Below are 54,014 nucleotides of genomic sequence, written 5' to 3' on the forward strand. Positions count from 1 at the left end.
GCGTCGTCGAGATCCCCACGAACCGCCCGATCGCCCGCAAGGACGATCACGATCGCGTCTATCGCACTGCAAAAGAGAAATACGACGCGGTGGTGCAGGCGATCCTCAAGGCGCATGAGAAGGGCCAGCCGATCCTTGTCGGCACGACATCGATCGAGAAATCCGAGATGCTCTCGGAAATGCTGACCCAGGCTGGCATCAAGCATAACGTTCTGAACGCCCGCCAGCACGAGCAGGAAGCGCAGATCGTGGCCGAGGCAGGCCGTCTGGGCGCGGTGACGATCGCGACGAACATGGCCGGGCGCGGCACCGACATCCAGCTTGGTGGCAATGTCGAGATGCGTGTGCAGGACGAGCTCGCCGCGAACCCCGAGGCCGATCCCGAAGAGGTCCGCAAGCGGATCGAGGCCGAGACCGCCGACGAGAAGCAGAAGGTGCTGGAGGCCGGTGGTCTCTTCGTGCTCGCGACCGAACGCCACGAGAGCCGCCGCATCGACAACCAGCTGCGCGGCCGCTCGGGCCGTCAGGGCGACCCGGGCCGCTCGCTGTTCTTCCTCTCGCTCGAAGACGACCTGATGCGTATCTTCGGCTCGGACAAGCTTGATGCGGTTCTGTCGAAGCTCGGGATGAAAGAGGGCGAAGCGATCATTCACCCCTGGGTGAACAAGTCGCTTGAACGCGCTCAGGCGAAGGTCGAAGGCCGCAACTTCGACATCCGCAAGCAACTCTTGAAATTCGACGATGTGATGAACGACCAGCGGAAAGCGGTCTTCTCGCAGCGTCGTGAGATCATGGAAAGCGAAGAGGTCGGCGAGATCACCCGCGACATGCGCGTGCAGGTCATCGAGGATCTCGTGGATCGCTACATGCCGCCGAAAAGCTATGCCGACCAATGGGATGTCGAGGGTATGCATCAGGCGGTGATGGAGCAGTTGAGCCTCGACGCGCCGATCGCGAAATGGGCCGAGGAAGAGGGCGTCGATCAGGACGTGGTGATCGAACGTCTCGAAGAGGCCACCGACACGATGATGGCCGAGAAGGCCGAGGCGTTCGGCCCCGAGACGATGCAGCTCATCGAAAAGCAGGTGCTCTTGCAGATCATCGACGCGAAATGGCGCGAACACCTCGTCACGCTCGACCAGCTGCGCCAGACCATCGGCTTCCGCGGCTATGCGCAGCGTGATCCGCTGTCGGAGTTCAAGACCGAGAGCTTCCAGCTTTTCGAGATCATGCTCGACAGCCTGCGCTCGGAGGTGACCCAGCAGCTCATGCGCATCCGTCCCCTGACGGCCGAAGAGCAGGAGCAGATGCAGGCGCAGATGCAGCCTCAGACCGCCCCGCAAGCCGATGTCGCCGAGGCTTCGGCCGTCCCGGCAGAGGAGGCGGAAGTGGTGGCCGAGGCGCTGCCCGGTTTCGACGAATCCGAGCCTGCGACCTGGGGCGATCCGGCGCGCAACGACCCCTGCCCCTGTGGTTCGGGCAAGAAGTTCAAGCACTGCCACGGTCAGCTCGTCTGACGAAATACGGCAAAGAAAAGGCGGCGAGGGCCGCCTTTTCCATATCTAGTCGAAATTCAATAGAGATTTCACAATATTTGCGAAACGCTCAACCTTAGCGTGCCGCAAAGTTTTCTCAATTCGCGCCCGGCTTCGCCGCTTTCCCCCATTAAATCTCCGGTAAGTAAGTCTGCCGGAGGCCTTGATGCGCAATATCCGCAAGATATCCATGATCGGCGCGACCTTCCTGCTCGCAGCCGCGACTGGCCATGTCATGCAGACCGTTGGGCCTTCGCCTGCGCTCGATACCGACTACATCGCGCCGATGATGCCGATCGCCGATTGGCAGGACCGGATTGCGCCGCGCCTGCCCAAGCCGATGTTGAAGCCGCCGATCGCGCGCGTGCAGCTCATCAGCCAGACCGTCCTGCGCAATCCTCCGAGCCGCAACATCGTGCGCGACACGGGCGTGGGGATGATCCCCACCATGGCGAGCGCCATGGGAGACGGCTTTGCCATGCCGCGCACCCTGCCGCAGATGAACGCGCCTGAGAGCGCCGCCTCCCCAGCGCCGGGGTTTGCAGAAAAAGGCGCGAGCCTGCCCGATTGCGCACCCGCGCAGCTGAGCGCGGATGCGAGCGGGGCGGGCCTGTTGCGCGTCACTCTTACCGCCCCCTGCCAGCGCAATTCCGAAATCGTGCTTCATGATGGCAAGCTGATGCTCGAAGGGCGGACCGACGGACGTGGGAACTGGTCCGAGATGCTGCCCGTTCTCGATGCGCAGGCGGAACTGACGGTCTTCGCGCATGGTGAACGCATCGCGCGGAACAGCGTCTCCGTCGCCGGCATCGATCGCGTCAACCGCGCGATCCTGATCAGCGCGCAAGGCGACGAGATGCATCTCAACGCCTATGAGAATGGCGCCGGGTTTGACGAGGCGGGGCATGTCAGTATCGCCACGCCGCGCACCTATGATACGCCCAAGGGCGGGTACATGGCGCAGTTCCAGACGGTCGATGGCAAGCAGGTCGAAATCTATACCGCGCCATCGGATCTGACGGAGGTCGGGCTCGAGCTCGATATCGCGCTCAATGAAGATAACTGCGGCAAGACCGTGACAGGGTCTGTTTGGAATGTGGTCGGCGGTCGGGCGCATCCCGAGACGCCTCTCGAGATCGACCTGCCGAGCTGCCCGGCCGATGGCGGGGCGGTCGTGTTGTCGTTGCCCGGTTTCGCCAATCAGATGGCCGCGAACGCCGCCACTCAGTAAAAGCCCTCTGCACGCAGGCTGACCTCGCGATCCTTACCCAGGATCAGATGGTCGTGCAGCACGATCCCGAACAGTTCGGCTGCCTGCGCAATCTGGCGGGTGATCACGATGTCAGCTTCTGATGGGGTAGGGTCGCCCGAGGGGTGGTTGTGCACCAGGATCAGCGCCGAGGCATTGGCCTCCAGCGCACGCTTGATCACCTCGCGCGGATAGACCGGCACATGATCCACTGTGCCGCGACCCTGCTCCTCATCCGCGATCAGCCTGTTCTTTCGATCGAGCAACAGCAGGCGGAATTGCTCTGTCTCGGCATGGGACATGGTGGTGTGACAGTAATCGATAAGTGCCTCCCACGAACTTAGCACCGGCCGCTGCATCACCTTCGAGCGCGCCAGTCGCTGCGAGGCGGCTTCGACGATCTTGAGCTCCTGGATCACGGCCTCGCCCACGCCGGTCACCTGGCGCAGACGCGCGGGCGGGGCAGAGACCACACGCCCGAAATCCCCGAAACTGTCGATCAGGCGACGCGCGAGCGGTTTCACGTCTTGCCGGGGAATTGCGCGAAACAGCACGAGTTCGAGGAGTTCGTAATCCGGCATCGCCCGCGCGCCGCCCTCCATGAACCGTTCCCGCAGACGTCGGCGGTGATCGATGAGGTAAGAGGGCTGCTTGCCCGGGGCCGCGACCGGCGTGGCGGCCTGAGCGCCAAACAGCGGCAGCGGGGATTCTTGGCAGCTATGCGAGGTCTCGTCCATGCGGGCAGCATGGCCGATTCGCGATGAACAAAGGCTTAACCGGCACGGAATACGGGATATGAAAAAGGCGCCCGAAGGCGCCTTCTCATTGCGTCATGCCATCCCAGAAGTTCTTGACCTTCTTGAAGAAGCTCGCCCCTTCCGGGTTGTTCTCGGCCTCGATCTCCTGAAATTCCTTCAGGATCTCCTTTTGGCGCGCGGTCAGGTTCACCGGCGTCTCGACCGCGAGTTCGATGAACATGTCACCGACCCCGCCGCCGCGCAGCGCCGGCATGCCCTTGCCGCGCAGTCGCATCTGCCGGCCCGATTGACTGCCCGCCGGGATCTTCACGCGCGAGCGCCCGCCGTCGATCGTCGGCACCTCGACCTCGCCACCCAGGGCGGCCGTCGCCATGCTCACCGGCACGCGGCAATGCAGATCGGTGCCGTCGCGCTCGAAGATCTGGTGCGGCTGGACCTCGATGAAGATATAGAGATCGCCCGAGGGACCGCCGCGCAGACCCGCCTCGCCTTCGCCGGCGTGGCGGATGCGGGTGCCCGTCTCCACCCCCGGAGGGATGTTGACCTGAAGCTGGCGATCGGTCTCCACCCGGCCTGCGCCATGGCAGACCTTGCAGGGGTTCTTGACCACCTGGCCCTGGCCACCACAGGTCGGGCAGGTCCGCTCGACGGTGAAGAAGCCGTTTTGCGCGCGCACCTTGCCCAACCCCGAACAGGTCGGACAGGTTTGCGGTTCTGCCCCGCCTTCGGCACCGGTGCCGTTACAGGCGGTACAGGCCGCCGAGGACGGCACGTTGATCGTCTTCTGGGTGCCCTTGAACGCCTCTTCAAGCGTGACGCGCAGATTGTAGCGCAGATCCGAGCCGCGTTGCGCACGCGAGCGCGGATTGCCACCACCACGGCCACCCATGAAGTCGCCGAACAGATCCTCGAACACATCCGAGAAGGCCGAGGCGAAGTCGCCCTGACCCGGACCGCCGCCGAAACCGCCACCGGGCCGCGGGCCGCCGCCCATGCCACCCTCGAAGGCCGCGTGACCGAAGCGGTCATAGGCTGCCTTCTTCTCGGGATCCTTCAGAACGTCGTAAGCCTCGTTCGCTTCCTTGAACTGGGATTCGGCATCGGGATTGTCGGAGTTGCGGTCGGGATGGAGTTCCTTGGCCTTCTTGCGATAGGCCTTCTTGATCTCTTCGGCCGAGGCGCCCTTGGCGATTCCCAGAACGTCGTAATAGTCACGTTTTGCCATTGGCTACCCCTCTTGGGGGAACATGGGAACGGGCCCGCCTAGATTCGGCAGGCCCGCCCGACGTTCCGCGCGCAATTACTTGCGCTTGTCCTCGCCCAGGTCCTCGAAGTCGGCATCGACGATATCGTCATCGACATCGCGCGGCTCGTCTTCGTCCGAGGCCTCGCCCTGACCGGCTTTCTCCTGCTCGGCCTTGTAGATGGCCTCGCCGAGTTTCATCGCCGCATCCGTGAGGTTCTGGATGGCGCCCTTGATCTTGCCGGCTTCCTCGGTCTTGAGGGCTTCCTCAAGCGCGTTGGCAGCCAGTTCGATCACTTCGACCGTCGAGGCATCGACCTTGTCGCCATGCTCTTCGAGCGATTTGCGGGTCGAGTGCAGGAGCGATTCGCCCTGGTTCTTGGTCTCGACGAGTTCCTTGCGGGACTTGTCGGCCTCGGCATTCGCCTCGGCGTCCTGAACCATTTTCTCGATCTCTTCGTCGGACAGACCGCCCGAGGCCTGGATCGTGATCTTCTGCTCCTTGCCGGTGCCCTTGTCCTTCGCCGAAACGGACACGATGCCGTTTGCGTCGATGTCGAAGGTCACTTCGATCTGCGGCATGCCGCGCGGCGCCGGCGGGATGTTCTCGAGGTTGAACATGCCCAGCAGCTTGTTGTCCGCGGCCATCTCGCGCTCGCCCTGGAAGACGCGGATCGTCACTGCGTTCTGGTTGTCTTCCGCGGTCGAGAAGATCTGCGACTTCTTGGTCGGGATCGTCGTGTTGCGGTCGATCAGGCGGGTGAAGACACCACCCAGCGTCTCGATGCCCAGCGACAGCGGGGTCACGTCGAGCAGGACCACGTCTTTCACGTCGCCTTGCAGAACGCCGGCCTGAATGGCCGCGCCAAGCGCCACGACTTCGTCCGGGTTCACACCCTTATGCGGCTCCTTGCCGAAGAAGTTGGTCACTTCTTCCACGACTTTCGGCATGCGGGTCATACCACCGACGAGCACGACCTCGTCGATCTCGTCCTTCGACACGCCGGCATCTTTCAGCGCGGCGGCGCAGGGCTTGAGCGAGGCCTTGATCAGATCGCCCACGAGGCTTTCCAGCTTCGCACGGGTCAGCTTCATGACCATGTGCAGCGGCGTGCCGTCCTTGCCCATCGAAATGAAGGGCTGGTTGATTTCGGTCTGGCTCGAGCTCGAGAGTTCGATCTTCGCCTTTTCGGCCGCTTCCTTCAGACGCTGGAGCGCCATCTTGTCCTTGGTCAGATCGACGCCATGCTCTTTTTTGAACTCCTCGGCGAGGTAGTTCACGATGCGCATGTCGAAGTCTTCACCACCGAGGAAGGTGTCGCCGTTGGTCGATTTCACTTCGAACAGGCCATCGTCGATCTCGAGGATGGTGATGTCGAAGGTACCGCCGCCGAGGTCATAGACCGCGATGGTTTTCGTTTCTTTCTTGTCGAGGCCGTAAGCGAGCGCAGCCGCAGTCGGCTCGTTGATGATGCGCAGCACTTCGAGGCCGGCGATCTTGCCCGCGTCTTTCGTCGCCTGACGCTGGGCGTCGTTGAAGTAGGCGGGCACGGTGATGACGGCCTGCGTGACTTCCTCGCCCAGATAGCTCTCGGCAGTTTCCTTCATCTTCTGAAGAATGACGGCCGACACCTGCGCGGGGGAGTATTTCTCACCCTTCACTTCGACCCATGCGTCGCCATTGCCGCCATCGACGATGTTGTAGGGGACGAGTTTCTTGTCCTTCTCGACTTCCGCATCGGTGGTGCGGCGGCCGATCAGGCGCTTGACGGCGAAGATGGTGTTGGACGGGTTGGTGACCGCCTGACGCTTCGCCGGCTGGCCGACCAGACGTTCATCGTCGGTGTAAGCGACGATCGAGGGGGTGGTGCGCGCCCCTTCGGAGTTTTCGATCACTCGGGGTTGCGCACCATCCATGATGGCGACGCAGGAGTTCGTGGTCCCGAGGTCGATACCAATGACTTTACCCATGATGTTACCTCTCTTGGCGATATGGCGGGGTGCGGGTCCAATCAGGCCCCCGGCCCCTATCCCTTGGGTTTCGGTTTCATGTCCTGCCGGAGGACGCTGTGGTCCGCGACCGGCTTCGAAGCGTATATAAGGAGGGCCAAATCGGCCTGCAAGAAGGCTCCCCCGAGGAAGATTGCGAGAAAATGACAGAAATTCCCGAGGACGCAACCGCACGCCCCGCGCCGCAGGAAATTCGTGGCTTCCGGCATTATCCCGGCTGGCTGACGCTGGAAGAGCAGAAAAGCCTGATCGAAGAGCTGCGCGGGTTGGTGGCAAAGGCGCCGCTGTTCTCGCCGATGACGCCTTACGGCAAGCCGATGTCGGTGCGGATGACCTCGGCGGGGCGCTTCGGCTGGGTCTCGGACCGGCGGGGCTACCGTTATTCGGAGACCCATCCAGATGGTCATCCGTGGCCGCCGATCCCGCAATCGGTCCTGCGGATCTGGGAGGCGGTTTCGGGCACGACACGCGCCCCGGAATGCTGCCTGATCAACTTCTACGGCGAGAATGCGAGGATGGGGATGCATCAGGATCGCGACGAGGCGGATTTCGATCATCCGGTCGTGTCGGTCTCACTGGGCGATGACGGGCTCTTTCGGATCGGCAACGCAACGCGCGGGGGCAAGACCGAAAGCCTCTGGCTGCGTTCCGGCGATGTCATGGTGATGGGAGGTGAGGCGCGGCTCCTTTATCACGGCATCGACCGGATCGAGCCCGGCACCTGTCCGCTCATGCCGAATGGCGGCCGGATAAATCTCACGCTGCGCGTCGTGACCTGAGACCCGCACAAACGGCGCATGAGGGAGCCTCCGGCGGGGATATTTATGCCAAGAGGAAGGGGGGTCAGAAAGATCCACGCGGGAGCGGTGTCGTGCCCTTGTTGTAAGGCGTCCAGTCCTCGATCTCGGGGTAGTATTTGCGGCGCCAGGCGCGCACCCGCGGGTTCATGCGGCGCCGCCAGAGTGGGGGGATCATCGCCAGCGCCGTCATGCCGGGATAGCCGAAGGGCAATTGCGGCGCCTCCTCGGCATCGTAGGTTTGCAAGAGCGGGAAGCGGCGGTCGGGTTTGTAATGGTGATCCGAATGGCGCTGGAGATTGATCAACAGCCAGTTCGAGGCCATGTGATCGGCGTTCCAGCTATGGCGCGGCAGGACATGTTCATAACGCCCGTCGCCCTTGTATTGGCGGGTCAGCCCGTAATGCTCGACATAGTTGGTCAGCTCCAGCTGCCAGACCGCGAAGAAGGCTTGCAGCACAAAGAGACCCAGCCCCATCCAGCCGCCGATCGCGAAGGCGGCGATCAACGCCAGCGCTTGCAGCGCGGCGTAGCGCCAGAACGGGTTGGAGCCATGCCAGACCGGGCGGCCCGCGCGGCTGAGCTTCAGCTTCTCGGCCTTCCATGCCGAGCCGGGGCATTCGAAGAGCACGCGCCAGAAGAAGCGGTGAAAGCCCTCGTTGTAGCGCGCCGAAACCGCATCGCGTGGCGTGCCGACCCAGAGGTGATGGACCAGAAGATGCTCGGTGCGGAAATGGGAATAGAGAACCGTGGCCAGCAGAAGATCGCCGAGCCAGCGCTCGAGCTTGGTCTTCTGGTGCAGCAGCTCATGCGCATAGACGATGCCGATCGTGCCCGAGATCACGCCAACGCCGAACATCAGCGCGACGATTTCGAGCCCGTTCAGGTGGTCCGTATGCGTCACCCACCAGATCGTGCCGAAGATCACCGCCGCCTGTATCGGGAACCAGATCAGGGTGATCGCGCGATACCAGAAAAGATCCGCCTCGGGCGTGTCCGTGTCGGGCTGGTCCTCATTCCGACCGAGCAACTGATCGAGCAGCGTCGTCAGCCACCACGCATAGGCGGGCAGCAGGGTCAGGGTCCAGCCGCCGAACCGTGCCTCGATCATCGCCAGCGGCACGGTGCCGAGCGAGAGCCAGAAGGGCAAGGCGTGGGCGGGGCGGCGGATCTCGTCGCGGCTCGACATGGGGAGGTCCCGGTTGTTGCGCGGCCATCTTAGCCTAAGGCTAACCCGTTTCAATCGCTCAGGCTTGCGGCCAATCGGCGCTTTGGGCGGCGTCCCAGACCTTGCGCATCAGCGTGGGCAGATCGGCGGGGCGGAAGGTGTCGCGGGGGGTGAGGCCGTCTGTATCCGCTCGCGCAACGTGGACGCTCAGGATCAGGTGGAAATGGGTGAAGGTGTGGCGCACCTCCATCGGGGATTCGACCCAGTCCGCTGCGAGCGGGGGCGTCGGGGTCGGCGCTTCGGACCAGTCCGAGCCGGGAAAGCCCAAGGTGCCCCCGAGCAGCCCCTTATCCGGACGCCGTTCGAGCAGCACATCGCCTGCGGCGTTCATCACCACATAAGCGAAGCCCCTGCGTGTCGGTTTCTCTTTCTTCGGTGCTTTACGGGGCAGGGTCTCGGCAATCCCTCGGCTGCGCGCATCGCACTCCCCCACCAGGGGACATATCCCGCAGGTCGGATTGCGCGGGGTGCAGATCGTGGCGCCGAGATCCATCATCGCCTGTGCGAAGTCGCCCGGCCGGGACCGCGGAGTGATTTCAGCCGTGAGCGCGTTCAGTTCCGGCTTTGCAGCCGGAAGGGGCGTCTCGACGGAGAACAGTCGGGAGACCACGCGCTCCACGTTGCCATCGACCACCGCGACCGGCTCGTCGTAGGCGATCGCGGCGATGGCGGCGGCGGTGTAGGGGCCTATACCGGGGAGCTTTTGCAGCTCAGTTGCCGTTCCCGGGAACACGCCATCCAGATCCTGAGCCACCACGCGCGCGCATTTCAGCAGGTTCCGGGCGCGGGCGTAGTAGCCAAGCCCCGCCCATTCGGCCATGACATCCGCATCCTCGGCCGACGCAAGCGCCGCGACATCCGGCCAGCGCTCGGTGAAGCGCCGGAAATAGTCTCGCACCGCAGCGACCGTGGTCTGTTGCAGCATGACCTCGGAGAGCCAGACGCGATAGGGATCGGGCACCACGCCCTCTGCGAGATCAGCAGGCGACACACGCCACGGCAGTACACGCGCATGAGCATCGTACCATTTGAGCAGGCTTTCGCCGATTGCCCCTTTACCGTCACGCAATGTTTATGCTCCCCTCTTCAGGATCGGTTGGCCCGACCCGATGTGCTGCTTAGAATGGGACGGATCAAGAGGAACCTCGCCCTGTATGAGTAAGAACGATCCGCAATCCCCGCCCGAAAGGCGCATGCGTGGCTTCGAGGCCGCAGGTCGGCTTCTGCGCAACCGAATTCGTTCGGCGGGCGAGGCGCGGGGTTTCGCGGTTTCGCGGCTTCTGACGCATTGGGCCGAGGTGGTGGGCGAGGACACGGCCGCACAATGCCGTCCCGTCAAGATCGGCTATTCGAAGGGCGGGCTCGGGGCGACGCTGACGTTGCTGACGACCGGAGCGGCCGCGCCGATGCTTCAGATGCAGCTGCCGCAGATCCGCGAGAAAGTGAATGCCTGCTACGGGTATAATGCGATCTCGCGCATCTCGCTGACCCAGACCGCGCCGACCGGCTTTGCCGAAGGTCAGGCGCAATTCACTCCGAAACCGAAGTCTGAACCGCGCACGCCCGATCCGCGTATCGTGGCCAAGGCGCATGAGCAGGTCGCCGATTGCACGGACGAGGGTCTGAAATCGGCGCTGGAACAACTGGCAAGAAACGTTCTATCGAGGTCCGCAGAGCGGGCCGGACAGAAGAAAGGCTGATACATGAGCAAATCTCTCTCGATCCTTGGCGGCATGGCCGTCGCGGGCGTTCTCGCCGCGGGCGGCTGGTATGCCAGCCAGCACAGCGAGGCGAGCCTGATCACCGCGGCGCAGGCGCAAGAAGCGAGTGCGGAGCAGAGCGCCGTGCAAACACTGCCCGACGTGGTTCTGGGCCAGGATGACGCACCGGTGACGGTGATCGAATATGCCTCCTACACCTGCCCGCATTGTGCGGACTGGCACGCCGGGGAATTCCCGAAGCTGAAGGCCGAATATATCGACACCGGCAAGGTGAAGTTCATCCAGCGCGAAGTGTATTTCGACAAGTTCGGTCTGTGGGCCGGGCTGATCGCGCAATGCGGCGGCGACATGAAATACTACGCCATCTCGAACATGCTCTATGACAAGCAGCGCGAGTGGATCGGCGACGGCAAGCAGCAGACCATCGTGAACAATCTGCACAAGATCGGTCTTCAGGCCGGTCTCACCAAGGATCAGATCACGACCTGCATGAACGACGAAAAACGTGCCGAGCAGCTCGTCGCGACCTACCAGAAGAACGCTTCGGCCGACAAGATCGACGCGACGCCGAGCTTCATCATCAACGGGACGAAATACTCCAACATGTCCTGGGGCGATTTCAAGAAGATCCTCGACGACGATCTGGCGAAAGCCGCCAACTGATCGCGTCGGCATTCGACGTCAGGCCGGTCCCGCGGGGCCGGCCTTTTTCTGTCAGAGCCCGAGTTTTTCGAGTGCGGCGTTGATCGCGGAGGGCTCGGATATCTCCAGCCGCACCGGCAGCGCCAGCACTTTCGGTCGGAAGCTCGCGGGCAGGCGCACGGCATCTTTCTCGGTCGTCACCATCTGCGCGCCCAGAAGCTGTGCTTCGGTCTCGATCCGGTGCAGGAGGCGTGGGGTAAAGGGCTGGTGATCTTCAAGCGCCTCTCCGCGCACAAGATTGGCTCCGAGGTCGCGCAGGGTGGCGAAGAATTTCTCGGGGTGACCGATGCCGGCAAAGGCGAGCACGGCCAATCCCTCCCAATCCATCCCGGTTTGAAGCGGCGCCAGGAACCCGGTCAGGTGGGGTTTCAAAATTCTGGAACCCCAGAAAGCAGAGAAATCATTCTGCGCTGTCTCGCCGCCGATGGAGAGCACAAGATCGGCGCGGGCCAGGCCAGCTTCCACCGGCTCGCGCAGCGGTCCGGCGGGCAGGCAACGGCCATTTCCGAAACCCTTATGCGCATCGACCACGACGATCGCGAGATCCTTCTCCAGCGCCGGGTTCTGATGCGCATCGTCAAGAATGATCGCCTGCGCCCCGGCCGCCACCGCCGCTTGTGCTCCTGTTGCGCGGTCCTTGGCGACCCAGGTCGGCGCGAAAGCCGAGAGGAGCAGCGGTTCGTCACCGGTCTGATCGGCGCTGTGCTCGCGCTCGTTCACTTGCACCGGGCCTTCAAGCGAGCCACCATAACCGCGCGTGACGACATGGGCGTTGACCCCGCGCGCGGCAAGATGCTGCACCAGCCAGATCACCGTGGGCGTCTTGCCGGTGCCGCCTGCGTTGATATTGCCGACCGAGATCACCGGAACGTTCAGCCGCAGCCCCGCCTGACGTACTCGCTTGCGCGTCATTGCGGCATAAACTGCGCCGAGCGGGCTCAGAAGCCGCGCGCGCAGCGCTGGCGCATCGGGGCGCGTGAACCAGAACGCCGGCGCTCCCATCAGGCTGCCCTCGACGGTTGCGCGCCCGACAGGATCTCGGTCAGATCGCGCGCCACGGTTTCGACAGCTCCCGCGCCGCCGGACGTCACCGCCCAGGCATTATGCGCCAGTTGCGCGGACCGCTCCGGCGAAATGAGATCCGCCAGCAATTCCGGAAGGTCGTCGGAGGTGCGTACGCCGCGACAGGCTTTGGCCCCTTCGAGACGGAGATATTCCGCGCGATAGGGCTCGAGACTGGGTCCATGGACGATAGCCGAGCCAAGCGTCGCGGCCTCGATCGGCGTGCGCGGGTTCTTGGCCTTGCCCGACAGCGTCCCGCCCATGTAGCTCAGTGCGGCCAGCCGGTACCACAGCCCATATTCGAGCGCGTCATCGGCAATGAAGATCTCGGTTGTCGGCTCGGGTTCGCCCTCGAGCGAGCGCCGCGCGACCGACCAGCCCTCGGCGCCGAGGCGTTCGGCAAGGGTGGCTCCGTCCTCCTCGAGATCGGGCGCCAGCAGCAGCAGCAGGCGATGGGCGTGGCGCTGGGCATAGCGATGCGCGGCCAGAACGGCATCGAGTTCGTCCTCGGGCACCGCAGCGGCGAGCCAGACCGGGCGCGCCCCCATCGATTCCGCCATCGAGGCGCGCTCGGCCTCAGAGCTGTAAAGCGGCTCGGGCGGCTCGCTCATCGCCGCATCGCTGACCGAGATCATCGGTCCCGAGAGGCGATCGCTTACCAGCGGAAGGCTGTTGCTGTCGCGCAGATAGATGCGGTCGAATTTCTCAAGCAGCGTCAGGGTCGCGTCGTCGAGGCGCAGGTGCTGCCCCTCGCCGAAATGCGCATCGGCCATGATCAGCGAAACCGAGAGGCGTTCGGCCTCGGTCACCAGCGCCGCGGACATCTCGTCGCCCATCACCAGCACCAGATCGGGGCGCCACGCCTCGAGCACGAGCCGGATCGAGGCGGGACGATCTTCGGGGCGCGGCAGGCAAAGCGCGCCCTCAGGCAGAGAGCGCGGCTCCGATGCCCCCTCGGGCAGGGTCAGCACGATCCGGGCCTCGGGCATTTTGGCCGCGATGCGACGCACCAGCACCGCAGCCGCCTTGGCGTTTTTCCGCCCCGACCAGACCCAGAGCAGCGGCCCCTCCCCGCGCGCGATCCCGGCCGCGGCTTTCGCCTGTGGCCCGGCCGGACGCAGCGAGGCCAGTCGCAGCCGAAGCCAGAGGGGAAGGGATCGCACCATCTATCGACTGCCTCGCGCGTCCGCTCAGCCGCCGAGTTCTTCGGTGGTCGAAACTTCGAGTTCTTCGTCGCGCAGACGATGCAGATGCGCGATGAAATAGCGCGTATGGGCGTCGTCCACCGTACGCTGCGCCTCGGCCTTCCAGGCCGCATAGGCGGAGGCATAGTTCGGGAACATGCCGACGATATGGATATCTTCCACATTCTTGAACTCGGTGCGGCTCGGGGTCACGAGTTCGCCGCCGAAGACGAGGTGGAGACGTTGCGGGGTCGGTTTGGCCATGATCACTCCTGTCGGCTTTTTCTGCGGCGCAGAGACTACGCTTTGCCCCCGTGCTTCACAAGGCAGGGACCGGACCTGCACGAAGCCGTTACCGCGCAAGACCCAGTGATGCCAGATAATCCGCGCCCTTGCGCAGGCCAACCTCGTCATTCACCTCGAGGATCAGCCTCGGCATCTCCGGCAACTTGTTCAGCGCGGTGAAGACCGAATGCCAGGCGATCGTGCCCTCTCCCGGATGCCAGTGCCGGTCGCCATAGCCGTCGATATCCTGAAGATGGACGTGTTGCAGCGCGGTGCCCGCCGCATGGACGAACACGTCCACAGGCGGCGCGCCGCAGCGACGGTGCATGAATTGCGCGTGGCCCGTGTCGAGAGAGACTTTCACCGCCTTGCTCTTCATCTTCGCCGCCAGATCGACGCGCAGCCCCGGCGTGATGTCCTCGACATTCTCGATCACCAGCGTCACGCCCAATTCCTCGGCGCGATCAATCACCGGGGTCAGGACATAGCGGACCCGTTCCACCTGGATGAACCCGATCGCCGGGTTTTGTTGCAGGTCGGTCTCTTTCCAAAGCGAATAGGGCGAATGGATCACCATCTGGTCGCCGCCCAGCTCTGCGGTGATCTCCAGCACCCGCAGCATTCTTGTGCGGATAACCTCGATGATTTCGGGGTCGGCGCAATCGATATTGAAGGAGGTGAAAGGCCCGTGCAGCCCCAGCCGCCCCTCATAGCCGTCAAGCAGCTCCTTGGCGCGGGCCACCATCTTGCGCAGGTCGGCGTCGGAGGAATTGGGCCAGCAAAAGCTTTGCAATTCCAGATCCCGCTGATCGGCAAGGATCCAGTCGCGGTGATGGGCGAACATGTCGAGGCTCAGCGCGGCGCCGAGCACAGGCAGATCTTTGGCCATGGGGTCCTCCTTGGCGCCGATGCTCGCGCAAGCGGCGGGGCTTTTCAATCCCGCGAGCGCGCTATATCGGAACCCCATGAAACGCAGCTTGCCCGAATTTTACGACATGATGGTCGCGCAAGGGGATCTGAACCCCGATGCCGCGCAGCGCGCCGTCCTGCCGAAGCTCGAAGAGATCCGCGTCGCGCTCGAAGCGGCCCCCAAACCCGAACCCGCGAAACGCGGGTTTTTCTCGCGAAAGGTGAAACCGGTCGACGGCGTGCGCGGGCTTTATGTCTGGGGCGGGGTCGGGCGCGGCAAGTCGATGCTGATGGACATGTTCTTCGGCCAGACCGACGTGCCCAAGCGCCGCGTGCATTTTCACGCTTTCATGCAAGAAATCCAGGGCAAGCTGGAAGACGCCCGCCGTGCCAACACGATCGACGCGATGCGTCCGGTGGCCGAGGAGGTCGCGGGCTCGCTGCGGCTGCTGTGCTTCGACGAGATGCAGATCACCGACATCGCCGATGCGATGATCGTGGGACGTCTGTTCGAGGCGCTGTTCGAGCGTGGCGTGACCGTGGTCACCACCTCGAACCGCCCGCCGGAAGACCTTTACAAGAACGGCCTCAACCGCCAGCTCTTCCTGCCCTTCATCACGCTGATCCGCGACAAGCTCGACGTGTACGAACTGGCCTCCGAGACCGATTACCGACAGCACCGCCTGTCGGGCGAGCAGGTCTATTTCACCCCTGCTGGCCGCGAGGCGCGCGCGAAAATGGACGCGCTTTGGGACGAGCTGACGGGGCATGACGCGGTGCATACGCTCGAACTGACCGTGAAGGGTCGAAAGGTGGAGCTTCCGCATTTCCATGCGGGCGTCGGGCGTGCGAGTTTCTGGGATCTGTGCGCGCAGCCGCTCGGCCCCGCCGACTACCTCGCCGTGGCCGATGCGGTGCGCGTGTTGCTGCTCGACGATATCCCGCTGTTATCCGCCTCGAACTTCAACGAGGCCAAGCGTTTCGTGACGCTGATCGACGCGCTCTACGAGGCGAAGGTGCGTCTGATCTGCTCGGCCGCCGACGAACCCGAACGGCTCTATGTCGAGGGTGAGGGCACGTTCGAATTCGAACGCACCGCCAGCCGCCTGCGCGAGATGCAAGGCGCGGATTGGGCCGCAGAGGCCTAGGCCAGCATCTCCGCCAGCAGCGGGCGCACCTTCGTGCCGTAAAGCTCGATCGTCTTGCGCAGATGCGCGGGGTCCTGCGGCCCACCGCTATATTTCAGCGTGAAGCGAGACAGACCCAACGCCTTGACCGTCCGCGCGATCTTGCGCGCCACGGTCTCGGGGCTGCCGATATAGAGCGAGCCGTGTTCGATCTCTGACAGGTAGGCTTCGCGCCGGAACGGCGGCCAGCCGCGCGAGCGCCCGATCGCGTCATGCATGCGCGCATAGCCTTCGTAATATTCCTCGCGGGCGATCTCGTCCGTCTCGGCGATATGGCCCGGGGAGTGCACGCCGATCCTGCCCGGTTTGGTTCCCATCTGTGCATGGGCGCGGTGGAAAAGGTCCACGTGAGGCCGGAATCGGGTCGAATCCCCGCCGATGATCGCAATCATCAGGTCCATCTGCATCGCTGCGGCCTCGACCACCGATTGTGGTGTGCCGCCGACCCCGCGCCAGATACGCAGTGGCGTTTCGGGGCGCGGATAGACGGTGACGTTTTTAAGGGGCGGTCGGGTCTGGCCCTCGAAGCTGACCCTCTCTTGCGTGGCCAGAAGGTGCAGCAATTGCGATTTCTCGGAGAACAGCACTTCGTAATCGTTCAGATCGAACCCGAAGAGCGGAAAGCTCTCGGTGAAAGACCCACGCCCGATGGTGATCTCGGCGCGTCCGGGCGCCAGCGCGTCGAGCGTCGCGAAACGCTGGAAGACGCGGATCGGATCGTCCGAGGAGAGCACGGTGACCGAGGTGCCCGCCTTGATCTTGGCGGTGCGGGCCAGGATCGCGGAGAGGATCGGCTCGGTCGAGGCGATCGCGAAATCGGGGCGGTGATGTTCGCCAAGCCCGATGTAATCGAGCCCGACCTGATCGGCGAGTTCCCCCTCGGCCAGCGTATCGCGGATCACCTGCGCATGACTGCGCAAGAGCCCGTCCGGCCCGCGTGTCACATCTCCGAACGTGTCGATCCCAAGCTCAAGCTGCATGGCTGTCCCCTTCGCTGTTCGTGCAAAGGATAGGGGCGGGGCAGGCGCAATGCCACCGGAGGTGCTGCACAGAAAGCGTGCGAACTCGCAGCCTCAGCCGTTCTCGCGCAGGATGCGTCCGGCAAGATAGAGCGAGCCGCAGATGAGGATGCGGGCCTGCGGATCGGCGGCGACGATTTCGGCCAGAGCGACGCCGACGGAGGATGACGGGCTGGCCTGCATCCCGACGGCGCGGGCGGCCTCGGCGGTGGTCTCGGCGGGCAGCGTGTTCGCCTCGCCCGGGATCGAGACGGCGTGCAGCGAGGCGGCATGGGCTGCGAGCGGGCGCAGGTAGCCGGTCACGTCCTTGGTGTTGAGCATGCCGCAGATCAGGTGGGTCGGGCGTTTGGGCATCCGCGCAAGCGTTGCCGCGATCGTCTCGCCCGCCGCCGGATTGTGCCCGCCATCGAGCCAGAGCTCGGCCTTGGGCGCGGCCTCGACCAATGGCCCGTGGCGCAGACGCTGCATCCGGGCGGGCCATTCGGCTTGTGTCACGGCAGCCTCGCAGGCGGCCTCGTCGAAGCCCAGATGCCGCAGGGACGCCAGCGCCGCCCCGGCATTCATGATCTGATGCGGGCCGGGCAGGTTCGGCAGAGGCAGGTCGAGCAGGCCGGCCTCATCCTGGAAGATCAGCCGGTCGCGCTCCTCCCAGACTTGCCAGTGCTGTCCATAGGCAAGGACCGGCGCGCCGAGACGCTCGGCCTTCGCCTCGATCACTTCGAGGCCGGCCTCTTGCTGCGGGCCGACAATGCAGGCCACGCCGCGCTTGATGATCCCGGCCTTCTCGCCGGCGATCTCGGGGAGCGTTTCGCCCAGGAATTGCTGATGGTCGATCGAGACCGGCGTGATGATCGTGAGCGCGGGGCGGTCGATCACATTCGTCGCATCGAGCCGCCCGCCAAGCCCGACTTCGAGCAAGGTGAAATCGGCCGGGGTGCGAGCGAAGGCCAGAAGGGCAGCGGCGGTCGTCACCTCGAAGAAGGTGATCGCCTCGCCGTCATTCGCGGCTTCGACCTCATCGAGAAGCGCGGCCAGGTCGGTCTCAGAGATCAGTTCGCCGGCAAGACGGATCCGTTCGTGAAACCGCGCCAGATGCGGTGAGGTATAGGCATGGACGCGCTTGCCAGCCGCCTCCAGTCCCGCGCGGATCATCGCCTGGGTCGAGCCCTTCCCGTTCGTGCCCGCGATATGGATCACCGGCGGAAGGTCGTGCTGGGGGTTGCCGAGGGCGGCGAGCAGCCGCTCCATCCGGTCGAGGGACAGATCGATGACTTTCGGGTGCAGCGCCATGAGACGCTCGAGGATCACGTCGGAAGCGTCGGTCATGGGCGGGCCTCGGGGCTGAAACGAAGAAAAGGGAGGGGGCTCTGCCGCCGAGCGCTGAGGCCCGCAGGAGTTGAGCGAGAGGGGGCTCTGCCCCCGCGGCTTGCGCCGCCCCCCGAGATATTTTCATCAAGAAGAAGGATCAGGCCTTCGTCTCGGCCTCCGCCGCAGAAGCCTCGTCCGCGGCCTGTTCGGGCGCGGGCAGATCGCCGACGACGGCGGGCGGCAGGTTCATCAGCATGCGCAGGATGGTGATCAGTTCTTCGCGCATTTTCGTGCGATGGGTCACGCGGTCGAGCATGCCGTGATCGAGCAGGTATTCGGCGCGCTGGAACCCCTCGGGGAGTTTTTCGCGGATCGTCTGTTCGATCACGCGCGGGCCAGCAAAGCAGATCAGCGCGTTGGGTTCTGCGATGTGGACATCGCCCAGCATCGCATAGGAGGCCGTAACCCCGCCCGTGGTCGGGTGGGTGAGCACGACGATATAGGGCAGCCCTGCTTCCTTGAGCATCTGCACCGCGACGGTGGTGCGCGGCATCTGCATCAGCGACAGGATGCCTTCCTGCATCCGCGCGCCGCCTGCCGCCGAGAACAGCACCAGGGGGCGCTTGAGCTTCACCGCTCGTTCGGCCGCCGCGATGATCGCGTTGCCGACATACATACCCATCGAGCCGCCCATGAAGGTGAAGTCCTGCGCAGCCGCGACGATCGGCGTGCGGCCGATCTCGCCCTCGGCCACGAGCATCGCCTCTTTCTCGCCGGTCGATTTCTGCGCCGCCTTCATCCGGTCGGGATAGCGCTTCTGATCCTTGAAATGCAGAGGATCGGTGATCGGCTCGGGAACCTTCACCTCGGAGAAGATGCCTCCGTCGAAGAGCGCTTCGAACCGCGTGCGCGGCGTGATCGCGAGGTGATGGTCGCAATTCGTGCAGACGTTCAGGTTCTCGGCCAGCTCGCGGTGGAACAACATGGTTCCGCATTCGGGACATTTCGTCCAAAGGTTCTCGGGCACTTCACGGCGCGAGAACAGCGAGTTGATCCGCGGGCGGACATAGTTGGTGATCCAGTTCATCGGCAGGCCTCTCGCAAGGGGCGGTGTTCGCTCCAGCCCAGATACGCCGGGGCGGCGGGAATTGCAATCAGACCCGCAAGGCGAGCCGGGCGATCAGCCAGCAGATCACCACATTGAGCATGTCGAACAGGAGCCAGGGTGCCATATCGAACCCGCTGCGGGTATTGATCACAATCGTGTAGAGGGCGAGCCCGTCGAGCTGGCCATAGAAGCCCACGAGAAAGAGCGATCCGAAATTATTGGCGAAATGAAGTGCCAGGGCCGCTCCGAGATTTCCGGTGCGTGCGGTGAGGTCGGCGGCGAAGCAGCCGAAGGCAAAAGCCCAGAGCGCGGGCCAGATCGCGAGGCTGCCATATTCGCCGGGCGAAAAATGAAGCAGCGCGAACAGCGCGGAGGGCAGCACCATCCAGACCAGTGGATTGCGCGAGCGCGCGCCGAGCTGCTGGAGAAGGTAGCCGCGAAAGAGCACCTCTTCAGCAGTGATCTGTATCGCGAGAAAGGGCACGGCCATCGGTGCCCAAGTCAATACCACCGGGAGGGGGTTTGACCGACCGGTATCGGCACTCAGGAGCGCCAGCGCAAAGGTGAGCAGGGAAAACAGCAGAAGCCACGGCAGCAGGAGGCGCAGCGAGTGGATCGTGCCGGGGCCGAATAGCGTCGCGGCGGAACGGGCGTGAAACTTGCGGGTCACGAAAATCGTGCCGAGCAGGAGCGGCGCGAAAGAGAGCAGAAGGATGACCAGCCCACGCGGCGTAGACCCCGACGCGATCTCGTTCATCAGCCGCAAAAGCATGATGTCGGGCATGCTGCGCGACAGGACGATCAGCAGCCCCCAGCCCGCGGCGAGATAGATCATCACGATTGCCGCCGCCCCTAGCCCGCTGCGCCAGAGTTCGGACTGCGGGCGCGCCGGGGCGAGAAAGCCTTCGAGCGCGCTATAGCTGCGCATCGGCATATTCACCGAAACACGCCCGGGGGTATCTGGGCCACTGGGGTGGCGGTGTCGGCAAGGGAGATACTCATGATGCGATCCGGCTTCGGTTTCCTTCTGATAGCGGGTCGCTGCGGGGCGAGGCAACGGGCTTTACTTTCGGCAAACTGCGGAGGAGAAGGGGAGGCTTTGAGAGATTGCGCGGCGCTGCGATGTTCGAACTTCCCCTTGATCTGGTCCTGATGCTCGTGGGCGCGGCCTTCGCGGCAGGTTTTGTCGACTCGATCGCAGGCGGCGGTGGGCTGATCACGGTGCCGGCGCTGTTGCTGGCGGGGGCCCCTCCGGTTCAGGCGCTCTCGACCAACAAGGTGCAGGGAACATTCGGGGCGGCGACCGCGGCGCTTTCCTATGCGGCCTCGGGGCGGGTCGATCTGCGCAAACAGATCCCGGCGGCCGGGATCTCCTTTCTCGGCGGTCTTGCCGGGGCGCTTCTGGTCTCGAAGATCCCGACCGAAATGATCGAGCGCGTGCTGCCCTTCGTGCTGATCGCAATCGCCGGTTTTTTCGCATTGCGCCCGGGGCTTGATGACACGGACCGGGTGCAGCGGATCTCGCCGATGCTGTTCATGGCGGCCTTCGTGCCGGTGATCGGCTTCTATGACGGGCTGGTCGGACCCGGCACGGGAGCGTTCTTCATGATCGGCTTCGTCACACTGGCGGGCTATGGGGTGCTCAAGGCCACCGCGCATACGAAACTGCTGAACTTCTCGTCGAATATCGGGGGGCTTGCGGGCTTCATGCTGGTCAGCTCGCCCTGGTGGGGCATCGGCATCGCGATGGGGATCGCGCAGATGGCCGGCGCGCGGCTTGGCTCGCGGCTGGCGATGCGGGTGGGCGCAAAGCTGATCAAACCGCTGCTGGTGACGACCTCGACCCTGCTGGCGCTGAAGCTGATCTGGGAAATGCTTTAACTCTCGACTTGCGCGAGGATCGCGGCGAGGCGGGCGAAACTGCCCGCCGTCCCATCGGGCGCATCCTCGGCGATGAAGGCATCGAGTTCGGGCCAGACCTTGAGTGCAGCATCCACCATCCGATCAGAGCCCGAGGCGTAAAGCCCCGCCTGGATCATCATCTCCGCCCGATCATAAGCGCCGAGCAGCGCACGGGCCTTGCCGATCAAGCGGTTTTCCTCGGCGCTCGCCGCATCGGGTAACGAGCGCGAGACCGATCGCAGGAGGTTGATCGCCGGAAACCGCCCGCGCTCGGCGATCTCACGCTCCATCACCACATGGCCGTCGAGCACGCCGCGCAGGATATCGGCCACGGGTTCGTCCATGTCCGAGCCCGCCACCAGCACCGAGAAGACCGCCGTGATATCGCCCGCGCCTTCCCCACCCGGGCCGGCCCGTTCACCCAGCGCCATGATCTGATAAGAGGTCGAGGGCGGGTAGCCGCGCAGGCTCGCAGGTTCGCCCCCCGCCAGTGCCACCTCGCGATGCGCCTCGGCAAAGCGGGTGACCGAATCTGCGAGAAACAGCACATGTTGCCCCTGATCTCGGAAATATTCGGCCACGGCCATCGCGGCCCAGGCGCAGCGGCGGCGCACGAGCGGAGACTGGTCGGACGTCGCCGCGATGATCACCGCACGCGCCATGCCTTCTGGCCCGAGCGTCTTTTCGACGAATTCGCGCAGCTCGCGCCCGCGCTCGCCAATGAGCGCGATTACCACCACATCGGCCGAAACACCGCGTGCGAAACCCGCAAGCAGCGAGGATTTCCCGACGCCGGACCCTGCGAAGAGACCGATCCTCTGGCCGCGCGCCAGCGGCAGCATCGCGTTGAAGACGGCAAGACCGGTCTCCAGCCGCTCACCCAGCCGCTTGCGTTGCGCGGCCGGTGGCGGGCTTGCGCGCAGCGCCCGCTCTGCCGCGCCATGGACAAGCGGGCGCCCGTCGAGGGGCTTGCCGAACGGGTCCACGACCCGTCCGATCCAGCTGTCATGGGGGGCGATCCCGCTTTGGCCAAGAAGCTCAACCTCGTCGCCGATCGCGACCCCGTCCGCCGCACCATCGGGTAGCACCGTCACAGCCCCGGGTGCGAGCGACAGCACTTCGGCCCCGATCTCGTGCCCACCCTTGCAGCGGATCACGGTGCGGTCGCCAAGGGTTGCGCGCCGCGCGAGGCCCGTCACCTCGATCATGCCGCGCCGCACCTCGGCCACACGCCCGACGGCATGAACCGAGCCGATGCCGCGCATTTCCGCGCGCAGCAGATCAAATCCAGCAAATGCCATTCAGGCCCTCCGGTGTTCTCGAAACGTTTTCTAAACGATTCGCTCTTAAAGCTTGGTTGATAGCTCGGAGGAGAAGCCCCGATGTTCGAGAACCTTGAGATCATGCAAATGGCCCGTGCGATGGCGACCCACGCCTCCGCCCGCCAGAATGCCGTGGCTCAGAATATCGCCAATGCGGATACGCCCGGCTACGCCGCGCGCGACCTGCCCGCCTTCGCCGAGATTTACCGTTCAGAAGCCACCCCTGATCTGCGCGCCACCCGCGCGGGTCATATCGGGGCGGATCATAGCGTGACAACCGGGCCGCAGACCCGGATCGAGCCGGGCGCGACCTCGCCGGACGGCAATGCGGTCTCGCTCGAAGAGGAGATGGTCAAGTCGGTAGAGGTCAAGCGCCAGCATGACCTCGCGCTTGCGATCTATCGCTCCTCGATGACGGTGCTGCGCACCTCCCTTGGCAGAGGCTGACGATGAGTGATTTCACCAATTCCATGGCGCTCTCGGCTTCGGGGATGAAGGCCCAGTCGATGCGGCTGCGCCATACCTCCGAGAATATCGCGAACGCGGACACTCCCGGCTATCACCGCAAGACCACCTCGTTTCAGGAGGTGGTCGAAGGTGGCGAGACGACAGGACGGGTGCAGCTTGGCCCGGTCCAGCTCGACCGGCGCGAACTGACCCGAATCTACGATCCCGGCCACCCGATGGCCGATGAGAGTGGCCACTACGACGGCTCGAATGTCGATCTGGTGGTCGAAATCGCTGACGCGCGCGAAGCGCAGCGCAGCTACGAGGCGAATCTGCGCATGTTCGATCAGGCACGGCAAATGTCGTCGTCGCTGCTCGACCTGCTTCGCCGCTAGGATGGAGGAGATCCAGAATGGATGTGAAAACCTCTCTCGCAACGCAAAGCTACGCCCAGGCCCGCGCCGCAGCGTCCCCCAAGCCGCAATCGGCCGGGCCGGGCAACCTGTTCCAGCAGGCGGCCAATTCCTTCGCCGAGACAGTGAAGGCGGGCGAGGAAACCGCCAAATCCGCGATGACGGGCGGTGCGGACCCGCATGCGTTGGTGGAGGCCCTGGCGCAGACCGAACTGGCCGTGGAGACGGCGGTGACCGTGCGCAACAAGGTCGTCGAGGCCTATCAGGAAATTCTCAGGATGCCGGTCTGATGCACGATGCGATCTTCTTCGACACGCTCCGCCAGGGGCTCTGGATCGCGGTGATGATCGCCGCGCCGCTTCTGTCGGTGGCGCTGATCGCGGGCGTCGCGATCGGTCTCTTTCAGGCGCTGACCTCGGTGCAGGAAATGACGCTCACCTTCGTGCCCAAGGTCGGTGCGATGCTGATCGTCTTCTGGGTGTCGATGTCCTTCATGTCGAGCACGCTGGTCGATTTCTTCCGCAGCACGCTCGTGCCGATGATCGAGGGGTTCTGAGATGGATAACGCGATCTACACCACGCTCACCCGCCAATCCGGCCTGATGCAGGAAATGCGCGCCGTGGCGAATAACATCGCCAATGTCTCGACGACCGGATTTCGGCGCGAGGGCGTCATCTTCTCGGAATATCTCGCGGGGCTGGAGGGGAACGAGCCCTCGCTCTCGATGGCCTACGCCCACGGACGCCATGTCGACCAGAGCCAGGGCGGGCTGACCCGCACCGGCGGCACCTTCGATTTCGCGATCGAGGGGGAGGGGTTCTTCATGATCGAGACCCCGCAGGGCAATCAGCTCACCCGCGCGGGTAGCTTCATCCCCTCGCCCGAGGGCGAATTGCTGACGCCCGACGGGTTCCGGCTGCTCGATCCGGGCGGCACGCCGATCGCCATCCCCTCGGGTGCAAAGGATGTCGCGCTCGCCGCCGATGGCACGCTATCCGCAAGCGGCGATCCTATCGCGCAGGTCAGTGTCTTCACTCCCAATGACCCGAACGGGCTGCGCCATGTCGGCGGCACACGCTTCACCGCCGAGGCCGGCGCCGAACCCGTCGAAGGGGCGGTGCTGATGCAAGGCTATCTCGAGGAAAGCAATGTCGATCCTGTCTCGGAAATCGCCCGCATGATCGAGGTCCAGCGTGCCTACGAGATGGGGCAGGCCTTCCTCGACCGCGAGGATGAACGAATTCGCGGCGTCATCTCGACGCTCGGACGCTAACAGGAGGCACAGATGAGAGCCCTTCAGATCGCAGCCACCGGAATGAGCGCGCAGCAGATGCGCGTCGAGGTCATTTCGAACAACCTCGCGAACATGTCGACGACCGGCTACAACGCGCGCCGCGCCGAGTTTGCCGACCTGCATTACCAGCAGATGACCCGGCCCGGCACGATCAACGCGACCGATGGTACGACGATTCCCGCTGGTGTACAGCTCGGTCTCGGGGTCCGGCCCACCGCTGTCACCGTGAACCTCTCGCAAGGTTCGCTTACGGCGACGGGGGGCGATCTGGACGTGGCGATCGACGGCACCGGCTATCTCGAAGTCACGCTGCCCTCCGGTATCTCGGCCTACACCCGCGACGGGGGGCTCAAACGCTCTGCCGAGGGGCAGATCGTGACCTCGGACGGCTATCCGGTCGTGCCCGATATCACCATCCCCGACGATGCGCGCGCAGTTGCGATCAATGCCGACGGCGAGGTCTACGCCTATTTCAACGATCAGGTGCAACCACAGCTTCTGGGGCAGTTCACGCTGGCGAGCTTTACCAATGAGAAGGGGCTCGAGGCGATGGGATCGAACCTTTTCCTCGAAACCGGTGCCTCGGGGCCGCCCAATGTGAACACGCCCGGGCAGGATGGTCTGGGTACGTTGCGTCAGGGCTATCTTGAGGAAAGCTCCGTCGATCCGGTGCGCGAGATCACCGAGCTGATCAAGGCGCAGCGCGGCTACGAGCTCAACGCCAAAGTCATCACCGCGGCTGACCAGATGCTCGCTGCCACGACACAGGTGCGCTGATGAAAAGCGCCCTTGCCCTTTTGCTAATTGCCCTGCCCGGGGTCGTCCCGGCCGAAATTCTTGTCGCGAAGCGGACCTTGCGTGCACAAAGCGTAATCACCGCGGAGGACGTTGTGCTGCAAGCCGGCGAGGCGCCCGGCATTCTCGCAGCGCCCGAGGAAGCGGTGGGGTTCGAGACCCGCGCGATCATCTATGCCGGTCGCCCCATTCGCTATGGCGATCTTGGCGCCCCCGCGATTGTCGAGCGCAACCAGATCATAGCGTTGGTCTATCGACAGGCGGGGCTCGAGATTCGCACCGAGGGCCGTGCGCTGCAACGTGCCGGCGCGGGGGAAACGATCCGCGTGATGAACGCCGCCTCCAAGGCCGTCGTGAGTGCGCGGATCGCGCCCGATGGCTCCGCCCATGTTTCAAAGTGAGGACCTGCCGATGAAATCCCCCGCCCTCCTCCTCCTGTCGATCGCGCTCATGGCATGCGGGCGGCTCGAACATGTCGGCAAGGCGCCGGCCTTCACTCCGGTCGAGAACGGAAACGAGTTCTTCGCGATGTCGGCCCAGCCGATGCCCCGGACCACCGAGGCGCACCCACCGATGCAGGAAGCTTCGCTCTGGTCGGGCGCGCGAAACTCGCTTCTGGGCGATCGGCGCGCGGCCCAACGCGGCGATATCCTGACCGTCGTGATCGAGATCGACGACAAGGCGGAGATTTCGAATTCCACCGGGCGCTCGCGGGCGGGCACAGACAGTATGGGCATTCCCTCGATGCTCGGGATTCCGCAACGCATCGACGGACGTCTTCCCGACGGTGCCTCCATGGCCGATGCCTATGCGACGAATTCGGCCTCGAGCTACAAGGGGGACGGGCAGGTCTCGCGCAACGAGAAACTCACGCTTCGTATCGCCGCGACGATCATCGAGACCCTGCCGAACGGTGTGCTACGTATCCAGGGCAGTCAGGAGGTGCGCGTGAATTACGAGGTGCGCGAGCTGATCGTGACCGGTTTCGTGCGCCCCGAGGATGTCAGTCGCCAGAACGAGATCACCTATGACAAGATTGCGGGCGCGCGGATTTCCTATGGCGGGCGTGGCCAGATCAGCGATGTGCAGCAGCCGCGCTATGGGCAGCAGGTCGCCGATATCCTCCTGCCGTTCTGAGGTGTTGCGATGCTGGGCAAGATCCTCCCCGTTCTTCTGGCGTTGATCGGTCTCGCCGGGGGTGGCGCCGCAGGCTATTTTCTGCGCCCGCCACCCGCCTCGCCTGAAACGGCGGATGAGTGCGCACCTGCCGATCTTCATGCCGCGCCGGTCGGGCAAGCGCATGGTGACGGTCATGGCGACGCGGTCGCGACTTCCGAATTCGTCAAGCTCAACAACCAGTTTATCGTGCCACTCGTGACCGACGGGCGTGTGTCGGGGCTGGTGATCTTGTCGCTCTCGCTCGAGGTGAGGGTGGGCGAGACCGAAACCGTCTATCGCGCCGAGCCCAAACTGCGCGACGCTTTTCTCCAGGTGCTTTTCGACCACGCCAATGCCGGCGGGTTTCGCGGGGTCTTCACCGGCAGTGCGAATATGGACCTGCTGCGCACTGCGCTCACCGAAACCGCACGACAGAACATCGGCCCCGGTGTGATCGCCGTTCTAGTCTCCGACATCGTGCGTCAAGACGGCTAAGCCACGGTTCAGCGGGTCTTGGCGAGCTTTCGCAATACATCGTGACGACCGAGCGCCCGCGCGGCGGCTGCTTTCTGGGCTGCGATCTCTGGTTGCAAAAGTTGGCGTGCGGCCATGATCCGCCTCTCCTCGACCGAGAGCAGCCGCAGATAGCCGAGCGCGCAAAGCCCCGCTTGCGGATCGGTCGCGAGATGGGCATGAGTTTCTTGCTTTTGCGCCTCCAGCATCCCGAGGTGATCGCGCATCTCGCAATCGCGGGCGGTTAGGGCCGCGAGCTTTGCTAGCTCTGCTTCGCGCTGCATCTGTGCCAGCCGCGCTAGCGCTGCCAAGCGGTTCGATTTCTCGCTCATAGCCCGCGCTCCTTCGCGCGCTTGCGCATCCGCTCGGCGAAGCGGATCGCGGCGGCAACGGGTTTATAGTGCTCGGGCCGGATCTCGGCGCCGATATCGATCACCGCAAAAATCGCGCGCGCGGTCGGTGGATCGGAGTGGATGGGCACGCCGTTCTCGGCCGCGACTTCGCGAATGCGCGCGGCGATCTCGTCGACACCTTTCGACAGACAGACCGGTGCCCGACCCGAAGCCCGATCCCATTTCAGCGCAACCGCGTAATGGGTCGGGTTTACGATCACCACATCGGCCTTGGCGGTCTCATGCACCGATTGCCCCAGCGCGAGCTCCATCCCCCGTTGGCGACGTTGCGCTTTGAGATGGGGATCGCCCTCGGACTGTTTCATCTCGTCCGTCAGTTCCTTGCGGGTCATCCGGTTGCGGCGCAGAAACTCCGCCCGCTGCCAGAGGTAATCTGTCGCCCCGATCGTCGCGGCGAGCGCTGTGACGATCAGCAGAAACTCCACCAGCATCCTGAAAAGCGCTTCGGTTGTTTGCGCGGGCGCAAGTCGCTGCGTGAGCAGGATCATATCCATGCGATTTGCGAGAAAGATGCCCAGCACGATTGCGATGACGGTGAGTTTGGTCACGCTTTTGGCGAATTCGAACAGACCCGTGCGACCGAATTTCTGGCCCGCATTCGCGATCGGGTTGATGCGGTTGAGCTTGGGACGGATTTTCTCCGGGGCGACGACGATGGCGCGTTGCGCCCAATAGGCCACAAGCGCCGCGATCATCGGCAAAAGCAAAAACGGGGCTGCGGGGAGGAGCAGACCCAGGATCAAACTTGCCCCGGAGGCGGTCCCCCCTGCGAGCAGCGTATCAGATAGCCCATCGGCTTGCTCGAGCATCACCATGGCGCGGGTTCCGAAACTGGCGAGACTATGCGCCCCGATGCCCAGGATCGCGATGAGGAAAGCCCCATAGACTGCCGCCACCGAAATTTCCGAGGACCGCACGAGGTCGCCTTTGCGGCGCGCTTCCTCAAGTTTGTGAGGTGTCGGCTCGTATTCTTTTTCGCCAGCATCCTCGCTCATCTTGGTGTCCCGAACGGGTTCATGAGGAAGTCGAGCACAGCCTCGCGCCAGATCACGATCGCACCGGGGGCGGCGATAGCGAGAAGGATGAGCCCGCCTGCAGTCAGCGCCGGCGCGCCGACGAAAGCGACCATCAGTTGAGGCATGGCGCGGTTGATCGCGCCAAGCGCCACATTGTAGATCAGCCCCGTCACCACGAAAGGCGCGGCGAGAATGAAGGCCAGCGAGAAAGCGTGGGCGATGCCAGAGAGCCCCCACTGGCGTAAATCGTCGGCCGCGGGCAGCCCACCGGCCGGAAGGACCCGATAGGATCCGAGCAGAAACTCGATAAGGTGCAGGTGATAGCCGAAGCTCATCAGTGTCGCGATGCCCGCGATCAGCAGGAGGTTTCCGATCGCCGGTTGCGGCTCGCCCCCCATTCCGCCGAGAAGTTGCGACAGTGACGTGGCCTGAGCCGCGATCGTGCCCGCAATCTGTAGCGCGAAGACGAAGGCGCGCAGTCCCAGCCCGAGAAAGAGGCCGACCGCGATCTCGGTCGCGATCCAGAAAGGTGGGCCCGAGCGGCTGGAAAGCGGAGCGAGATCCGGGGTCGCTGCGGGCAGAAGGACGAGAGTGAGGCCGAGGGAAATCACGGTCTTGATCCGTGCGGGCAAGCTCGTCTCGCCAAATCCCGGAGCCATCGAAACGAGACCGCCGATGCGCAGCAAAAGGGCAAACCCGGTGAACAGGAACACCTCTGCGTTGCGCAACAGCTCGGCGAGCAAATCCGTCACGCCGCCACCACGCCGACCATTGCCGGTTGCGCCTCGAGTCCGATTTCCTCGTAGCTCAGGACTGGCGCGCTCAACCCTTTTGCGGTCATCACCGTCTTGAGGAAACGTCGCCGCCGGCCCGAGGTGACGAGAGCGGGAAACACCCCCGTCTTGCCGGCCATCGCGAGCCGGTCCGAGATATTCGCGGCCAGCTTGTTGAACAGATCGGGCGGCAGCGCCACATCGCCCGCGGCGTCGCCACCGATGGTATAAGTACCGAAGCGCTCTTCCCAGTCGGGTGCGAGCTGGATCAACGGGATCGTGCCATCCTCGCGGCGCAGTTCGGCCACGAGTTGGAAGCCGAGCCTCTGGCGGACATGTTCGCTGATCAGCTCGGGCGATTGCAGGGCACGGACCTCGGCGATGGCCTCGATGATCAGGAGCAGATTGCGGACCGACACGCGCTCCTCGAGCAGCAGCCGCAGCACGGCAAGCAGCAGGTCGACCGGAACCTTGTCCGGGATCATCTCGTCGAGCACCCGACGATTGGCCTCCGCGCGCACGGGATCGGAAAGGTTTGCGACCTCGGCGAGCAGGCGGCGCAACGCGCGCAGCGTCATCAGTCGTGAAAAATTCGCCTTGATCACCTCCAGAAGATGCGTCGCGAGCACCTCCGTCGGCCCGACCACGGTCGAACCCGCGAGCGCTGCATCTTCCTGTCGCGTCGCGGGCACCCACAGCGCCGGCGCTCGAAACACCGGCTCGCGCACCTCTGTGCCTTCGGGCAGAAAATCGCGATTGTCGGCGATCAGCGCGAGCACATGATCAGGAAAAAGCCTGTCGCGGGCCTGCTCGACACCTTGAATGCGGATCCGGTAGTGACCCGTTTCGAGCGTTGCGTCATCGGTCAGCCGAATTTCGGGCAGGATCAGTCCGAAATTCGCCGCAACGTGATTGCGCATGTTCGAAATGCGCGCATCAAGCCCGGTCGCGGGGTCGAGTGCCATCGCCACGAGATCGGGTGCAAATTCGACATGGATGTCGTCGATGTCGAGCACATCCCCCATCGATTTGCGCTTCGGCTCGACCTCCGGGCCAGGCATTTTCATCGCCTCGCGCCGCGCGCGCGCCTTCGCCGCGCGGTTCAGCATATAGGCCGCCCCACCGAGCAGCGCCGCGCCCATACTGAAGGGAATGAAAGGAAGGCCCGGCACGAGACCGAAAAGGGCCATCAAGACAGCGACCGTGGTAAGCGCAGGTGGGTATTTTCCGAGTTGACGGAACAGCTCGAAATCGGCCGAGCCCTTGGCGCCGCCGCGCGAAAGCAAAATCGCCGCTGCGATCGAGATGATGACTGCGGGGATCTGGCTAACCAACCCGTCGCCGACTGTCAGGATCGAGTAGGTTTCGAGCGCGCGATTGAGCGGCATCCCGTGGACGACCGTGCCGATGATCAGTCCGACGACAAGGTTGAGCATCGTGATCAGCAGTCCCGCGACCGCATCGCCCTTGACGAATTTCGACGCGCCATCGAGCGAGCCGAAGAATGTGGTTTCCGCCTGTTCGCGTTCTCGCCGTTCGCGCGCCTCGGCATGGTCGATCGCGCCGGCATTCATGTCGCTGTCGATGGCGAGCTGTTTTCCGGGCATCGCATCGAGCGCAAACCGCGCGCCGACCTCGGCCATCCGTCCTGCGCCTTTCGTGATCACGATGAAGTTGACGATCAAAATCACGCAGAAGACTACCAATCCGATCAGGACGGAGCCGCCCATGATGAAATTCGCGAAGCCTTCGATGACGTCGCCCGCTGCGCCGGTCCCGGTATGGCCCTGTCCGATGATGAGTTTCGTCGAGGTCACGTTGAGCGAAAGCCGCAACATCAGCGAGGCGAGGAGGATCGTGGGAAAGGCCGAGAAATCGAGAGGACGTTCGATGAAAAGTGTGACGGTGAAAATGAGGATCGCGAGGGCGAAGGACGCGGCCAGGCCAACATCAAGCACCCAGGCGGGCACCGGCAGGATCATCATCGCGATGACGGCCATGAGGGCGAGTGAAAGCAGGATGGTCGGTTGGAAGATGCGGCGCAGCAAAAGCGAAGGCATCACATCTCCCCATGCTTCGCGACCGCGGCTGCGAAGAGCGAAGCCCCGGATGCTCCGCCCATGGGTGGGGGCTCACCGCTTTTTTGCAGGAGCGGGTAGGAATTCATGCGCGGCCGTGACGGGACGACGGCCTGTTGAGCGGAAACGATGTCCGGAATCTCCGGAACCTCGGAGAAATTTGCCTGTACTGGTTGAAGATCTCGCGCTGGTCCCGTCGGGACGTTCGATTGTGGGCGGTCTTCGCGATGAAGCTTCGCCCGGAAACGGTCAAAGCGCGCCGCATAGCGCTCTGCATGGATTTTCGTGCGCGAGTGATAGGCCCCCGCGGCGCGTGACCAGTCTTGCATTTCATCATGGAGCTCGCGCAGAAATCGGGCCGCATAGCGCGCATTCGCAAGCGGGTCGAACATCTCCTCGATCGAGGAAAAATGCTGCCCGTGCCATTTGTAATTGATCTGAAAACAGCCGACGTCGAAGCTGCGAGCGCCGCGCTTGTACTCCTTGAAGACGTAGCGCAGGGCTTCATCCCGCGTTTCAAACCAATGCCCCGCGCCTTCCATATTCACAGTCCAGGCCCAGGGGCGAAAACCGCCTTCGGATTTGCGCCCCGTCTCGTTTAACGAAATCGCCTTGAGAACGGAGACAGGTACATTGCTTTCGCTGGCGACTTCTTCCGCGACTTTCTCACAAAGAGAAGCAGGCGTCTCGGCGTGACCCGCCCGTGGAATGGCCGCCGCGATTTCAAAGACACCAAAGGCGAAGACTGCCCGACCGAGCCTGTGCATGGGTTATCCCTTTGCGTCGCAATTCTTGCTCAGCTCAGGATTAGGGCGCATTCATTGAGAATTCGTTTGCAGCAACAGGGTATCTTCCCACGCTCACTCGTCCGCGCCGGATTTTCCGAGGCGATCGAGCATGTCTTGCAAGGCTTTTCTCTCCTCTTTGCTGGCAGCGAGCAGGGATCTTGCTGCGCGGATCGGACCCGGATCATCTCCACCCCCGATGTTCCTTTGCGTGTCGAATGCTTCGATGAAGTTTTTTTCGACCGCATCCCCGCCGTGGCGAAGCGTGTTCCAGTCGCCCTGATGCCAGGCTTCGGCGCGCGCTTTGTCATCTTCTCCTGCACGCAGATAGGCCGAGCGAGCGCCATCATGCAGCCCGAGACGGGACAGAGCATCGCCGCGCAATTTCTCGGCCTCGATGCCGTCAACTCCACCGAGATGGGCAAGCGCGGCTGCCGGGTCGAGCGCAACAAGGGCCGCGCGTGCAAAAATCAATTTGTCGGATTGTGTGAAATCACGTGACGTCTTCAGAATCTCAGTCGCCGTATCAGCCATGCCGAGCTCGATCAGACGATTGGCGAGCGCGGTCCGGACAGGTTTGCCCGGGGGCGATTTCAAGATCCCTTCGCGTTGCGAAAAGTAGAGACGGAGGAAGAGAGCGTCATCTGGTTGCTCAAGGAGCATTGTAAGAACTTTTTCGTGCGTCTCCGCTCTCATTAGAGGCTCGACCGACTGCGGCCACGCCGCGAGCGTGTCAAAAGCTGCGTCGAATTTGTGTTGCGAAGCATAGCCCAAAGCCGCCGCGCGCACCAATGCCGGGGCCTCGGGGGCGCCTGAAAGCTCGAAGGCGAGTGCGAGTGCTTGCTCGACCTGAGCCGGCGGAACCGTTTGACGATCAGCCAGCTGTTCATCGACCAGCAACAAGAGCGCCTCAACCCCCTCAGGCGCGTTGCGTTGCGACAGTTTCTCCAGTGCGGGCGCGGCTTCCTCGCTTCCGGCTTCATGCGATAGACGCGCATCGACGACATCGAGGGCGGCTTCGTCGTCGATACTTACCCGCGCCAGAGCCATTCGGACGCTCTGCGCGACATCGGAGGCTCCGATTGCAATGAGTTTGGAAACGAGTTTCGGCCCGAGAACCTGGCGCAAGTCTGGTGGGAGTGCTGCATAACTTCGGGTTACCGCGCTGAAATTGACCGCGCCCTTCTCTGGCGGGGGGGACGCTCCCAAAAGGGCCCAAAGTGCCGCGGCGCTCTCGCAGTCGGTCATGCGTGCGAGTGGCATGGACGCTGCGGCACGGTCCTCGTCGAGCACTGCGGCGAGAAAGAGCAGCGCGGCGACATTCGGAGCGGGTTCGGCAAGATCGGCAAGCAACGCGCGTGCTTCCACGCCAAAGCCGAAAGCAATATAGATACGTGCAAGTGCGATGACCCATGTCTGATCGGGAATGTCGAACTCCCCCAGCAACCTGCGGCGCGCTTCTCCAATCTGATCGAGCGCGGGCCGATCATCGGCCCAGGCCGCGATGTCGAAGTAGCCTTCCGGCGGGCAGGTTTCACCGGTCTTGGTATAAATATCGTGCGACATCTGAAGTTGATCGCGATCGACCGCGGTCGTCAGGCGATAGGCAATATGGTCTTGGGGGGCGATCGGGTCGGGGGGCGGCTGTGGCGGAGGCCCAGCCTTTGACTTCGCCTCGTCGCGCTGCAGGGGGACGGCGCTCTGCGTCGGATCGACTGCAATCAGCCCTTGAGATGCGGCCCTGCCGATCTCGCGCGTGAGGTTCCCTTCGATTTCTGCGATCTGCGGATTGGGCGGCGCGGGAGTGGCCGGGGCAGGACTGCGATCCCGAATCTCGGGAGAAGGAGGTGGGGGCGCGTCAGGGGTTAGTACCGTTTCAGTCTTCCAGTAGAGATCGAGATGCGGCGTCCCGATTGCCACTGGTTGAATCGTTTTGGGGATGGCGAGGCCCTCTGTCGCGACGGGCGCCGGGTCAGGGGGCTCTGACGGCGCCCCCGTATTTGAAGGCGTCTCGATCACCGTTCGAAAATCGATCACGAGAGAACCGTCATCGAGCGTGAAGTGGCGAGCCGTGATGTTCTTCGCTGTTTCAAAAAACAGCCTTCCGCCGCTTTCTTTCACCAGTCCTTTCAGGCGGGTTTTTGGAATGAGCCGGAAGACCCCTCGTGTTTCGAAACGCGCATCGGGAATGTCCGTTGCAAGCCGATACCCATCCCGGACCTCTTCAAACCTCCAGGTCGCGTTCGCCGGCAATGAGATCACCAAGCGTGAAAAATCCGCGTGCTCTCCGGAGCGTATCGCCACCGGAAAAGCGCATGCTGGCGTGCAGGAAAGCAGCAGCCACATCAGAAGATGCCCTATCATGCCACCTCCGATTTAACCGTTTTCAGCGCGTCTTCGAGATCCGCAAAACTCGGCCGAATGTGATGCGGGGTGTTCTGCCGCCCGACTTCGATACAGATATTGGTGGCGTGGTTGTGAAGATTGGCGACCAGAACCTCACGGATCAGTTTGTAGAAGTGACTGTCCTCATCGATCACCGATTTCATCCGAGCGGCGAAGGGGGCGATGAAACCATAGGCGATGAAAACGCCCAGAAAGGTCCCCACGAGCGCGCCACCGATCATCTTCCCCAGGATTTCAGGTGGCTGGTCGATGGATCCCATCGTCTTGATCACGCCGAGGACTGCCGCAACGATTCCAAGTGCGGGCATGGCGTCGGCGATCGACTGCATCGCGTGGCTCGAATGCATCGCGTGATGGTAATTGGCCTCCAACTGCTTATCGAGCACCTCTTCCACCTGAATTGGGTCGTCGTAATTCATCGAGGCGGAACGCATCGTGTCACAGATGATGTCGGTGGCTTCGTGATCATTCAGGATTTTTGGGTATTTAGCGAAGATCGAGGAGGCGTCGGGAGCCTCAATATGTTCCTCGATCGCAACCGGGTTCTGGCGCGCGAGGCGGATCAATTCAAACAGAAGACATAGCAGGTCGCGGTAATCGGCGGGCTTCCATTTCGGCCCTTTGAAGACTTTGCCGACGTCCTTGAGGGTGTGCTTGATTGCGGCCATGTCGTTCGAGAGAATGAACGCCCCAACCGCGGCACCGCCGATCATGATCATCTCGAAGGGCAGCGATTTGAGGATGATCCCCATCTTGCCACCGGCCGCGACGTACCCGCCGAAGACCATCGCAAAGATGATCACGATGCCGATGATGCCAATCATGGATGCCTCTCAGAGTTATGTCGGGAGACGGTCGCAGATTCGGTTTAAGAAATGACCAATATCCTTAATCGCGCGGAGCCCCGGCATTGCGCCCCGCCATCAAGACACTGATAGCGTAGGCTTTTTGGGGGTCGAGGCTTTCCATGACGGCCGCAGCCGCATCGGGGCGCATGCGACCTAGGAACCCGGCGGCGAAATCAGGTGCCATCTCCTCGAAGAGCGGTGCGGCCTGTTTCGGTTTCATGTTTTCGTAAAGAGCGACGAGCCGCGTCACATCCTCGTCGGCAGCGCCATCCGCGATCGCGACCGTCTTCGCAAGCGCCTGTTCGGCGGCGATGAGATCCTGAAGGCGGCTTTCGAGGCGCACTTCGGCAAGCGATATCGCGTTGCGACGATCTCTCAGCAGGCCTTCCTGTTCTACGAGCTTTGCCTCTCGCGCTTTGAGATCGGCCAGCAATGTCATCAGGCCTGGCTCGGAAGGACAGTCCAGCGTTTCGGGGGTGGTGGGGCGCGCCTCGGTATTCGTCGTCTCGGTGGCGCTGGCGAGACCGCCGGTTTCGACGACGCGCAGAGTGCCCGATAGGAAAAACAGGCCGGCAATCATCCACAACACGCCGCGCCCGAGCCAACGTCTGCGAGCGCTGCGCGATTTTCGGGCAGAAGCCTTGCCGCTCATTCCGCGGCCTCCATGGCCTCGTGGCGATGCCGCCTGCGGACAACCCGCCGCCTGGGTTCATCCTCTTCGGGCAGATCGTGGAGTGCTGCGAGCATCAGCTCGAGCTTCTCGGCCCCGTTTTCCGCGCGCTCCGTCAAGGCGCGAAGCTGCGTCTCCGAATGCGTTGCGGTGGCTTGAGCCCGTTCAAGCGCGCGGGTCATGTCATCGACCTGAGCCGAGAGCACCGCAATCGCCCCGCCCATCCCGGTTTCAAGCTGGTTGAACCGCTTGAGCCGCCGCGCGAGAACAAGGCAATAGCCTGCGGCCGCAATGGCTGCGAGCGTGGAGATGAGATCTGCGAGGAGTTGCATCGGGGCCTCCATCAATTAAGCACGAATTCGATGATCAGAAGGTCACGGACACGGCCATCGCCGGTCACGATCTGGATCCGCCGCAGCATTTGCGCGCGTAGGCGCATCATTGCCGCCGGATCTTCGAGGAGCTTCACATTGACCGCACGCAAATAGCCGTTGAGCACATCCATCACGCGCGGCTTCAAAAGCTCGACGTCGTTTTGAACTGCCTGTGAAACCTCGAGTTGCGCCACGAAGCGCAGGTGCCGCGCCCCCGAACCGTTAAGTGAGATCGTAAGCGGATCGAGCGCTACGTAGGCGATCGCGGGCAAAGCGTCCGGCTCGGGCGTGGGACCGCCCTCGCCATGGCTCGCGTTTCCGGAATGCGGTGTGAGAACGAGACCGGAATAGACCGCATAGAACCCGCCCCCACCAAGCGCGAGCATCAGAAGGAGCCCGATCATCAGCGGCAGTTTCGATTTCTTTTTGGGAAGCTCCTCTTCCCCGGCCAGCGCGTCCGTCATCGTCTCACCAATCTCTTCGACACGACCGGCATAGCCCGAAACCGACTAACCGATTGTTAAGCGCAATGCAGGAAAGTGACCGGGACGAAGAGGCAGAAGCCCGCTCAGAGGAGGTTCGTCTTGCAACAGCTTACCGGCGCCTGGCAGGCCCTAGATATGCGCAAGCGGATAATGGCGGTCGTGGCGGGAATCGCCATGATCGCAACGCTCTTAGCGATCTCCGCGATCGCCTCGAAACCCACGATGGCGCTGTTGTATGCGGGGCTGGGCGGTGCGGAATCGGGCGAGGTGATCTCCGCGCTCGAGCAACGCGGGGTACCCTATGAGGTGCGCGGTGATTCGATCTTCGTCGAAGCGCCGCGGCGCGACGAGTTGCGGATGGCGTTGGCCGCGCAGGGGCTGCCAGCGAACGGGGCTGCGGGCTATGAACTGCTCGATTCGCTATCAGGTTTCGGTACGACCTCGCAGATGTTCGATGCTGCATATTGGCGCGCGAAAGAGGGGGAATTGGCGCGAACCATCGCCGCCTCTTCCGCCATTCGCAGTGCCCGGGTGCATATTGCGCACCCGACCAACCAGCCTTTCCGCAAGGAGCTCGAGCCGACGGCATCGGTGACGGTAACGACCGCCGGGGGGGCGATCAGCCGGGCCCAGGCCAACGCGCTGCGCTTTCTCGTGGCCTCCGCGGTGACCGGAATGACCCCTGACGATGTCTCGGTGATCGATACCTCCGCAGGCCTGATCCCGGCCGCGGACGACCCCGCGGAGCAGGCGGCTGGACAGGATCGGGCGGCGGCTCTCAAGCAAAATGTCGAGCGATTGCTGGAAGCCCGTGTCGGACCGGGCAATGCGGTGGTCGAGCTTGCCCTCGAAACCGTCACCGAACGCGAGGCGATTACCGAGCGGCGCTTTGATCCCGATGGCCGTGTCGCGATTTCGACGGACACGCAGGAAAATACCAAGACCTCGGACGCAACCCGGCCCGGCGCAGTGACCGTGGCGTCGAATCTGCCGGAAAACGCGGCAGGCGATGGAGGCAAGTCGCAAAGCCAGTCGAGCGAGACGCGCGCTCGGACGAATTACGAGGTGTCGGAAACCCGGCGCGAACTGCTTCGGACGCCGGGCGCAATCAAACGGTTGAGTGTCGCTGTGCTCGTCGATGGGGTGACGGTTCCCGCGGTGGATGGCACGACGAGTTGGCAGCCGCGCCCAGAGGCAGAGCTGGCGGACCTGCGAGAGCTTGTTGCCTCGGCGGTGGGGTTCGACGAAGCGCGCGGCGATGTCATCACCCTGCGCTCGATGCAGTTCGAGCCATTGCCAGAACTTGGCACTGCCGCCGGGGGGGGCAGGTTCGGTGCGATGGCGTTGGATTTCACCCAGATCATTCAAATCGCACTTCTGGCGATAGTCGTGATCGTCCTCGGTCTCTTCGTCGCGCGCCCGCTCCTGATGCAAAGGCGAGAGCTGGCGTTGAACGGATTGCCGTCACCCGAAATGGCGGCGGGATCGAGTGCCGCGCTGACGGGCGAGATCGCCGAGGATGACATGCCGGAGATGAACATGCAGGTCGTGTCCGACTTCAATATCGGAGACCTGTCGATGGCAGGCGATACCGATTTCGATTTTGAACGTCCGGCAGACCCGGTCGAAAGGCTCAAGAAGATGATCGAGGAGCGTCAGGCCGAAACGGTGGAGATCTTGCGCAGTTGGATGGATGAGTCTGGGGAGAAGGCGCGATGAGCGGGCGGGTGACGCTCGAATCCTTCGAAGCTGAAGAGACGGAGGAACAGGAACTTGCTCTGGATGCCGCCGCATTTGAGGAAGCCAAACTCTCCGCGTTCGAGACCGGATACCAGGCGGGATGGGACGATGCGGTTGCGGCCCAGAATGCCGAGACGGCGCGGCTTCACTCTGATCTTGGCCAGAACCTTCAGGCTCTCTCCTTCACCTATCACGAGGCACGCGCCGAGATGCTTGATGCGCTGCGCCCGCTCCTGTTCGAGATTTGCGAGAAACTTCTGCCGCAGCTCGCGCATGACAGCCTCGCGGGTGTGGTGGTTGAGCAGCTCATGCCGGTGGCCGAGGGCCTCACCTCGGTGCCGATCGTGGTCACCGCAAACCCTGTCGCGCTGTCCCAGATCGAGGGAATTGTGGCGCACAAGACGGAACTTCCGCTCAGCTTCGTTGCCGAGCAGACCCTTGGCGAGGGGCAAGTCTACCTGCGCTTTTCCGAAAGCGAGACGCGGATCGATCTCGATGCGGTGGTCGCAGCGATCTCGAATGCCGTGACGACCTATTTCAACGCCGACCTGAAGGACGAGACCGATGTCTGACCCGGCCCAAACCGACACCCCCGCGAACAATCCCTTCACGCAAGTGCCGATCGAGATCACGATCTCCGTGGGCAAGGCGCGTCCGCTCGTGCGCGATCTGCTGCGTCTCAAGCGCGACGCGGTGCTGCCGCTTGATCGCCAGGTGGATGACCCGGTCGAGCTCTATGTCGGCGACAAGCTGATTGCCCGGGGTGAGTTGACCGAGGTGGAAGGCGAGGCCGGAAAGCTGGCCGTCCGCCTGACCGAGGTGGCCGATCTGCAAAACGGGCTGTGAGATGCGCGTCATCCGCCCCGCTTACGTCGCTTCTCTCTGCGGGTTGGCCTCATTAACCCTCATGCTTTCGGCGATGCCCACGGTGGCGCAGGATATCACCCTGTCGCTCGGTGATGGTGAAAGCCTCGCGGGACGCTCTCTCCTGATCATCGCGGCCATCACGTTGCTGAGCCTCGCACCCGGGCTCGCGATCATGGTGACGGCTTTTCCCTTCATCGTCACGGTCCTGTCGATACTGCGTCAGGCAATCGGGTTACAGCAATCGCCGCCCAATATGCTGATCGTCAGTCTCGCGCTGTTCCTCACCTGGTTCATCATGGAACCGGTTTTTCTCGAGAGCTGGAGTGTCGCGGGCCAGCCGCTCGTCGAAGGTACGATCGACTGGCGGGAAGCGTTTTCACGCGGAATAGAACCGTTTCGCGCTTTCATGGCCAACCGCACGAATCCCGACACGTTTTCATCGCTCACCGCCTTGCGCGAAAGCGCTCCCTATGACGGGGACATGACCGCCGCGCCGCTTTCGACGCTGGTGCCGTCTTTCATGCTCTCGGAAATTACGCGCGCCTTTCAGATCGGCTTTCTCGTCTACCTGCCCTTCCTGATCATCGACCTGGTGGTCTCGGCCGTGTTGATGTCGATGGGTATGATGATGGTGCCGCCCGCCGTGGTCGCGTTGCCCTTCAAGCTCGCGTTCTTCGTGGTGGCTGACGGGTGGGTACTGCTGTCGGGGGCGCTGGTCAGAAGTTATTTCTGACCCTCGAGACTCGGTGGGAATCCTCAGTCGAGACGCGCGGGCAGGGTCAGCCCGCGCAGGATTTCCGCAGTTTCCATCGGGCGCTTGCCCGGGCGCTGGGCTTCGAGGACGTCAAGCGCGCCACTGCCGCAGGCGATGGTGAAGCCGCTGAGGAGGGTTCCGGGTTCGCCACTGCCGGGGGCCAATTCGGCGCGCAGCAATTTGATGCGTTCGCCACCCACCTCGCACCAGGCGCCTGGAAAGGGCGAGAGCCCGTTGATATGGCGCACGAGATCGCCGGCGGGGCGGGACCAGTCGATCCGCGCCTCGGCTTTGTCGATCTTCGCGGCATAGGTCACGCCGGCTTCGGGTTGCGGCTCGGCGATGAGTGAATCGATCCGCGCCAAAGCCTCAACGATCAGCCGCGCACCCATCGCGCTTAGCCGGTCATGCAGCTCGCCGGTCGTCTCGGTAGCGCCAATCGGGATCGCCTCGCGCAGCAGAACCGGGCCGGTGTCGAGGCCCGCCTCCATCTGCATGATGCAGATCCCGGTCTCGGTATCGCCTGCCATGATCGCGCGGTGGATCGGGGCCGCGCCGCGCCAGCGCGGCAACAGCGAGGCGTGAATGTTCAGGCAACCCTTCGCGGGCGCGTCGAGAATGGCTTGCGGCAGGATCAGCCCGTAGGCCACGACCACGGCAATGTCGGCGTCGAGCGCCGCGAAAGCTTCGCGATCTTCGGCGGATTTGAAGTTGAGGGGCGTGCGCACCTCAAGCCCAAGTTCGGCCGCCTTCGCGTGTACCGGCGAGGGGCGGTCCTTTTTGCCGCGACCCGCCGGACGTGGCGGCTGAGAATAGACCGCGACGATGTCGTGTTCAGCAGCCAGAGCCTCGAGAACGGGAACGGAAAATTCCGGCGTGCCCATGAAGATGACGCGCATCTGCCCTCCTCAGCTCTTGTGGAGCTTCTTCGATTTCTGAACCAGCATCTTGCGGCGCAGCGGCGAGAGGTGGTCGACATAGACCTTGCCGTTCAAGTGGTCGATCTGGTGCTGAACGGAGGTCGCCCAAAGACCCACGAAATCGCGGTCTTCCATCTCGCCATCCTCGTTGAGAAACCGCACCGTCACTGCGCGCGGGCGTTCGATCGGGGCGAAGACGCCGGGCAGGTTCGGCGAGGCCTCGTCATGTTTGCGCATCTGGATCGACGCGTGAAGCACCTCGGGGTTGGCCATCCGCACCGCCTGACCGCGCTTTTCGGAGGCATCGACCACGGCAAGACGCATCATGATCCCGATCTGCGGCGCGGCCAGACCGACGCCGGGCATTGCATCCATCGTCTCGATCATGTCGTCCCAGATCATCCGCACAGTCTCGGTGATCGCCTCGACCGGCTCGGCGGGGCGATGCAGGCGGCGGTCATCGTAGGGAATGAAGGAGCGCACGGCCATCAGAGGATCGGGTCCTTCGCAGCACCGCTGCGGGCACGCTCGCGCTTCAGCTTTTCCATCTTCCGGGTGATCATCTTGCGTTTCATCGGGCCCAGATAATCGATGAAGAGCTTGCCGTTGAGGTGGTCGAACTCGTGCTGGGCGCAGGTCGCCCAAAGCCCGTCGAACTGCTCCTCATGGGTTTGACCGTCAAGGCCAAGCCAGCGCATCCGCACCTCGGCCGGGCGCGTCACCTCGGCATATTGCTCGGGGATCGAAAGGCAGCCTTCCTCGTAGACGTTCGTCTCCTCGGAGCCCCACGTCACCTCGGGGTTGATCAAGACCATCGGCTCGGGCGCCGCGTCCTTCTCCTTGACGCAATCCATCACGAAGACGCGCTTCATCACGCCGACCTGCGGAGCCGCCAGACCGATGCCGGGCGCGTCATACATGGTCGCGAGCATGTCGTCGGCGAGCTTGCGGATCTCGTCGGTCACTTCGGGTACCGGATCGCACACCTTCTTCAGGCGCGGGTCGGGATGGATCAGGATCGGTCGTAGCGTCATGGAGGGGGATTTAGGCGAAGCCGCCCCTTTGCGCAATGGGCGCGCCATTGTGCCCGGGACAAATCGCCATTTGTATCCCGGCAGGGCTTTTGCTCTGATGCGCTCGATCTGCAAGCAAGAGGCGACGATGAGCAAACCCGATTTCGACGAGATGATCGACCGCGTAGGCACCCATTCGATGAAATGGGACGTGATGGAAGAGCGCTACGGTGTCTCGCCCGAGGAAGGGATCTCGATGTGGGTGGCCGATATGGATTTTCGTCCGCCCGCATGCGTGCAGTCGGCGCTTGAAGAGATGGTCGCGCATGGGGTCTACGGTTACTGGGGCGACGAAAGCGATTACCGCGCGGCGATCGGCTGGTGGATGCGCGAGCGGCACGGCTGGGAGGTGTCGCCGGATTCCATCTTCACCACGCATGGTTTGGTGAACGGGACGGCGATGTGCGTCGACGCCTTCACCCAGCCTGGCGATGCAGTGGTGCTGATGACCCCGGTTTACCATGCTTTCGCGCGTATCATCAAAGCCTCGGGTCGCGAGGTGCGGGAATGCCAGCTCGTTCTGAAAAACGGTCGTTACGAGATGGACTTCGACGCCTGGGACGATTTGATGACCGGGGCGGAAACCATGTTGATCCTGTGCTCGCCGCATAATCCTGGCGGCCGTGTCTGGAGCCGGGCCGAGCTGGAGGCGACGGCCGCCTTCGCCAAGCGCCATGGGCTCGTTCTGGTCTCGGACGAAATCCACCATGATCTTGTGATGCCGGGGCAAGCGCATCTGCCGATGGCCGTCGCCGCGCCGGACCAGCCTGTCGTCATGCTGAGTGCGACCACCAAGAGCTTCAACATCGCGGGCACCCATTCGGGCAATGTCATCATCGCCGATCCGGAGCTGCGCTCCCGGTTTGGCGCTCGGATGGCCGCGCTCGGGATCGCCCCAAACAGCTTTGGCATCAAGATGGCGACGGCGGCCTACAGTCCGGAAGGTGCCGCCTGGATCGACGCGCTCGTGACTTATCTCGATGAAAACAGAAAGATTTTTGATGCGGGTGTGAACGCGGTGCCTGGGCTCCGATCGATGCCGCTTGAAGCGACATATCTCGCCTGGGTCGATTTTTCCGGGACCGGCATGACGCCGGCGGAATTCACGCGCCGGGTGGAGAAGGAAGCCAAGATCGCCGCCAACCATGGCGATACCTTCGGTTCCGGCGGCGAGAATTTTCTTCGCTTCAACCTCGCGACGCCGAGGGCTCGTGTGGTCGAGGCGGTCGAGCGTCTGCAAAAGGCATTCGTCGACCTGCAATAAGAAAACGCCGGTGCGATCCCGGCGTTTTCGGCCTTCCTGCGCCTTGGCCTACATTTCGGGCAGATAGCCTGCGATCCGAGGGCCTTCCCGAGCGAAATCGAGCGCTGCACGGTCGCTCACGGCGGTTTCGCGCTTGACCGTGCAGATCAGCTCTCGCCCCTGGATTTCTGAGGCGACGATCAGGCAGGTCGCGATATGCTCGGGGCCGTCATAGAGATCGACATGTCCACGCAGCGTGGTCACCTGGTCGGCATCGAGCGCGAAGCCGCCCTTGAAACGGCGCAGCACAGGCCAGATTTGCCCGTCCGCGAGAACACGCAGCCGCGCGTTCTTCGCAGCTTCGCGTTTTTGCGCCGCGCGCAGCCCTTCGAGCACCTCTTTGGGCAGGAATTCCATGGCAACCTCCAGCAGCTTCCCCAAGCCCGATGCTGATCACGTTAACGTAAAAAGCAAGTTAACCTTTCGGCCGGTTCCATGCCGCATGTGCAAAGAGTGCTGAAATTGCAACGGCTTGGGTGGTTGCGGCTTATATGGCCTGGCGTTAGCGTGATCGGGTCAAGTGTTGCGGAGGTTACCATGCGCCGCCTGTTTCTGATTGCACTCCTGTCGGTCGCGCCGTCCCTTGCCCAAGCACAATGCGGTGGCAGCTGGTCCGCATTCCTGACGGATATCCGGGCCGAGCTTCGGGCCGCGGGTCTCAGCGCGCGCGAGGTTGATGGGTTTCTTGCGGGGGCCCGGCAGGATCCGAAAGTACTGCGGGCTGATCGGGCGCAGGGTGTCTTCCAGAAAAATTTCCTCGACTTCGCCGGAGCCGTGATCAGCCAGAACCGGATGGTGAACGGCGCGCGCAATGCCAAGCGATATGCTGCGACGTTCGATCGGATCGAGCGTGATTATGGCGTTTCGCGCGGGCTGCTTCTGGCGTTCTGGGCGCTTGAGACCGATTACGGCGCGGTGCAAGGGGATTTCAACACGCGCAATGCGCTGCTCACGCTCGCGCATGATTGCCGTCGCCCCGAGCTGTTTCGTCCGCAAGTCATTGCCGCCGCTGAACTCTATCGGCGTGGCGATTTCGATCCGCAGCGCACGACGGGGGCCTGGGCCGGTGAAATCGGGCAGGTTCAGATGTTGCCCGATGACATCTTGCGAAATGGAGTCGACGGGGATGGCGACGGTCATGTGCGGTTGAAGGCCTCCGCGTCCGATGCGTTGATGTCCGGCGCCAAGATGCTGAGGGATCTCGGTTGGCGACCGGGAGAAGCTTGGATGCAGGAAATCATCCTCCCCGCCTCTCTCGATTGGGCGAAAACCGGTCTTGAGACGGAGCTTTCGACGAGCGAGTGGGTGGCGATGGGGGTGAAGGCCCGCGAAGGCACTCTGGCGCGCGGCATGCGTGGATCCGTTCTTCTGCCGATGGGGCGGAAGGGGCCTGCCTTCATGGCTTATCCCAATTTTCGTATTCTTTTCGAATGGAACAAAAGCTTTGTCTATGTGACCTCAGCGGCATATTTCGCGACCCGCCTGGAGGGTGCTGCAAGGGTCCAGTCTGGAGCGCCCGATCGCGGATTGAGCCCTGCGCAAATCAAGCTGTTGCAGACGAAACTTGCAAAAATGGGTTACGATGTTGGCAAGATTGACGGGATCCTCGGGGCGAAGACACGTCCTGCGGTGCAAGCTGCCCAGATGCGCCTCGGACTGCCTGCCGACGGATGGCCGACGAAATCTTTGCTCGACCGGCTTTGAGGGTCAGGTCGGCCCGTGTTCTCCCGCGAAGAAAGACAGGAACGGGCTCAGCAAGTAGTGAAGCGGAGAAATGTTCGCAGTGCGAAGAAACACTTCCGCAGGCATGCCGGGAAGCAGGTGGCGTCGATGCGATTCTTCCATCTGTACCATGTCGAAGGCGATCTCGATCTGGTAATAGGTCGCCCCGGTTGTCGCGTCGGAAACGATATCGGGCGAGATCCGCGTCAATTCGCCCGTCAGGTCCGTCGAGCTGCGCGAGGAAAGGCCGGGGAAACGCAAAGTCGCGATCTGCCCGGGACTGACATCGTCGACATTGATTGGAGCAAGCCGCGCCATGATGACGAGCGGCCGGTCCTGCTCGATGATGGAGAGCACCGGCTCTGCCGGACGCAGCACCGCGTGATCGCCTGAAACCATGACCTCATGGACGATGCCGCTTGTCGGTGCGCGCAGGTCACGCCTCGCGATCAACTGGCGCAGTCGCTGTTCTCGCTCGGCGAGTTCGAGGACCCGCGCCCGCGTTTCCTCGAGCTCCGCTTCGACGGATTCCCGACGTTGCAGGACCAGACGTGTCGCCGCGAGAAGGACCTCGCCGCGTTGGACCGTGATCAGCGCGCGCTGAGATTTGAGCGCGCCCATGCGACCTTCGAGTGATGCGCTTTCGCGCTCGAGCGCAAGGACGCGGCTTGCCTGGGCCAGTCCCCGGTCACGCAGGCTTCGTTGCGCGACGAGCTCTTGCTCTATGAGTTCGGTTTGTCGCCGAAGCGCCGCAATCTGCGCTTCGATGCCTGCGCCTTGGGTTTCAATCTCGCGCACCTGCATCGAAATATGGGCGCGCTGCTGAGTGAAACTCAGGCTGCGGGCTTCGAACAGGGCGTTTTGTCCCGCCATCAGTCGGGCGAATTCCGGACGGAGCAGTGCGGTCCCGGTGAGGCGCGCCGGAAAGCTTATCGTCTTGGAATTCTCACGCTCGGCGGTGAGGCGGGCGCGACGGGCGAGGAGTTCCAGATAGGATGCCTCGACGATGGCAAGTTCGGATTTTTTTTCATCCGACTCGAGCTGCAAGAGAACTTGACCCTTTTCAACGCGGTCGCCGCTTTTCACCAGCAGTCTTTGAACCACCCCGCCATCTGGATGCTGAACGATCTGTCGGTTCTTGTCGACTTCGACCCGGCCGCTCGCCTCGACCGTGCCTGCCAGTCGCGCCGAGAGGAGCCACGTCCCGAAACCTGCAAGCAACAGGCTGATAGCGGTGACGCCGATCAGGGTCGGGAGGCGTTTGGATTCGGCGCTCGGACGCACGTCTGAGGCGGGCACATGGCTCTCGGTCTTGTCGGTCATGCCGCGCCTCTTTTCTTGAGTGCAGGCTGTGCGCGGTTGGCCGAGGTGATGAGGCGCCGCAAGATGTCATCTCGTGGCCCCAAGATCCGTTTGACGCCATGGTCAAGCACGAGCACGCGATCGCATTCCGCGAGAGCCGCGGGACTGTTGGCCATCACGATCACCGCGCCGTCGCGCGATTTAAGGTCCCGAATCGAGGCGTTCAGGGCGGTGCCGGAATCGCTGGTGAGATTAAGGTCTGGCTCGTCGAGTAGCAGGATCACCGGGTCGCAATAGAGCGCACGAGCAAGCGCGATCTGTTGACGCTGGCGGTCCGAGAGCACGCTGTCATGAAGGTCAATCCTGGTATCGTAGCCATTGGGCAGATCGAGGATCATCCGATGCGCGCCGGCGCGCCTTGCCGCCTCGATCACCTGGGCGGGATCGGGATCGCGATCCAGCCGCGCGATGTTTTCCGCAAGGGTTCCCTCGAAGAAAGTCACGCGCTGCGGCAGATAACCGATGTGACGGGCGAGACGGTCGGGGTCGTATTGATGGAGACATACCTCATCGAGCAGGATCTCGCCCGAGTTGAGGGTTTGATTGTTGCACAGCGCGCGCGCGAGCGTCGTTTTCCCCGATCCCGCAGGCCCGATGACGCCCAACGCTTCGCCGGGTTCGAGCGTGAAGCTTATCGTGTCGAGCGACGGGCGGCTGGCGCCCTGAATCGTGACCGAAATATCCTCGACCGAGAGTCGCGCCGCGGGGGGTGCGAGTTCGGTCCGGCGCTCTGTCACGGGCATGGCGCCCAGAAGCAGGCTGAGGCGATGACGGGCATCTCGCGCGCCGCTCCAGACTGTCCATCCGCCAATCAATTGCTCGACGGGGGCGAGGGCGCGTCCCATCAGGATCGAACTCGCGACCATCGCGCCCGGCGTGACCTCGGACTTGAGAACGAGATAGGCCCCGAGCGCGAGCATCGTGGATTGCAGCAGCATCCGCAGCGTGCGGGTCAATGAATGGAAACTGCCGCTGAGATCGGTGGCCCGGATCGATGCGGCCATCGCGCGATGACGCGAATCGCGCCAGCGGGCAAATCCGGTGTCTCGCATCCCCATCGCGGTGACAGTCTCGATATCTTTCAGCAAGGTATCGGCGAGGCGCCGCGATGCGGTTTCGAGCCGGCTGGCATCGCCAAGACGGTGGCGGGTGAAATGTTGCGTCAGCGCCGACAGCAGCACGAGCAATGCGCCGCCCGCCGTCGCCAGCCAGCCGAGCCAGGGATGGAAGACGAAGAGCACCCCGAGATAGAGCGGCGTCCAGGGCAGATCGAACCGGGCCTGCGAAACCGGCGAACCGTAGTACCGCTGGATCGCCTCGAGGTCACGCAACGCGTTGTGGGCGGTGATCTCGCTGTTGGGGTCTGTCGCGCTGCGGATTGACGCGTCGAAGACGCGCTTTTCCAGCCGGGTCTGGAAATCGGCTCCCAGACGGGCAAGCAACCGCCCGCGCGCCCAGTCGAGCGTGCCCATCATCGCGAAGAGAAAGACCACGAGCGCGAAGAGGTTGATCAATGTCGGCAACGAGTGGGCCGGCAGCACCCTGTCATAGACCTGAAGCATGAAAAGCGGGCCGGTCAACATGAGCACGTTCACCAGGGCACCAAAGAGAGCGACCAGCGTGATGTTCTTGCCTTCGCCGCGCAGCAGTCGGGCAATCTCGGCCTGGCCGGTTCGGATCAGGCGGCCTCGCGAGGCGGGCTCTTCACGGGTGACGATCGGCATGGTTCGTTCCTCGCGGCGATGATTCTTCTTCTGCGGCAGTGCGCATGGCCGGGGCAGAGTGGCGCGCAGAGGTGAATTTGCCGTAAATCGGCTCGGGGTCCTCGATCGCCGGGGCTGAGGAACTCCTCAATTCGCGGCGTCAATTCGTTGCGGCGAGGGGGTATCGGTATTATGTCTTCGACACTGACGCATGTCGTTGGGAGCGGAACTTTGAGTAAGGCCGGAGCAAGTGACGAGATGGGCGGACGTGCCAGTGGGCACGCGCGCCGTGTCGTGATGGCACTGGCGGGCATGACCTTGCTGGCGCTCGCGGCCTGTGGGCCCGGGCCGCGCGAGACCGGGATCAACGACCCCTATGAGGCCTCGAACCGGCAGACTCACGAATTCAACAAATCCGTGGATGCGGCCTTCTTCCGCGGCGATGACGATCAAGGCGCAGGCCCTGTCGCTCGCACGCTGTACAATGTCGGCAACAACCTCAGCCTTCCCGGCAAGGTGGTGAATTCGCTCCTTCAGGGTCGTCCCGAGCCTGCGATCAAGAACACTTTCCGGTTCGTGATCAACTCGACGCTCGGTCTTGGCGGTATCTTCGATCCGGCAGGTTCGAGCTTCTCGCTGCCCGAGACAGACACCGATTTCGGCGAGACGCTGCATGTCTGGGGGGTGGGCGAAGGCGCCTATGTCGAGCTGCCCTTCGTCGGCCCGTCGACCGAGCGCGACGCGCTCGGGATGGTGGTGGATTTCGTGATCAACCCGCTCAACGCGCTGCCCGAGAAGGAGCGTGTGGCAGCTTCCGCGCTGCGGCTCGGCGGTCATTTCGCCAAGCGCCGGATTTACAGCGCGACGATCGATTCGGTGCTCTATGACAGTGCCGACAGTTATGCGCAGGGCCGGTTGCTCTATTTGCAGAACCGCCGGTTCGAACTCAATGGTGAGGAGACGAACGATGCCTATGCCTACGATCCCTATGACGACCCGGCGCTGCAATAGACGGACGGTCCTGGGCCTTGGCGTCGCAGGCCTAGCGGCAGCGGCAGTGCCGGGGCCAGCGCTTGCGTTGAGCGATGCGCAGGCCAAGGCGCTGATCCAGCGCGCCGTCAACGATGTGAATGCGGCGATCGCGTCGGGCAAGACCGGGCCCACGCTCTACGCAATGTTCGAGCGCATCTTTTCGAAATACGCCGATGTGAACGTGATTGCGCGATCTGCTCTGGGCATTGCCGCGCGCAGTGCGAGTACCGCGCAGATGACGGCTTTCACGCGCGCATTTCAAGGCTACCTCTCGCGCAAGTACGGCAAGCGTTTCCGCGAGTTTCAGGGCGCGGTGTTCCAGATTCAGGGCGCGCGCCCGGTGAAGAGCTTCTACGAGGTGAAGACCACCGCGATCCTGCCCGGACAGGCGCCCTTCGAAGTGCTTTGGCAGGTGTCGGACCGGTCAGGCTCGGACAAGTTTTTCAACCTGATCGTAGAAGGCGTGAACATGCTTGCCTCGGAACGCGCCGAAATCGGTGCCATGCTCGACCGCCGCCGCGGCAATATCGACCTGCTGATCCAGGATCTCAAGACGGCGGGCTGATCCGCACTGAGCGGGCCGCTCCCGAGCCGAGGGCCCGGGAGTGGCCGTTCAGTTCGCGCCGAAGATCCCCAGAAGCTCTTTCAGGATCGAATCCGAGGGGTTGCGGCGCTGGCGCCGGGGCTCGGCAGGGGCCGCTCCGCCCGCGCTCTGGGTCTGACCGGGATATTGCTGGGTCTGGCTCTGCCATTCCGCGGGGTTCGCCGCGGGCAGCGGCTTCGCCGGCTGGCCGTCGAGCACACGCTTCATCGTCTCGTGGAAGATCTCGGCCGGCAGACCGCCTCCGGTCACGCCCTTGAGCGGGGTGTTGTCGTCATTGCCCATCCAGACGCCGACCACGTAATCGGAGGTGAAACCGATGAACCAGGCATCGCGTGCGCTTTGCGTGGTGCCAGTCTTGCCGGCGATATCGTAGCCGTCGATATTCGCGCGCCGTCCTGTGCCGTCCAGGACCACCTGCCGCATCATGTAGGTGAGTTCGCGGGCGGCCTTTTGCGAGATAACCCGCTCGCCGATCCCGCCGGGCTTGCCGAACAGAGGCTGGTCATCGCCCTTCAGCGTCAGCGAGGTCAGCCCGTAAGGTTGCACCGAGGATCCGCCATTGAGGATGCCCGCATAAGCGCCCGTCATGTCGAGCAGGTCCGATTCCCCGACACCGAGCGCCACCGAGGGCAGGTTCGGCAGGTTCTGCGCAAAGCCGAACCCTTCCGCGACCTTGATGACATTCTCGCGCCCAACCGCTTCGGATACGCGCACCGTCGCTACGTTGACCGAATGCTCCAGCGCCGTCGTGAGCGTGATCGGCCCCATATAACTGCGTTCGTAATTGCGCGGGGTCCAGTCGGGCGAGCCCGGCATCTTCACGGTCAGCGGCGCGTCGTCCACCATCGAATCGGGCGTATAGCCAAGATCGAGCGCGGTCGCATAGACGAAGGGCTTGAAGGTCGAGCCGCTCTGGCGTTGGGCCATCGTGGCGTGGTTGAAGGCGCCGGTGACCTTGGTCGCGCGCCCACCCACCATGCCACGTACGGCGCCGTCAGCCGACATCACGACGATCGCGGCCTCGGCATCGCTGTCTTTCTTGACCTTGTTGTCGAAGACACTCTGCATCGCCTCTTCGGCGGCGGACTGGATGCGCTGGTCGAGCGTGGTCTTGATCACCACGTCCTCTGTGGTGTCGCGCGACAGGAAGTCGGGGATCGTGTCCATGATCCAGTCGGCGAAATAGCCGCCCGCGCGTTTCTGGGCCGCCTGGCTGAGCGTCGCGGGGTTGTTGCGCGCGTCGAGATATTGCCGGTCGGTCAGGAAGCCCTGCTCATGCATCAGCATCAGCACCGTCTCGGCCCGATCCTGCGAGCGTTTGAGGTCGTTGGTGGGGGCGTAACGGGTCGGAGCCTTCAGCAGGCCCGCAAGCATCGCCGCCTGCTGCGGGTCCAAATTCGCTGCCGAAATGCCGAAGTAGCGCTCGGAGGCGGCTTCGAAACCACGCGCACCGGCGCCGAGATAGGCGCGGTTGAGATAGATCGAGAGGATCTGATCTTTGGAGTATTTCAGTTCCAGCGCGAAGGCGTAGGGCACTTCCTTGATCTTGCGCCGGAGCCCGCCCGAGCGGCAGTCATCCTCGTAGGCCGCCTCGTTCTTCCATCCCTTCGGGTCGAAGGTCACACCAAGGCACAGAAGTTTCGCGGTCTGCTGGGTAATGGTCGAGCCGCCGTTGCCGTCGAAGGGCCCGCGACCGGCGCGCAGGTTGATCGCGATGGCCGAGGCGATGCCGCGCGGCGAGATGCCGAAATGATTGTAGAAGCGTCGGTCCTCGGTCGCGACCACGGCATCGCGCAGCCAGGGCGAGACGTTCTTCGCGTCGATTTGGCCGCCGAACGTCTCTCCGCGCCACGCGAAGACCTTGCCCTCATCGTCGAGCATCGTGACCGAGCCCCGCGTGCGCCCGTCGAGGAGCTGCGTGTAATCGGGCAGCGTCGAATAGAAATAGAGCGTCGCCGCGCCCACCACGAGCGCCACGATCATCGCGATCCGCCAGCCGAACCCCCAGACGATCCGCCAGATCAGCCGGGCCAGCCCCAGGATCGTCCCGACGATCGGGCCGTGACGCCGCGGCGGCCGCGGCTTCTTCGCACGGGTCTTGCGCGGCTTGGGGGCCGCTTTCGGGGACGCCTGCTTCGACGAAGAATAGCGCTTGTCGGCCACCAGCGACCCGCGCCGCCCGCCCTTCTGACTCATCTGCCTGATCCGCTGCCTCGGTTTTCGTTGCGCGCAATTTACACGTGCGACCAGAGGATGTGGACCCGGATAAATTCACGATTCGGCTTCTCAAATAGCTTAAAAATTATGCACGATGCACAAAATGTATAAAAAATGGGCGCCATCACGAGGCCGAGAGGGGCCGTGAATGCTCCGATTCCTTGTGCGGCTGCAGCGTAGCGGGCTTTCTGACGCCGTATGGTGCCGGTTCCAATCGGTGCCCAAAGGGCTGAACCAAGGAAGGGATGTCAGGTGAAACTCATCATTGCAGCAATCAAGCCGTTCAAGCTCGAGGAGGTGCGCGAAGCGCTCACCACCATCGGCGTGCGCGGGATGATGGTAACCGAGATCAAGGGTTTCGGCGCCCAGTCGGGCCACACCGAAATCTATCGCGGTGCCGAATACGCCGTGAATTTCGTGCCGAAGGTCAAACTCGAGATCGTCGTGGCCGACGGGCTCGCCGATGAGGTTGTCGACACGATCCTCAAGGCCGCCAAGACCGACAAGATCGGCGACGGCAAGATCTTCGTTCTCGACGTCGCGCAAGCTGTGCGCGTGCGGACCGGCGAAACCAATGATGATGCGCTCTGAGACGCGACAGGGGAAAATCAGAACCATGAAAAACCTTTCGAAAATCACTGGCCTTGCGGTTGCGATGACCGCCGTGGCCCTGCCGGCGCTGGCGCAGGATGCCGTTCCGGCCGCGATGGATCCGCCGGCCAACGAAATCGGCTTCATCCTCAACACCTTCATGTTCCTCGTCACCGGTTTCCTGGTGATGTGGATGGGCGCGGGTTTCTCCATGCTCGAAGCGGGCCTGGTGCGTTCGAAGAACGTGACCATGCAGTCGCTCAAGAACATCGCGCTCTTCGCGATCGCGGCGATCATGTATTACCTGATCGGCTACAACCTGATGTATCCGGGTGACGGCTGGTCGATCGACGGCGTGCTCGGTGCGTTCTCGACCACCTCGCTCGAGCCCGTGGGCGTCGGCGCGGATGCGGTTGACCTGACCTATGCTTCGGTCGGTTCGGACTTCTTCTTCCAGCTGATGTTCTGCGCGACCACTGCCTCGATCGTTTCGGGCACCCTGGCCGAGCGCATCAAGCTGTGGCCGTTCCTGATCTTCACCGTGATCCTGACGGGCTTCATCTACCCGATCCAGGCATCGTGGAAATGGGGCGGTGGCTTCCTGGACGCGAACTTCGGCTTCCTCGACTTCGCCGGCTCGACCGTCGTGCACTCGGTCGGTGGCTGGGCGGCTCTCGCTGGCGCTCTGATCCTCGGCCCGCGTATCGGCAAGTACAAGGACGGCAAGGTCCAGGCTATGCCCGGTTCGAACCTGACGCTCGCCACGCTCGGTACCTTCATCCTTTGGCTCGGCTGGTTCGGCTTCAACGGCGGTTCGCAGCTCTACATGAACACCGTGGGCAACGTCGCTGACATCTCGCGCATCTTCGCCAACACCAACACGGCGGCTGCCGGTGGCGCGATCGCGGCTCTGATCCTGACCCAGCTTCTCTACAAGAAGCCCGACCTCACCATGGTGCTCAACGGCGCGCTGGCCGGTCTGGTCTCGATCACCGCTGAACCGCTGACCCCGAGCCTCGGTGCGGCGACCCTCATCGGTGCCATCGGCGGCATCATCGTGGTCCTGCTGGTTCCGTTCCTCGACAAGCTGAAGATCGACGACGTCGTCGGCGCCATCCCGGTGCACCT

At 63.4% G+C, this 54,014-nt stretch carries 57 protein-coding genes (2 of these 57 running past the window's edge); 26 read left to right on the plus strand and 31 right to left on the minus strand.

Annotated elements, in window-relative coordinates; genetic code table 11:
• Positions 1-1,517, plus strand: partial view of a preprotein translocase subunit SecA gene (gene secA / locus BMI90_RS05795; protein WP_078526915.1) — the 3' portion only. Its footprint begins 1,195 nt before the window's first position; the window shows 1,517 of its 2,712 coding nt (coding positions 1,196-2,712); its start codon lies off the left edge, out of view; the stop codon is at positions 1,515-1,517.
• A gap of 184 nt (positions 1,518-1,701) precedes the next feature.
• Complete coding sequence (locus BMI90_RS05800; protein ID WP_078526917.1) at positions 1,702-2,766, plus strand: hypothetical protein; 1,065 nt, start codon at positions 1,702-1,704, stop codon at positions 2,764-2,766.
• Here BMI90_RS05800 and radC read toward each other — a convergent pair.
• The 3 genes from radC to dnaK all read right to left on the minus strand — a co-directional run bounded on the left by radC (position 2,760) and on the right by dnaK (position 6,756).
• Positions 2,760-3,521: a DNA repair protein RadC gene (radC, locus tag BMI90_RS05805; protein ID WP_078526919.1), complete on the minus strand. Its 762-nt coding sequence runs from the start codon at positions 3,519-3,521 to the stop codon at positions 2,760-2,762. The two genes, BMI90_RS05800 and radC, sit on opposite strands and share 7 nt — an antisense overlap.
• An 85-nt stretch (positions 3,522-3,606) precedes the next feature.
• Positions 3,607-4,767, minus strand: a complete 1,161-nt coding sequence (gene dnaJ / locus BMI90_RS05810) for a molecular chaperone DnaJ (protein WP_078526921.1) — start codon at positions 4,765-4,767, stop codon at positions 3,607-3,609.
• Positions 4,768-4,842: 75 nt separating this feature from the next.
• A complete protein-coding gene (dnaK, locus tag BMI90_RS05815; protein WP_078526923.1) occupies positions 4,843-6,756 on the minus strand; it encodes a molecular chaperone DnaK in 1,914 nt (637 codons plus the stop codon).
• A gap of 182 nt (positions 6,757-6,938) precedes the next feature.
• On the opposite strand from dnaK, the gene BMI90_RS05820 reads away from it, so the two are divergent.
• Positions 6,939-7,574, plus strand: coding sequence for an alpha-ketoglutarate-dependent dioxygenase AlkB (locus tag BMI90_RS05820; RefSeq protein WP_078527265.1), 636 nt, complete (start codon positions 6,939-6,941; stop codon positions 7,572-7,574).
• 64 nt (positions 7,575-7,638) lie between these two features.
• Here BMI90_RS05820 and BMI90_RS05825 read toward each other — a convergent pair whose 3' ends face one another.
• Positions 7,639-8,781 carry an alkane 1-monooxygenase gene (locus tag BMI90_RS05825; protein ID WP_078526925.1) on the minus strand — a complete coding sequence of 381 codons (1,143 nt, stop codon included), beginning with the start codon at positions 8,779-8,781 and terminating at the stop codon, positions 7,639-7,641.
• Positions 8,782-8,839: 58 nt separating this feature from the next.
• Positions 8,840-9,889, minus strand: a complete 1,050-nt coding sequence (gene mutY, locus BMI90_RS05830; RefSeq protein ID WP_078526927.1) for an A/G-specific adenine glycosylase — start codon at positions 9,887-9,889, stop codon at positions 8,840-8,842.
• A gap of 85 nt (positions 9,890-9,974) precedes the next feature.
• On the opposite strand from mutY, the gene BMI90_RS05835 reads away from it, so the two are divergent.
• Both BMI90_RS05835 and BMI90_RS05840 read left to right on the plus strand, forming a co-directional pair.
• On the plus strand, positions 9,975-10,520 hold the full coding sequence (locus BMI90_RS05835; RefSeq protein ID WP_246831489.1) for a DUF721 domain-containing protein: 546 nt from the start codon (positions 9,975-9,977) through the stop codon (positions 10,518-10,520).
• Positions 10,521-10,523: 3 nt separating this feature from the next.
• Positions 10,524-11,204 carry a DsbA family protein gene (locus BMI90_RS05840; RefSeq protein ID WP_078526943.1) on the plus strand — a complete coding sequence of 227 codons (681 nt, stop codon included), beginning with the start codon at positions 10,524-10,526 and terminating at the stop codon, positions 11,202-11,204.
• A 51-nt stretch (positions 11,205-11,255) separates the two neighbouring features.
• Here BMI90_RS05840 and lpxK read toward each other — a convergent pair whose 3' ends face one another.
• The 4 genes from lpxK to BMI90_RS05860 all read right to left on the minus strand — a co-directional run bounded on the left by lpxK (position 11,256) and on the right by BMI90_RS05860 (position 14,663).
• Complete coding sequence (lpxK, locus tag BMI90_RS05845) at positions 11,256-12,245, minus strand: tetraacyldisaccharide 4'-kinase (protein ID WP_078526945.1); 990 nt, start codon at positions 12,243-12,245, stop codon at positions 11,256-11,258.
• Positions 12,245-13,471: a glycosyltransferase N-terminal domain-containing protein gene (locus tag BMI90_RS05850; protein WP_078526948.1), complete on the minus strand. Its 1,227-nt coding sequence runs from the start codon at positions 13,469-13,471 to the stop codon at positions 12,245-12,247. Before BMI90_RS05850 ends, lpxK begins: the two co-directional genes overlap by 1 nt.
• Positions 13,472-13,495: 24 nt before the next feature.
• The gene (locus BMI90_RS05855) at positions 13,496-13,753 is read right to left on the minus strand and encodes a DUF4170 domain-containing protein (RefSeq protein ID WP_078526950.1); all 258 of its coding nucleotides are present in this window, start codon (positions 13,751-13,753) and stop codon (positions 13,496-13,498) included.
• A gap of 88 nt (positions 13,754-13,841) precedes the next feature.
• Positions 13,842-14,663: a sugar phosphate isomerase/epimerase family protein gene (locus BMI90_RS05860; RefSeq protein WP_078526953.1), complete on the minus strand. Its 822-nt coding sequence runs from the start codon at positions 14,661-14,663 to the stop codon at positions 13,842-13,844.
• A 76-nt stretch (positions 14,664-14,739) separates the two neighbouring features.
• Here BMI90_RS05860 and zapE point away from each other — a divergent pair, with 76 nt between their 5' ends.
• Positions 14,740-15,831: a cell division protein ZapE gene (gene zapE / locus BMI90_RS05865; RefSeq protein ID WP_078527268.1), complete on the plus strand. Its 1,092-nt coding sequence runs from the start codon at positions 14,740-14,742 to the stop codon at positions 15,829-15,831.
• On the opposite strand, the gene BMI90_RS05870 is transcribed toward zapE, so the two are convergent.
• From BMI90_RS05870 to BMI90_RS05885, 4 genes are all read right to left on the minus strand, one after another.
• Positions 15,828-16,850, minus strand: a complete 1,023-nt coding sequence (locus tag BMI90_RS05870) for an LLM class flavin-dependent oxidoreductase (protein ID WP_078526955.1) — start codon at positions 16,848-16,850, stop codon at positions 15,828-15,830. The genes zapE and BMI90_RS05870 overlap by 4 nt on opposite strands.
• Before the next feature lie 93 nt (positions 16,851-16,943).
• On the minus strand, positions 16,944-18,215 hold the full coding sequence (locus tag BMI90_RS05875) for a folylpolyglutamate synthase/dihydrofolate synthase family protein (protein WP_078526957.1): 1,272 nt from the start codon (positions 18,213-18,215) through the stop codon (positions 16,944-16,946).
• Positions 18,216-18,354: 139 nt separating this feature from the next.
• Positions 18,355-19,284: an acetyl-CoA carboxylase, carboxyltransferase subunit beta gene (gene accD, locus BMI90_RS05880; protein ID WP_078526982.1), complete on the minus strand. Its 930-nt coding sequence runs from the start codon at positions 19,282-19,284 to the stop codon at positions 18,355-18,357.
• Between the two features lie 67 nt (positions 19,285-19,351).
• Positions 19,352-20,233 carry a CPBP family intramembrane glutamic endopeptidase gene (locus BMI90_RS05885; RefSeq protein WP_168172724.1) on the minus strand — a complete coding sequence of 294 codons (882 nt, stop codon included), beginning with the start codon at positions 20,231-20,233 and terminating at the stop codon, positions 19,352-19,354.
• Positions 20,234-20,427: 194 nt separating this feature from the next.
• Here BMI90_RS05885 and BMI90_RS05890 point away from each other — a divergent pair, with 194 nt between their 5' ends.
• On the plus strand, positions 20,428-21,186 hold the full coding sequence (locus tag BMI90_RS05890) for a TSUP family transporter (RefSeq protein WP_078526986.1): 759 nt from the start codon (positions 20,428-20,430) through the stop codon (positions 21,184-21,186).
• Here the strand turns inward: BMI90_RS05890 and BMI90_RS05895 are convergent.
• Positions 21,183-22,472, minus strand: a complete 1,290-nt coding sequence (locus tag BMI90_RS05895) for a FliI/YscN family ATPase (protein WP_246831497.1) — start codon at positions 22,470-22,472, stop codon at positions 21,183-21,185. The two genes, BMI90_RS05890 and BMI90_RS05895, sit on opposite strands and share 4 nt — an antisense overlap.
• 117 nt (positions 22,473-22,589) lie before the next feature.
• On the opposite strand from BMI90_RS05895, the gene BMI90_RS05900 reads away from it, so the two are divergent.
• The 9 genes from BMI90_RS05900 to BMI90_RS05940 are packed head-to-tail and all read left to right on the plus strand — an operon-like array spanning position 22,590 to position 27,132.
• A complete protein-coding gene (locus BMI90_RS05900; RefSeq protein WP_078526990.1) occupies positions 22,590-22,976 on the plus strand; it encodes a FlgB family protein in 387 nt (128 codons plus the stop codon).
• A gap of 2 nt (positions 22,977-22,978) precedes the next feature.
• The gene (flgC, locus tag BMI90_RS05905) at positions 22,979-23,371 is read left to right on the plus strand and encodes a flagellar basal body rod protein FlgC (RefSeq protein ID WP_078526992.1); all 393 of its coding nucleotides are present in this window, start codon (positions 22,979-22,981) and stop codon (positions 23,369-23,371) included.
• Between the two features lie 17 nt (positions 23,372-23,388).
• Positions 23,389-23,679, plus strand: a complete 291-nt coding sequence (gene fliE / locus BMI90_RS05910) for a flagellar hook-basal body complex protein FliE (RefSeq protein WP_078526994.1) — start codon at positions 23,389-23,391, stop codon at positions 23,677-23,679.
• A complete protein-coding gene (locus BMI90_RS05915) occupies positions 23,679-23,945 on the plus strand; it encodes a flagellar biosynthetic protein FliQ (RefSeq protein ID WP_078526996.1) in 267 nt (88 codons plus the stop codon). The genes fliE and BMI90_RS05915 overlap by 1 nt, the downstream gene beginning before the upstream one ends.
• A 1-nt stretch (position 23,946) precedes the next feature.
• Positions 23,947-24,663 (plus strand): flagellar hook-basal body complex protein, encoded by a 717-nt coding sequence (locus BMI90_RS05920; protein WP_078526998.1) that lies wholly within the window; start codon positions 23,947-23,949, stop codon positions 24,661-24,663.
• Between the two features lie 12 nt (positions 24,664-24,675).
• Complete coding sequence (gene flgG / locus BMI90_RS05925) at positions 24,676-25,461, plus strand: flagellar basal-body rod protein FlgG (protein ID WP_078527000.1); 786 nt, start codon at positions 24,676-24,678, stop codon at positions 25,459-25,461.
• Complete coding sequence (flgA, locus tag BMI90_RS05930) at positions 25,461-25,880, plus strand: flagellar basal body P-ring formation chaperone FlgA (protein ID WP_078527013.1); 420 nt, start codon at positions 25,461-25,463, stop codon at positions 25,878-25,880. The genes flgG and flgA overlap by 1 nt, the downstream gene beginning before the upstream one ends.
• A 10-nt stretch (positions 25,881-25,890) precedes the next feature.
• Complete coding sequence (gene flgH, locus BMI90_RS05935) at positions 25,891-26,616, plus strand: flagellar basal body L-ring protein FlgH (protein ID WP_078527015.1); 726 nt, start codon at positions 25,891-25,893, stop codon at positions 26,614-26,616.
• Positions 26,617-26,625: 9 nt separating this feature from the next.
• The gene (locus BMI90_RS05940) at positions 26,626-27,132 is read left to right on the plus strand and encodes a flagellar basal body-associated FliL family protein (protein WP_078527017.1); all 507 of its coding nucleotides are present in this window, start codon (positions 26,626-26,628) and stop codon (positions 27,130-27,132) included.
• A gap of 8 nt (positions 27,133-27,140) precedes the next feature.
• Here the strand turns inward: BMI90_RS05940 and BMI90_RS05945 are convergent, their stop codons facing one another.
• The 10 genes from BMI90_RS05945 to BMI90_RS05990 all read right to left on the minus strand — a co-directional run bounded on the left by BMI90_RS05945 (position 27,141) and on the right by BMI90_RS05990 (position 36,977).
• Positions 27,141-27,482 carry a hypothetical protein gene (locus BMI90_RS05945; RefSeq protein ID WP_078527019.1) on the minus strand — a complete coding sequence of 114 codons (342 nt, stop codon included), beginning with the start codon at positions 27,480-27,482 and terminating at the stop codon, positions 27,141-27,143.
• The gene (locus BMI90_RS05950; RefSeq protein ID WP_078527021.1) at positions 27,479-28,558 is read right to left on the minus strand and encodes a flagellar type III secretion system protein FlhB; all 1,080 of its coding nucleotides are present in this window, start codon (positions 28,556-28,558) and stop codon (positions 27,479-27,481) included. Before BMI90_RS05950 ends, BMI90_RS05945 begins: the two co-directional genes overlap by 4 nt.
• On the minus strand, positions 28,555-29,331 hold the full coding sequence (locus BMI90_RS05955) for a flagellar biosynthetic protein FliR (protein WP_078527023.1): 777 nt from the start codon (positions 29,329-29,331) through the stop codon (positions 28,555-28,557). Before BMI90_RS05955 ends, BMI90_RS05950 begins: the two co-directional genes overlap by 4 nt.
• Complete coding sequence (flhA, locus tag BMI90_RS05960; protein WP_078527025.1) at positions 29,328-31,412, minus strand: flagellar biosynthesis protein FlhA; 2,085 nt, start codon at positions 31,410-31,412, stop codon at positions 29,328-29,330. Before flhA ends, BMI90_RS05955 begins: the two co-directional genes overlap by 4 nt.
• Positions 31,412-32,197, minus strand: a complete 786-nt coding sequence (locus BMI90_RS05965) for a transglycosylase SLT domain-containing protein (protein WP_078527027.1) — start codon at positions 32,195-32,197, stop codon at positions 31,412-31,414. Before BMI90_RS05965 ends, flhA begins: the two co-directional genes overlap by 1 nt.
• A gap of 93 nt (positions 32,198-32,290) precedes the next feature.
• On the minus strand, positions 32,291-34,561 hold the full coding sequence (locus tag BMI90_RS05970) for a hypothetical protein (protein ID WP_146671213.1): 2,271 nt from the start codon (positions 34,559-34,561) through the stop codon (positions 32,291-32,293).
• Positions 34,562-34,575: 14 nt separating this feature from the next.
• Positions 34,576-35,445, minus strand: a complete 870-nt coding sequence (gene motA, locus BMI90_RS05975) for a flagellar motor stator protein MotA (RefSeq protein ID WP_078527032.1) — start codon at positions 35,443-35,445, stop codon at positions 34,576-34,578.
• Positions 35,446-35,509: 64 nt separating this feature from the next.
• Positions 35,510-36,121, minus strand: a complete 612-nt coding sequence (locus BMI90_RS05980) for a hypothetical protein (RefSeq protein WP_078527034.1) — start codon at positions 36,119-36,121, stop codon at positions 35,510-35,512.
• A complete protein-coding gene (locus tag BMI90_RS05985) occupies positions 36,118-36,471 on the minus strand; it encodes a hypothetical protein (protein WP_078527036.1) in 354 nt (117 codons plus the stop codon). Before BMI90_RS05985 ends, BMI90_RS05980 begins: the two co-directional genes overlap by 4 nt.
• A gap of 11 nt (positions 36,472-36,482) precedes the next feature.
• The gene (locus BMI90_RS05990; protein ID WP_078527039.1) at positions 36,483-36,977 is read right to left on the minus strand and encodes a flagellar basal body-associated FliL family protein; all 495 of its coding nucleotides are present in this window, start codon (positions 36,975-36,977) and stop codon (positions 36,483-36,485) included.
• A 120-nt stretch (positions 36,978-37,097) separates the two neighbouring features.
• On the opposite strand from BMI90_RS05990, the gene fliF reads away from it, so the two are divergent.
• From fliF to fliP, 4 genes are read left to right on the plus strand one after another with little or no spacing between them, the layout of a single operon-like run.
• Positions 37,098-38,717, plus strand: coding sequence for a flagellar basal-body MS-ring/collar protein FliF (gene fliF / locus BMI90_RS05995; protein ID WP_146671214.1), 1,620 nt, complete (start codon positions 37,098-37,100; stop codon positions 38,715-38,717).
• Complete coding sequence (locus BMI90_RS06000; protein ID WP_078527043.1) at positions 38,714-39,310, plus strand: hypothetical protein; 597 nt, start codon at positions 38,714-38,716, stop codon at positions 39,308-39,310. The genes fliF and BMI90_RS06000 overlap by 4 nt, the downstream gene beginning before the upstream one ends.
• Positions 39,303-39,584, plus strand: a complete 282-nt coding sequence (locus tag BMI90_RS06005; protein ID WP_078527045.1) for a FliM/FliN family flagellar motor switch protein — start codon at positions 39,303-39,305, stop codon at positions 39,582-39,584. Before BMI90_RS06000 ends, BMI90_RS06005 begins: the two co-directional genes overlap by 8 nt.
• Position 39,585: 1 nt before the next feature.
• Positions 39,586-40,338: a flagellar type III secretion system pore protein FliP gene (fliP, locus tag BMI90_RS06010; protein WP_078527047.1), complete on the plus strand. Its 753-nt coding sequence runs from the start codon at positions 39,586-39,588 to the stop codon at positions 40,336-40,338.
• Between the two features lie 23 nt (positions 40,339-40,361).
• Here the strand turns inward: fliP and fmt are convergent, their stop codons facing one another.
• Genes fmt through def (BMI90_RS06025) form a run of 3 tightly spaced genes read right to left on the minus strand, consistent with a single transcriptional unit; the run spans position 40,362 to position 42,313 of the window.
• Positions 40,362-41,258, minus strand: coding sequence for a methionyl-tRNA formyltransferase (fmt, locus tag BMI90_RS06015; protein WP_078527049.1), 897 nt, complete (start codon positions 41,256-41,258; stop codon positions 40,362-40,364).
• Positions 41,259-41,267: 9 nt separating this feature from the next.
• Positions 41,268-41,768 carry a peptide deformylase gene (gene def / locus BMI90_RS06020; protein WP_078527051.1) on the minus strand — a complete coding sequence of 167 codons (501 nt, stop codon included), beginning with the start codon at positions 41,766-41,768 and terminating at the stop codon, positions 41,268-41,270.
• Positions 41,768-42,313, minus strand: coding sequence for a peptide deformylase (gene def / locus BMI90_RS06025; protein WP_078527053.1), 546 nt, complete (start codon positions 42,311-42,313; stop codon positions 41,768-41,770). Before def (BMI90_RS06025) ends, def (BMI90_RS06020) begins: the two co-directional genes overlap by 1 nt.
• A gap of 127 nt (positions 42,314-42,440) precedes the next feature.
• On the opposite strand from def (BMI90_RS06025), the gene BMI90_RS06030 reads away from it, so the two are divergent.
• Positions 42,441-43,616, plus strand: a complete 1,176-nt coding sequence (locus BMI90_RS06030; RefSeq protein ID WP_078527270.1) for a MalY/PatB family protein — start codon at positions 42,441-42,443, stop codon at positions 43,614-43,616.
• 48 nt (positions 43,617-43,664) lie between these two features.
• On the opposite strand, the gene BMI90_RS06035 is transcribed toward BMI90_RS06030, so the two are convergent.
• A complete protein-coding gene (locus tag BMI90_RS06035) occupies positions 43,665-44,012 on the minus strand; it encodes a hypothetical protein (RefSeq protein WP_078527054.1) in 348 nt (115 codons plus the stop codon).
• Positions 44,013-44,192: 180 nt separating this feature from the next.
• Here BMI90_RS06035 and BMI90_RS06040 point away from each other — a divergent pair, with 180 nt between their 5' ends.
• A complete protein-coding gene (locus BMI90_RS06040) occupies positions 44,193-45,359 on the plus strand; it encodes a lytic murein transglycosylase (RefSeq protein ID WP_078527057.1) in 1,167 nt (388 codons plus the stop codon).
• Positions 45,360-45,362: 3 nt separating this feature from the next.
• Here BMI90_RS06040 and BMI90_RS06045 read toward each other — a convergent pair whose 3' ends face one another.
• Both BMI90_RS06045 and BMI90_RS06050 read right to left on the minus strand, forming a co-directional pair.
• Positions 45,363-46,700 (minus strand): HlyD family type I secretion periplasmic adaptor subunit, encoded by a 1,338-nt coding sequence (locus BMI90_RS06045; protein WP_078527059.1) that lies wholly within the window; start codon positions 46,698-46,700, stop codon positions 45,363-45,365.
• Positions 46,697-48,463 (minus strand): type I secretion system permease/ATPase, encoded by a 1,767-nt coding sequence (locus BMI90_RS06050; protein WP_078527061.1) that lies wholly within the window; start codon positions 48,461-48,463, stop codon positions 46,697-46,699. Before BMI90_RS06050 ends, BMI90_RS06045 begins: the two co-directional genes overlap by 4 nt.
• Before the next feature lie 210 nt (positions 48,464-48,673).
• Between BMI90_RS06050 and BMI90_RS06055 the strand changes: the two genes are divergently transcribed.
• Both BMI90_RS06055 and BMI90_RS06060 read left to right on the plus strand, forming a co-directional pair.
• Positions 48,674-49,453 (plus strand): VacJ family lipoprotein, encoded by a 780-nt coding sequence (locus BMI90_RS06055; protein ID WP_245794982.1) that lies wholly within the window; start codon positions 48,674-48,676, stop codon positions 49,451-49,453.
• Positions 49,416-50,039, plus strand: a complete 624-nt coding sequence (locus tag BMI90_RS06060) for an ABC transporter substrate-binding protein (protein WP_146671227.1) — start codon at positions 49,416-49,418, stop codon at positions 50,037-50,039. The genes BMI90_RS06055 and BMI90_RS06060 overlap by 38 nt, the downstream gene beginning before the upstream one ends.
• A gap of 48 nt (positions 50,040-50,087) precedes the next feature.
• On the opposite strand, the gene BMI90_RS06065 is transcribed toward BMI90_RS06060, so the two are convergent.
• Positions 50,088-52,274, minus strand: a complete 2,187-nt coding sequence (locus tag BMI90_RS06065; protein ID WP_078527078.1) for a transglycosylase domain-containing protein — start codon at positions 52,272-52,274, stop codon at positions 50,088-50,090.
• Between the two features lie 273 nt (positions 52,275-52,547).
• Here BMI90_RS06065 and BMI90_RS06070 point away from each other — a divergent pair, with 273 nt between their 5' ends.
• Both BMI90_RS06070 and BMI90_RS06075 read left to right on the plus strand, forming a co-directional pair.
• Positions 52,548-52,886: a P-II family nitrogen regulator gene (locus tag BMI90_RS06070; RefSeq protein WP_038076009.1), complete on the plus strand. Its 339-nt coding sequence runs from the start codon at positions 52,548-52,550 to the stop codon at positions 52,884-52,886.
• 25 nt (positions 52,887-52,911) lie between these two features.
• Positions 52,912-54,014: the 5' portion of an ammonium transporter gene (locus tag BMI90_RS06075; RefSeq protein ID WP_245794983.1), read on the plus strand. The gene runs 232 nt beyond the window's last position; 1,103 of the gene's 1,335 nt are visible here — the first part of the coding sequence; the start codon lies at positions 52,912-52,914; its stop codon lies off the right edge, out of view.

The organism is Thioclava sp. L04-15 (assembly GCF_002020275.1).
GTDB lineage: Bacteria > Pseudomonadota > Alphaproteobacteria > Rhodobacterales > Rhodobacteraceae > Thioclava > Thioclava marina.

Excerpts from the sequence above, each read along its gene's own strand:
- BMI90_RS05800 (WP_078526917.1), top strand. The coding sequence starts at position 1,702 with ATGCGCAATATCCGCAAGATATCCATGATCGGCGCGACCTTCCTGCTC.
- radC (WP_078526919.1), bottom strand. The coding sequence starts at position 3,521 with ATGGACGAGACCTCGCATAGCTGCCAAGAATCCCCGCTGCCGCTGTTT.
- dnaJ (WP_078526921.1), bottom strand. The coding sequence starts at position 4,767 with ATGGCAAAACGTGACTATTACGACGTTCTGGGAATCGCCAAGGGCGCC.
- dnaK (WP_078526923.1), bottom strand. The coding sequence starts at position 6,756 with ATGGGTAAAGTCATTGGTATCGACCTCGGGACCACGAACTCCTGCGTC.
- BMI90_RS05820 (WP_078527265.1), top strand. The coding sequence starts at position 6,939 with ATGACAGAAATTCCCGAGGACGCAACCGCACGCCCCGCGCCGCAGGAA.
- BMI90_RS05825 (WP_078526925.1), bottom strand. The coding sequence starts at position 8,781 with ATGTCGAGCCGCGACGAGATCCGCCGCCCCGCCCACGCCTTGCCCTTC.
- BMI90_RS05835 (WP_246831489.1), top strand. The coding sequence starts at position 9,975 with ATGAGTAAGAACGATCCGCAATCCCCGCCCGAAAGGCGCATGCGTGGC.
- BMI90_RS05840 (WP_078526943.1), top strand. The coding sequence starts at position 10,524 with ATGAGCAAATCTCTCTCGATCCTTGGCGGCATGGCCGTCGCGGGCGTT.
- lpxK (WP_078526945.1), bottom strand. The coding sequence starts at position 12,245 with ATGGGAGCGCCGGCGTTCTGGTTCACGCGCCCCGATGCGCCAGCGCTG.
- BMI90_RS05850 (WP_078526948.1), bottom strand. The coding sequence starts at position 13,471 with ATGGTGCGATCCCTTCCCCTCTGGCTTCGGCTGCGACTGGCCTCGCTG.
- BMI90_RS05855 (WP_078526950.1), bottom strand. The coding sequence starts at position 13,753 with ATGGCCAAACCGACCCCGCAACGTCTCCACCTCGTCTTCGGCGGCGAA.
- BMI90_RS05860 (WP_078526953.1), bottom strand. The coding sequence starts at position 14,663 with ATGGCCAAAGATCTGCCTGTGCTCGGCGCCGCGCTGAGCCTCGACATG.
- zapE (WP_078527268.1), top strand. The coding sequence starts at position 14,740 with ATGAAACGCAGCTTGCCCGAATTTTACGACATGATGGTCGCGCAAGGG.
- BMI90_RS05870 (WP_078526955.1), bottom strand. The coding sequence starts at position 16,850 with ATGCAGCTTGAGCTTGGGATCGACACGTTCGGAGATGTGACACGCGGG.
- BMI90_RS05875 (WP_078526957.1), bottom strand. The coding sequence starts at position 18,215 with ATGACCGACGCTTCCGACGTGATCCTCGAGCGTCTCATGGCGCTGCAC.
- accD (WP_078526982.1), bottom strand. The coding sequence starts at position 19,284 with ATGAACTGGATCACCAACTATGTCCGCCCGCGGATCAACTCGCTGTTC.
- BMI90_RS05885 (WP_168172724.1), bottom strand. The coding sequence starts at position 20,233 with ATGCGCAGCTATAGCGCGCTCGAAGGCTTTCTCGCCCCGGCGCGCCCG.
- BMI90_RS05890 (WP_078526986.1), top strand. The coding sequence starts at position 20,428 with ATGTTCGAACTTCCCCTTGATCTGGTCCTGATGCTCGTGGGCGCGGCC.
- BMI90_RS05895 (WP_246831497.1), bottom strand. The coding sequence starts at position 22,472 with ATGCGCGGCATCGGCTCGGTTCATGCCGTCGGGCGTGTGGCCGAGGTG.
- BMI90_RS05900 (WP_078526990.1), top strand. The coding sequence starts at position 22,590 with ATGTTCGAGAACCTTGAGATCATGCAAATGGCCCGTGCGATGGCGACC.
- flgC (WP_078526992.1), top strand. The coding sequence starts at position 22,979 with ATGAGTGATTTCACCAATTCCATGGCGCTCTCGGCTTCGGGGATGAAG.
- fliE (WP_078526994.1), top strand. The coding sequence starts at position 23,389 with ATGGATGTGAAAACCTCTCTCGCAACGCAAAGCTACGCCCAGGCCCGC.
- BMI90_RS05915 (WP_078526996.1), top strand. The coding sequence starts at position 23,679 with ATGCACGATGCGATCTTCTTCGACACGCTCCGCCAGGGGCTCTGGATC.
- BMI90_RS05920 (WP_078526998.1), top strand. The coding sequence starts at position 23,947 with ATGGATAACGCGATCTACACCACGCTCACCCGCCAATCCGGCCTGATG.
- flgG (WP_078527000.1), top strand. The coding sequence starts at position 24,676 with ATGAGAGCCCTTCAGATCGCAGCCACCGGAATGAGCGCGCAGCAGATG.
- flgA (WP_078527013.1), top strand. The coding sequence starts at position 25,461 with ATGAAAAGCGCCCTTGCCCTTTTGCTAATTGCCCTGCCCGGGGTCGTC.
- flgH (WP_078527015.1), top strand. The coding sequence starts at position 25,891 with ATGAAATCCCCCGCCCTCCTCCTCCTGTCGATCGCGCTCATGGCATGC.
- BMI90_RS05940 (WP_078527017.1), top strand. The coding sequence starts at position 26,626 with ATGCTGGGCAAGATCCTCCCCGTTCTTCTGGCGTTGATCGGTCTCGCC.
- BMI90_RS05945 (WP_078527019.1), bottom strand. The coding sequence starts at position 27,482 with ATGAGCGAGAAATCGAACCGCTTGGCAGCGCTAGCGCGGCTGGCACAG.
- BMI90_RS05950 (WP_078527021.1), bottom strand. The coding sequence starts at position 28,558 with ATGAGCGAGGATGCTGGCGAAAAAGAATACGAGCCGACACCTCACAAA.
- flhA (WP_078527025.1), bottom strand. The coding sequence starts at position 31,412 with ATGCCTTCGCTTTTGCTGCGCCGCATCTTCCAACCGACCATCCTGCTT.
- BMI90_RS05965 (WP_078527027.1), bottom strand. The coding sequence starts at position 32,197 with ATGCACAGGCTCGGTCGGGCAGTCTTCGCCTTTGGTGTCTTTGAAATC.
- BMI90_RS05970 (WP_146671213.1), bottom strand. The coding sequence starts at position 34,561 with ATGTGGCTGCTGCTTTCCTGCACGCCAGCATGCGCTTTTCCGGTGGCG.
- motA (WP_078527032.1), bottom strand. The coding sequence starts at position 35,445 with ATGATTGGCATCATCGGCATCGTGATCATCTTTGCGATGGTCTTCGGC.
- BMI90_RS05980 (WP_078527034.1), bottom strand. The coding sequence starts at position 36,121 with ATGAGCGGCAAGGCTTCTGCCCGAAAATCGCGCAGCGCTCGCAGACGT.
- BMI90_RS05985 (WP_078527036.1), bottom strand. The coding sequence starts at position 36,471 with ATGCAACTCCTCGCAGATCTCATCTCCACGCTCGCAGCCATTGCGGCC.
- BMI90_RS05990 (WP_078527039.1), bottom strand. The coding sequence starts at position 36,977 with ATGACGGACGCGCTGGCCGGGGAAGAGGAGCTTCCCAAAAAGAAATCG.
- BMI90_RS06000 (WP_078527043.1), top strand. The coding sequence starts at position 38,714 with ATGAGCGGGCGGGTGACGCTCGAATCCTTCGAAGCTGAAGAGACGGAG.
- BMI90_RS06005 (WP_078527045.1), top strand. The coding sequence starts at position 39,303 with ATGTCTGACCCGGCCCAAACCGACACCCCCGCGAACAATCCCTTCACG.
- fliP (WP_078527047.1), top strand. The coding sequence starts at position 39,586 with ATGCGCGTCATCCGCCCCGCTTACGTCGCTTCTCTCTGCGGGTTGGCC.
- fmt (WP_078527049.1), bottom strand. The coding sequence starts at position 41,258 with ATGCGCGTCATCTTCATGGGCACGCCGGAATTTTCCGTTCCCGTTCTC.
- def (WP_078527051.1), bottom strand. The coding sequence starts at position 41,768 with ATGGCCGTGCGCTCCTTCATTCCCTACGATGACCGCCGCCTGCATCGC.
- def (WP_078527053.1), bottom strand. The coding sequence starts at position 42,313 with ATGACGCTACGACCGATCCTGATCCATCCCGACCCGCGCCTGAAGAAG.
- BMI90_RS06030 (WP_078527270.1), top strand. The coding sequence starts at position 42,441 with ATGAGCAAACCCGATTTCGACGAGATGATCGACCGCGTAGGCACCCAT.
- BMI90_RS06035 (WP_078527054.1), bottom strand. The coding sequence starts at position 44,012 with ATGGAATTCCTGCCCAAAGAGGTGCTCGAAGGGCTGCGCGCGGCGCAA.
- BMI90_RS06040 (WP_078527057.1), top strand. The coding sequence starts at position 44,193 with ATGCGCCGCCTGTTTCTGATTGCACTCCTGTCGGTCGCGCCGTCCCTT.
- BMI90_RS06045 (WP_078527059.1), bottom strand. The coding sequence starts at position 46,700 with ATGACCGACAAGACCGAGAGCCATGTGCCCGCCTCAGACGTGCGTCCG.
- BMI90_RS06050 (WP_078527061.1), bottom strand. The coding sequence starts at position 48,463 with ATGCCGATCGTCACCCGTGAAGAGCCCGCCTCGCGAGGCCGCCTGATC.
- BMI90_RS06060 (WP_146671227.1), top strand. The coding sequence starts at position 49,416 with ATGCCTACGATCCCTATGACGACCCGGCGCTGCAATAGACGGACGGTC.
- BMI90_RS06065 (WP_078527078.1), bottom strand. The coding sequence starts at position 52,274 with ATGAGTCAGAAGGGCGGGCGGCGCGGGTCGCTGGTGGCCGACAAGCGC.